This window comes from Paenibacillus amylolyticus, assembly GCF_047302515.1.
GTDB classification, from domain to species: domain Bacteria; phylum Bacillota; class Bacilli; order Paenibacillales; family Paenibacillaceae; genus Paenibacillus; species Paenibacillus amylolyticus_G.
On the sequence record NZ_CP168019.1, the window covers coordinates 4264255 to 4321610 of the forward strand.

Here is a 57356-nt window from a genome sequence, read left to right on the forward strand (position 1 = left end):
GATATGCCAGGTCACCTATGGTATCCTTCGTACCCGGTAGAAGAATGGCATCCGGACTGCCCAATTCCTCTGGCGAGGTCACGTAACGCACATTCACATCCGGTTCACGGGAAAGTGCATCAAAGTCTGTAAAGTTGGAAATTCGCGGATATCGGATCACCGCCAGATCCAGCTCGGTTTTGCCGGATTTACCATGACGCATGGAGTCCAGCACCACTGAATCCTCTGCTTCAATTTGAATATCTCTTATGTAAGGCAATACACCTAATACTGGAATGTCTGTCCGTTCTTCGAGCCAGTCGAGTCCCGGTTGCAACAGGGACAGATCACCGCGGAACTTGTTGATAATGAACCCTTTGACACGCGCCACCTCATGGGGTTCCAGCAGCTCCAGCGTACCTACAATGGAAGCAAACACCCCGCCCCGATCAATATCGGAGATCAGAATCACCGGCGCATCGGCCCAGCCTGCCAGATTCATGTTGACGATATCCCGATCCTTCAGATTGATCTCGGCCGGACTGCCCGCTCCTTCCATTAGAACAATATCATAAGTCTCCCGTAGTCGGTTCAACGCATCCATAACCGTATGCTTTGCTTCAGGCAGGAAATGCTGACGGTAGTCCGATGCACTCATCTGGGCAAAAGGTACACCGTGAACCACGATCTGCGAATGCATGTCCCGCACCGGTTTGATCAGGATCGGGTTCATATCGGTTGTCGCCTCAATACCGCAGGCTTCAGCTTGTGCCCCCTGAGCCCGACCAATCTCCTTGCCATCTTCCGTCACATAGGAATTCAGTGCCATGTTCTGTGATTTAAACGGGGCTGGCTTGAAGCCGTCCTGTTTAAAAATTCGGCACAATGCCGTTGTGATGACACTTTTGCCTACATCGGAAGCCGTTCCTTGCAGCATCAGTACCGCCGCTGGTTGTGATGGCCTATCTTCCACGCTCTCTCCCCCTGTCGCCGTGTTATATCCAGATCACCTTGCTCCCAACCTCATGTGTAACGCTTTCCAAGCTGCTTCATACTTCAAAAGTTAAAGCCAGAACAGTCCTTGAAGCACGCTCAGCACGGTCAACAAAGCCGCCTCCAGCAGCTCATTCATGGCACCATACGTATCCCCGGTTAAACCGCCGAGCCGTTCACTGATCCGGGCAGCCACGAATCGGCCGATGTAATAACACGCGACAGGCAGTATAATAACTGCCGTCACCGGGTATAGCCACCATGGCAGTGTTCCCAGCCCACTCACCATCGCATCCGCAATCCCCATATCCGGCTTAAAAAGCCACACCGCGGCAAACGTAACTGCCCCTGCGATCAAGGTCAGCCCCACGGCTGAGCTGCGTGCACGCTGGACCTCCTTCCGCTCACCGAGACCTTTGAACAATACGGCAAGTCCATCATCTCCGCGCGCATTCGGCCAGGCCGACATCGCATACACCATAAACCAGCGGCTCCAGATCATGGGCAGGATCAGCAGCGCACCATACACCCAGTGGCCCCGGGCAATAAAATCAGCGATCAGCGCAGCCTTCATCATCAGAAGCAACACGCAGGCGATCACGCCCATTGCCCCGACACGGCTGTCCTTCATAATCTCCAGCATCCGTTCACGGCTACGATAACTGAGCAAGCCATCCGCCGTATCCATCCATCCGTCAAGATGGAGTCCTCCGGTTAGCCATACCCATAACGTTAGGGTCAGGACAGCAGCCGGTAAGGCCGGAAGCACTGCACCACTTAAGGCTCCCGCGAGCCAGACACACAGACCAATCGCTGCACCAACCAGCGGATAAAAGACTACACTTTCCCGCAGCAGCGGCGGGACAAAATCGATTTGCATTTTGACAGGGAAACGGGACAAAAATTGAAAAGCGGCTGCCGCCGCATGTTTACGCTGAGGAGCAGGCGTGCCATCCTTCATAAGCGGTACTCCTTGCTTTTTAGTTCAATCGCAATGCCTACGGTCACCAGAAACACTTCTCCACATATCGCCGCAATACGCTGATTCAGTATACCGGCCAAATCCCGATATTTTCTGCCAAGGGCATATTCCGGTACGATCCCGTCTCCCACTTCATTTGTAACCAGAACAAGCAAACCGGGATAGGTTCGAATCGCTTCAACCAGCGCGTCCAAATGTGCCTGTAACACCTGTTTCTCGTCATACTCGTGCGCTAACAAAACATTTGTCAGCCACAGTGTCAGGCAATCCACCAGAATGGTGGGTGCAGAAGTCCCTGTATGCCCTTCACCCATGCGGCTTATCAAAGCAGGCAGATGTATCGGCTCTTCCATCGTGTGCCACAGATACCCTGATGCCTCGCGCTGATGCTGATGCATCGAGATACGCTCACGCATTTCATCATCGTACGCCTGAGCTGTCGCCACATACCAAGCCTCCGAGGAACGCTGCATGCAGAGACGCTCGGCAAAGGAGCTTTTACCACTACGTGCGCCGCCTGTCACCAGTACGCTCATCGGGAACTCTCTCCTTGAAGGGATGAATCAACCGACGCAGCGGAGTCCGAAGCATGGCTTGCCCCGTCCGAGACACCCGCGCTTGCAAAGGTCGCCATCTCGTTCAGAATGAGACATGCTGCGTCAATCAGATGAAGACTAAGCACGCCGCCTGTGCCTTCACCCAGACGCATGTCCAGATCCAGCATCGCTTTCAGGTCCAGTTCACGCAGCAGCGCTCCATGTCCATTTTCGTGTGACGTATGAGAAGCGATCATATAGGCTGTACTCAGAGGTGCAAGTTGTCTCGCCACCAGCGCTGCCGCGGTAGAGATGAATCCGTCTACAACGACTGGGCAACGATGAGCAGCTGCTGCGAGGATAACCCCCGTGAGTCCAGCAATCTCCAGTCCACCCACCTTGCAAAGAACATCCAGTGCATCTTCCGGGTTTGGTGCGTTTACGCTAAGCGCCCGGCTGACTACAGCAGCCTTGCGCTGCAAGCCAGCATCATCAATGCCAGTGCCTCTCCCCACAGCGGCAGCTGGTGCAACTCCGGTTAACGCGCTCATTACAGCAGCACTTGCGGTAGTATTTCCAATTCCCATCTCCCCGGTGACAAACAGTTGTGTTCCCTTCGCCACCTCTGCCGATACAACTTCGGCTCCTGCAAGGATAGCCCGAACTGCCTCATCCCGGGTCATCGCTGCCCCTCGGGCCATGTTGGCCGTGCCTTTGCGAATTTTACGGGAAAGCAGGTCCGGATGTTCAAGATCAGCATTCACACCGATATCCACACAGATCACACCAGCTCCGGCGTGACGGGCAAGCACATTCACCGCAGCGCCTCCAGCGAGGAAATTCAGGACCATCTGCGGAGTCACTTCGGCAGGAAAAGCACTGATGCCCTCTTCCACTACGCCGTGATCCGCGGCCATGACAATGACCGCCCTGTGATCAAAACGCGGACGTGCATTGCCCGTCATGCCTGCCAGGCGGATCACCAGCTCTTCCAACTTGCCCAGGCTTCCCGGCGGCTTCGTCAACGAATCCACATGTGCAGAGGTTTCTGCCGCCACTTGCTGATCAGGAGCAGTAATCTTACTTATTAAATGCTCCAACACCTGTTCATTATTCATACAACCAGCACTTCCTTCATCAAAATATAGGTTGCCCCGCTTCATTTAATCGATGTCCCGCCGCAACAGCAGTTGAGGTATGGCATGGTCGGGATGAGAGACAATCGCGGGTTTGACGCGAAATATATCCTGGATATTCTCATCGTTGATCAACGTATGAGGTGTACCCTTTCCAACCGCCATCCCCTCACGCAGCGCCAGAATGTGATCGCAAAATAACGCGGCCAGATTCAGATCATGCAGCACAGCCACAATCGTAATGTTATTTCTCTGTCGCCATGCCGATAACAATTCCATGAATTGCAATTGATATTTAATATCCAGAAACGTGGTCGGCTCGTCCAGCAGCAGTAACCTCGGCTCCTGAGCCATAACTTTGGCTAGTGCGACTCGCTGCCGTTGCCCGCCGCTGAGTGCATCCAGCGGTCTGTCCGCCAGCTCTGTCAATCCCAGGTCTTCAAGCACCCTGTCCACTACAAGTGCCCCATCGCCCACTTCCCGCCCCAGCCAGTTCTGGTACGGATATCGCCCCATCTCCACCACGTCTCGTACAGGATAGGAGATGGATGGCAAGCCATCCTGCTGCAATACAGCGATCATGCGCGACAGGTCCTTACGGCTGTAAGAGCCGATGTCTCGACCATCGATACGGATCTGACCTTCGTTTAACTGTTCCGTTCCGGCAATAAGCTGGATCAGGGTAGACTTGCCGCTGCCATTTGGTCCGACAACTCCCCACCAGTCACCTTCGCCAACATGCCAGTCTACGCTGCGCAGTGCCTGGTGATTGCCATATGACTTCCCTGCTCCCTTAATGGAGATAAGTGAAGTCGAGTTGGAAATGGTACTGGAATTCATGGCATCATCCCCTTCTGCAACTTTTTGTTCCGGTTCAGCAGGTAAGCAAAGAACGGCGCACCAACAAAGGCGGTGACAACACCGAGCGGAATTTCAGTTGGCGCCAGCAACGACCTTGCGATGGTATCGGCCCATACCATGAAGATCGCTCCACCAATGGCAGACAAAGGTACCAGCAGTCGGTAATCCGGTCCCACCAGCAGCCGCAACATATGCGGGATCACCAATCCAACGAATCCAATGACACCCGATACCGAGACAGCCCCAGCAGTCAGCAGTGTGCCAACTGCCAGCACGGACAGCTTGAGTCTGTCCACTCCGATCCCGATATGTGCCGCTTGACGTTCTCCCAGTGCAAGCACATTCAACGAGCGTGCGCGGCTCCAGAGAAAGACCAGTCCTAACAGAAAATACGGGAAAAGGATGGCCGTATACGACCACCCACGCAGAGCCAGACTTCCCATCGTCCAGTATATAATTTCATTAATCGTTTGTTTCGACATGGTCGACAGGAAGGAAACAACTGCGCCCAGGAAACTTTGCATGACCACACCAGCCAGAATGAGGCTGTGTGTAGGTATTTTACGCCCTTCACGAGCCAGTGCCATAACAAACCATAACGTGATTACACCCGTCAAAAACGCCACCAGTGGCAACGTCCAGATTCCGATCAGTGCATACTGCAATCCGAAGAAAATCAGAAAGGCTGCACCCACCGAAGCACCGGATGATACGCCCAGGGTGAACGGGTCTGCCAGTGGGTTCCGAAGAACCCCCTGAAATCCCGTACCGGCAATCGCCAACGATGCGCCCACGAGCACGGCAAGCAGTACACGTGGGAATCTGACTTTCCAGATAATCTGTTCGGCTGCCTTATTCCAATCCGGTGTAATCCAATCGCCTACCCATGGAATTTTGTGAATCAGGATGCCTGCAATATCCCGGATCGGCAAAGCTACTGAACCAATGCCCGTGCAGATGAGCACGGTGAGCACCAGCAGCACCATGCCCGTCGTTCCGAACAGGATCAGCTTTTTACTCATTGGAACAAGTCAGGGTAGATCGCTTTGGCTACTTCTTTCAACCCTTGAGTTACCCGTGGACCCGGACGGCTCAGCAGGTTGGCATCCAGGCCAATAACCGCGTCATTTTTCACAGCCGTAATTTGATCCCAGCCGCTGCGCGCCTTGATGATCTGATCCAGTGTTTTGGAGTTTTCGTCAATTACATCGTTGGCATACAGGATCACATCCGGGTTGGAGGCAATCACGTTCTCTTCATTAATTTCATACCAGCCCTCTTTGTCCGAAGCAATATTGCTACCACCGGCTACAGTGATGAGTTCATCCATAAATTCGCCTTTACCCACAGTCCAGCCCGGGGAGAATTCAACGTATACTTTTTTCTTCTCTTCCGGTTTAACTGCCTTCACCGCTTCGGTTACATCCGTCACGTCCTGTTTCATCTGAGTGATGATTTCTTGTGCTTTTTCCTGATGATCGGTAATTTTACCGAACGTTTCGATATTACTCATGACATCGTCGATGGATTTGGGATCCGTTTTGAATATGGTAATGCCCAGTTCGCGCAGCTTCTTCACCGCATCCTCACTCATCGAGATACCTGTGAAGACAATGTCGGCTTCAGCGGCAATGATGGACTCTTCATTGGGCTTGCTGATACCGCCCATTTTAGCTTTGGTTGTTGCCGCTTCCGGATAATCGTCATAGTCGGATACACCAACGATCTGATCGTCCAATCCAAGGGCAAACAGGGATTCCGTCTCAGCCGGAGACACGGATACGATTTTGGCTGGTGCCTTTTCAAAGGTGAACGATTCACCCGTTGCATCCGTAACTGTCAGTGGATATTGTGTTTTGAGGTCCGTCTGCGCCTGGCCTTGGGACTGCTCCTGTGCCGGTTGCTGTGAAGTACCTGTGCCCTCGTTTGTTGTTGCATTGCCACATCCGGCCAAAGCCAGTGCAAGTGCCGCTGCACTTAGCAGGGACGCTACGCTTTTCCAATTCTTGAAATTCATTCTGTTATTCTCCCCTTCTCTATTTGCGCTATTTTCTTGCATCGTGCTCAAACTCTTACTCCCCATGCCTTGGTGTTCCTGTACAAGTTAAACCCATCAATTTTACACAAGTCCACTCCGATTGCAGTACCATCTTCCGATCGCTGTTATCCCCAGATTTTTTTGATTCCCTTTTCGAAAGGGAAAATCCGGGGATAAGCGTATGCTTCCGATGTAGCTTTCTTGTAGAAAGCTTTAAGCGAACACTCCGTTTCTTCAGATCGGTTCTGCACTCTTCGTTAACGTGTAAAAGTTCGGTTTATCTTACATGACAATAAAAAATCCCCAATCCTTGGACAAGGATCAGGGATGACGTCTCGCATATGGCGATCTGTACATGTTCAACCAAGGGTTGTCCATGCGCATAGAATAGCCCGAAACGCTGTCCTTTCCTCGAAGGAACACCGGTTTGTACGTCCAGGGCAGGTAACCTGACTTACAGGAATCATCCTGTTTTACAGTGGCGGGACCGTGCCGGATTTGCACCGGCTTCCCCATTTCACCCATGTGTGTTTCATGACTCGTAACTAAATTTGCCATGAAAACAGCCTTCACACGCGGGACCCTTGGTCGCTGATATGGTAAACCATTGCCGTGTAATTTCTGCATGCTACATACTCGTTCAGGCTTCACACCTGCAGCGTATCTGTATCCATGCTGAAGTCACACTTCTGTTGTGATTATAGGGTATATTGTACATCCTTACAACCCGATCGGCGGAAAAGTCACTGTGCTGCCAAACCACTCATTCCCCCGTTGATCAAGCTGAACCTGAATCACCTGTCCCGGTACGACATGTGTATCCCAGAACCCAAGCCCGGCAATCAGACGGGACAAGGCATACCGGATGACACCACCATGCGTAACCACAACTATGGTTGACTCGCGCCCCTCATCAACGTGCATTGAAGGACGACCCTCCAACAACATCTCTTGGAGAAAGGAATCCAACCGTCCGGTAAACTCCTGCCACGATTCCCCTCCGGGCGGAGTGACCTCCTGCGGCGCATCAATCCAGCTTCGGTACACAGGGTTATCCTTGAGCTGATCATACGTCAGCCCTTCCCACTGTCCAAAATCATTCTCGCGCAGGCGCGAGTCAAACTTCACCTGTCCGATGGCATCAGGAAGAATCTGTTCCAGCGTCTGCCGGCAGCGAAGCAGATCACTGCAGTATACCTCATTCCACGAAACACCGCTCAATTGTTCATGAAGCGGAGCCAGTTCTTCTTTCGCATTTGGCAGCAGACAAATGTCGGTATGCCCCAGGTATCTTTTTTCCATATTCCACAGCGTTGTCCCATGACGGACCCACAGAATGTTTCGTTTCAGCGGCTCAGGCTGCTGATTCGTATGTACTTCATTTCCTGCATTTATGACCATAACAGCGTCCCTCCTGCCAGCCACACACCCAGCGTTATGAACACGCATAGTACCACAAAAGCCCCTGCCGACCAGAACATCAGGCGTGACGTTTGCACAATATCCTCGGCCTCCATCGGCCGTGTGGCTTCACCCATGTAGGCACGAAATGAAGCAACGCCGTGATACACGTTATGTCCGCCAAGCCGGATGCCCAGTGCTCCAGCCACCGCTGATTCGGGAAAACCGCTATTCGGACTTGGATGTAATCTTGCATCCCGTGCGACCATGCGTGCTGCTCCATTGGCGTCCAGCTTCATGACCCAGGCACCCACAATTAACAGAATCGCGGTCAGCCGGGCAGGTATCCAGTTCGCCACATCATCCAGACGTGCCGAGGCCCAGCCAAGATGCAGATACTTGTCATTTTTATATCCGACCATGGAATCCAACGTGTTAACGGCGCGATAAGCCATGGCAAGCGGAGCGCCTCCAATGAGCGCATAGAATAACGGTGATACAATGGCATCCACGATATTTTCGGCAACTGTCTCTACCGTTCCCCGCACAACCTCGGGTTCATCCAGATGCGCCGTATCACGTCCAACAATCATGCCCAGTGAACGTCTGGCCGCCGGCCAATCTTGCTGCTTCAGATGACGATACACTTCCATGCCTGCATCCTTCAGCCCTTTTGAAGCAATGGTCGTTGCAATGAGCACCACTTCAGCTGCCGCTGCAATGACAGGGTGGATTAGTCCAAGCAGATATACGAATCCCCACGTGATCGCAAAAGAACCCCCTGCAATCACCATCGGGAACAACAGCCCTGCTCTCTTCAGCCCCGAATCTGTGATCACACGCGAGCGAATGACACGCTCCAACGCCGAGATGCCTTTTCCCATGCCAATCACCGGATGGGGAATCCAGCGCGGATCTCCGATACATCGGTCCAACAGGTACGCAAGTATAATAATCCAGGCTCCCGCCATGCCTGTCCAGAAAGGCCAAGTCCATAGATGCTCCAGCTCAAAAGTCATTTGTGCCTGATCCTCTCTTTCCATAACAATCCGGCCTGAAGACTCTCCGTCACCGTGTCGTATACCAATCTGCCAATCGCCGCCCCTGCCGTAGTCGCTGTCCCGGCATAAGTGATCATCGGATGAGGTTCCTCCACTGCCTGACGTACCGCCAACACAATGGCATCGGTTGTGGTGCCGGTGGCGGGCAACCCGTTCTCCGAATCCAAAACACCCGCATCCGCCAGCGCTGCCGCTTTGGCTTCCACCGCTGTCTGTACTGCATTCACCATCGCCCCGGTGGTCATGTGTCCATTCAACCAGAGCATGATGTTAATTGTACCCGGGACATAGGGGTGAATCGTTAGATTCCGTGCTGAAGGAGCAGAACGCTCCCTGCCGGAAGACATCATCTTATTTCCCGCCGCATCAAATACCGTTCTCTCCGACCCCGCTCGTGCGGCATTTGATACACCCGCAGTGGTGCAGCACAGAAGACCAAATTCATCACTTGTATATTCCTGAATGGAGGTATGCTCCAGTCTTACGGCCGTCAATAATCCGGCACATTGATCGCGTGGCTCTTGCCATTCGTTCAGCGCTTGTTCGATATCACGCGGCGGATCATCACAGCGGTAATCCCTGTCCACATAGATGTTAAATATGCGATCCAGTTCAAACATCCCGCCGCCATATACCGCACTCGACAGCGCTTGGACAGCCATTGGGCTCTGTGCTTTGATATGTCGTTCATGTGCGGATATCTCTAGTCCCGGCCAGAAAGAGGAAGCATATTCATTCTCGTCTGTTTCTCCATTCGTAAAGTAGTTATAAAACGGGAGTGTCATTGCCGCTTCCCTCCCTGTTCCTGTTCCGAATCTTTTGTCTGCTCCTGCTGACTTGATTCATGAATGGAGGTCTGATCGGCATTCGGATATCCCTTGGTTTCCAGCACGCTGCCCAGCACTTCGAGTAATGTAGCATTGGCATCTGCATCCTTGACCGCGAAACGTACATGCCCTTTGTCAAGCCCCGGATACATGGCACAGCTGCGAATCAGAATGCCCCTTCGGCCCAGCGCCTCTTGCATTGATGCCGCTGTCCAAGGGGCCGGCACACGTGCCAAAATAAAGTTCGCCTCTCCCGGTGTCACCGCACATCCGTACGCCTTCAGCCCTTCGATGAGATGCCCCCGTTCCCGCGTGATCTGTGATATGGTCTCCTGTTCGTACCATTCTCCGCTGCGCAGACAGGCTTCCCCTGCCATGAGTGCCAGACCGTTGACACTCCAGGTCACCTGTTTCTTCGTCATCGCCCGGATGTATTCCGCACGGCCCAAAGCATATCCGAGACGCAAACCCGGAATGGCATAAAACTTCGTCATCGAGCGAATGATGATCACATTAGGATAGTCATTCAGTTGTGCTGCCAGGGACTGACGCCGGTCTACCGGAATAAAATCCATAAAGGCCTCGTCAATGACAAGTACGGTTCCCGTTTCTTCCGCTTTGCGTGCAAGCCTTTGTAATACCTCAAGTGGATATTGTACACCGTTTGGATTGTTGGGCTGGCCGAGGAAGAGCAGGTCTACCTTTTCCATGAGCTGCTCGATGTCCTCGGGTTCCGCTCGCCACGCCAGTTCTTCTCTTCCCTCCGTATGCACAACCTCGGCACCGAATTGTCGTGCCAACGACCGGTACTCCGAAAATCCCGGTTCCACCGTACCCACCTTACGCGGGGCAAGCCCCAGCAGAATGAGCGCCATACTTTCGGCTGCGCCGTTGCCCACGGAAATCTGCTCCTGCATCACACCAAGACGCTCGCTCAGCAGTGCTTTGAATCCTCGATGCGCCGGATCGGGATACCGAATCACCGACTGCAATCCTTGCTGTATAGCCTCCAGCACTCCTCCGGGCGGACCGAGCGGATTAATGTTGGCACTGAAATCCAGAAAATCAGCGGCTTCCCTCCCAAATCGTGACGCAGCCGTCTCCACGTCCCCGCCATGTCCGAACACTTCGATATAACCGGTCATTCTTCCGTCATCCTTTCTGTATGTCCTTTTTATTATGGATGGCACTGGAGGTGTGGGTCAATCCTGTTTTCTTTGTGTCCCAACCATAATTCGTTTACAATAGAAGAGGAATTTCGGTTCCTTTTGATATACAAGGTTCACTACATAAGGGACTAGCAATCCCTCACATACATTAATGGAGGAATGACCATGCTGTTTGTAGACAACCAGGGCATTACAGATCCTTCTGTAAACCTCGCCATTGAGGAGTACATTCTGAAGCATCTGCCGATGGAGGACGACAGCTATCTGCTGTTTTACATCAACCGTCCGTCGATCATCATCGGAAAACATCAAAATACGATTGAGGAAATTAATATCGAGTACGTTCAGGATAACGGTGTGCAGGTGGTTCGTCGCCTTTCGGGAGGCGGAGCGGTATATCACGATCTGGGCAACCTGAATTTCAGTTTTATTACAGCGGATGACGGTCAATCCTTCCACAATTTCCGCAAGTTCACCCAGCCTGTGGTTGAAGCTTTGCACGAGCTTGGTGTAAATGCCGAGTTGACCGGGCGTAATGATCTGCAAGTCGGCGAAAAGAAAATTTCGGGCAACGCCCAGTTTTCCACACGTGGGCGCATGTTCAGTCATGGCACATTGATGTTTGATCTGAATCTGGAGCATGTTCAGGCTTCCCTGAACGTCAATCCCGAGAAGTTCAAATCCAAGAGCACCAAGTCCGTCCGCAGCCGGGTCGCCAACATACGGGATCTGATTGACACCAACCTGACGATTGAGCAGTTCCGCGATGAGCTGTTACGTCACATTTTCAGAATGGAGCCACAAGACGTCCCGCAATACAAGCTGACTGACAAGGACTGGGAAAAAATTAAGGAAATCTCCGCTGAACGTTATAACAACTGGGACTGGAACTATGGCTTGTCTCCGGAAAGCAATGTGAAGCACACTCGCAAATTCCCTGTCGGTATCATCGATCTGCGCATGAACATTAAGGATGGACGCATCGAAGATATCAAAATCTTTGGTGACTTCTTCGGTGTAGGCGATGTAGCTGATATCGAAAATATGCTGCGCGGCAAACGGTATGAAGAAACCGAGGTGCGTACAGCACTTGAGGGCCTGGATGTAAAACATTACTTCGGCAACCTTGAGCTGGAAGACTTTATCGGCCTTGTTTTCCTGGAAGAGTAAAATTTAGATGTAAGTATAGTTTTAGAACGAAGTCTAAGATTACACGTTAACGGAGAAGACAGAATTCATCGGGAGAAGCGAAGCGTTCGCTTAAAGCTTTCTGAAAGAAAGCTACATCGGAAGCATAAGCTATCAACGGATTTCTCCTTGGGGAAATGGAATCAAAAATCCGGGGATAACAGCGATCGAAAGATGAATCTGTATTCGGAGTGGCCTCGTGTAAAACTTATTTTTTCGTTCGTTAATATAGATACAGATAAAAAAGGAGAGAAACACAGATGACCTACAAATTAATTGCAATCGACATTGACGACACACTGATCAACGACAACAAGGAAGTAACCCCTGCTACACAGACTGCACTGGAACAAGCGGTTGCCCATGGTGTAACTGTAACGCTGGCGACTGGACGTGCTTATGCTTCCGCACAAGCGCTTGCTCGTCAAACCGGACTTAACGTGCCGATCATTACGTATCAAGGCGCATTGGTGAAAAACCTGCTGGACGAAAAAGTCCTCTATGAGCGTTACGTTCCACAGGAAGCTTCCCGCAAATTGTATGATTACTGCCTGGAGAACAATCTCCATCTTCAAACATACATTGACGACAAGCTGTATGCCCGTGAGGAAAACGACAAGCTGCGTGATTATGCCAAATTAAACGGCACCCAATATTACATCGAATCTGATTTCATCAAAGTCATCGAACAAAAAACACCGAAGCTGCTTATTATCGATGAGCCAGACTACTTGGATAAGGTTGCTGTTGACCTGCGTGAATTGCTCGGATCTCAAGTGCATATCACAAAATCCAAACCTTACTTCCTGGAGATCATGCACAATGAAGGAACTAAAGGCCATGCCCTGACCTTCCTGGCTGACCATTTTGGTCACCAGCTCAGCGAGTGTATTGCCATCGGCGACTCCTGGAACGACCATGAGATGCTCGAAGTTGCTGGTCTTGGTGTAGCGATGGGGAATGCCATCCCTGCGCTGAAAGAGCTGGCGGATTACATTACGGCAAGTAATAACGAAGACGGCGTAAAAGAGGTTATTGAGAAGTTCGTGCTGAACGCAGAGTAAATAAAATCAACGAACAGCCCGGTCGGCGAATTTCGCTGTACAGGGCTGTTTTTTTGATTTTAAAAATATGTTCATTATCCTATTTAGCGATTATATTAGGTATATTTTTCTGTTATTTTTTATGTTTTGAGAGCAACAATGCGCTGATTAAGGATAATTGTAGTGAAATCGTAATCGCCATAGATAAAATGACACGATTTGTATCTGGGACATCGACAAAAAACAAAACAATAAAAAATACAATGATTGAGATTATAATGCTAGCTATGAAATTTAAAATTATTCGTTTCATGTTTTGCCTACTTTCACACACCACGATTCATTGTTTTACTTGCTCATGGCATGCTGGAAAGACTCCAGCAGTTTCTTGATTTGCCCATCAAATTCCAGTTGAAATGACGGAATGATCTCATCTATTCTTTGCTGGAACAGCTCCGGATCTTGGACACCAAGCTCTGCTCTTAACTCCATTTCTTCTTCGGAACCGTTGTCGTTCAGGATCATGTTCAGGATTTCACCTTTAAAGTATTCACTTGGAGGAAGGATTAGAGCATTCATCAGGAACTGGGTAAAAAAGAGATGTTTATTATTTTCCTGACTCGCCTTTTTCATCGCCTGCTTCGTAAACAAGTTTATATACTTCTGAGCAAACGCAACCCCTTTCATTCGGGAAGGCCCAACATGTTCGACCCCTTTCCAACGCAGATCGGCCACAGAACTAAGCCACCAGGCCGGTTCAATGGCCTGCTGCATACGAAGCAACACTTGGCGCTCAAACTGCGGCTCAGGATGCATTCGCTGCTCATCCAAACATTTCGCTATGGTCTCGGCTTCAATTGCAGCGACCGTCATGCCTTGACCATGGATCGGATCGAAGCTGCAAAATGCATCGCCAAGGACAAGTAATCCGGAGGGCCAATTCTCCATCAGTTCAAAATGTTGAAGAACAGACTCGGAAATACGGTATCCACGAGGCCCTTGAAAAGGCTCCAGCTGGTCTGCCAACGCTACGATTTCATCCGAAGCAAACAGATGTTTGATTTGCTCTTGGAACTCATCCGGATGGGTTGACGGATATTCATCTCTTCCTGCATTGAACAGTAATAGACCAGCGATATCATTCTCAATGCGCCACAACATGCCTGCACGAATTCCTTGCACAGGATCAGACTCTGTTATCACCGTTCCCCAGTCATTTTGAATAGAGGAAGGTATCTTATAATAGCGGGTGCTGTAACCAAGCGACACCTTCAGCACTTCCGGCTCAGGCACGGACAACCCTATCTGTTCAAGCCATCTGATCAATTTGGAAGAACGTCCCGCAGCATCAATAACCATATCTGCTGCAAGCATTGCTTCCCGGTTATTCCGGCCTCTTTCCTTGGTATACACGCCTGTAATCAAACGCTGATCTTCTGATGCCATTACCCCGGTAACTTCCGTACTCGTTAAGAAACTTATATGATCTATGTTCTGGACTCGCTGACGCAGTACCCATTCCAGCAGGGCTCTGCTGCTCGATGCAATTTTGAATGAGGAAGCAGCATTCGCCTTATTAACTAATGTACCGTAGCGATTGGCAATCATAAACTTCTCTTCATGTGAAGGAATGGCACCAAGCGCGACCAATTCGTCATTGTATCCGGGAAAGTAATGTTCCAGAATGAGTCCGCCGCGCGGTAATACACGATGTGGATGAAAGGATTGAGGCACACCCTGCCGATTTGCCGGCTCAGAAGGCAATTCATCTCGCTCAATGATACATACCTCATCATAATAATCAGATAACATCCTTGCAGTGATTAACCCTGCAATACCTGCCCCGATCACCACAGCTTTTTTCATGTCGGACATCGCCACTTCATCCTCTCTAATCCATCATATTTCATCTACACTTGTAGCCCTATCAAAAAATTACTTATAATACCAATATACACTTGGAATCTCGTATCATGTAAGAATCAATGTGTTGATACTATATAGCTAAACTACAATAAGGAAATGATGTAGATGAAAATGATTGATAAAAAGGTGGATTTGAGAGTTACCCGAACTCATAAATTGTTAACGATGGCGCTTCTCGATCTGTTATGTGAGAAAGGTCAGTTATTCAGCAACATCACAATTAATGAAATATGTGACAAAGCTATGGTTCACCGAACAACGTTTTACAAACATTTCAAAGATAAATTTGCTTTACTGTCCTCCACGCTAACATGGGTCCTTCGGGATTATTTACACATGAATGTAGAAAATCGATTACAGCAGCCTTTGCAAAGCGTATCTAAAATCCTGTTCGGAAATGTACTGGAAACCATCGTGCAGAACCAACAGAATGATGAGGGGTTTAACAACTTTTTCATACACTATATTGGAGAGTTATTCAGACGAGATTTTCTGGAATTGAAGAGAAGAGGTAAACAATTTTCACTTCCCATAGAACTTGTAGCCGAGTTTCACTCGGGGGTGATTCGTTTACTTGTGATGTGGTGGATACAACATTTCGAAGAAAATGTTACGGCAGAACAGATGGATGAATATTACTACCTACTGGTTAACGAGAATATCATGTCGGAATAACAAACAGCTCAACCTAAAATCAATGGCTGATTTTGAGATTGAGCTGCATACTTTCAAACTTTACCTATTTTAAAACAGATTCGGAAGCCTGCACTGTCATCCTCGCACGACTTCTTTTCTTCAACCAGCCGCTCACCTTCTCATTCATCGCCAGCAGACCTGAAACGACCAGCACCACACCGATCCATGTAACCCAGCTGACATGCTCACCGTAGACAACAGCACCAAGCCCTACGGCAATGGGTGGTGAAATATATAACCATGTTGCTGGAAACAACGGGTTGGTACGCGACATAATCCAATAGAACAGACTATGCCCCACCATGGAGCCAATGACAGTCAGATAGATCACCGACGAGACGGCAGGCACCCAGTCCAAAGCAGACATATTCCACGATTCTGTTCCGACCGAGAGCAGGGATAACAGCAGTCCCCCATACATCATCTGCACCGCATTGATCGCTACAGGACTAGCCTCCTTGAACTGATGAATAACCTTTTTGGAGTACAATGCACCTGCTGAATAACAGACTTCCCCTACCAGTACCGCGATACAACCCCACATGAACAGGGAACCTGCACCAAGCGATACACCTGGCAACACAACCAGAACCACACCGGTGAACCCGATCAGGCAGCCTGTAATCATACGGGCAGATGTTTTTTGCCGTAACAGCGCCGTCTGCATCAACATAATCATAAGCGGCCCTGTCGCTGACAGAATGGCACCCACACCCGAGCTCACATGCTGTTCAGCCCAATATAATGTGGCAAAGGTGCCGAAGGTCAGCCCAGCTCCCGTTAACAACATCTCCTTGCGGAACAGGAGCGACCAGCTCACTTTGCCCTTCATCCTCATCCATGCAAACATCAGCGCTCCCGCGATTACAAATCGCAATCCGGCTGACAGAAAAGGCGGCATGCCTGCCTCTACTCCAATTTTAATAGCCAGAAATGTTGTACCGAAAATAAGACACATAACCGTAAATGCAATCCCCACCATGATAACCACTCCTTTATCTGTTCTCCATCATATCTCATGGTCTACAGAACAGAATGAACAAAACAGAACAGTTTTCTCCCATTAGCTGTTACAATAGAGTTCAAAAGGAGTGTGAGCCGGGTGGGCAGAACCATGATGATGACAGATAACAGCCTGAAATTATATGAGCAAGTAATCCATTATCTCGTTGTACGTATAGAAGCGGGAGAGTGGGCAGAACATGAAAAACTGCCATCTGTACGAAGCCTGTCCGAGCTACTCGGCGTACATCGTCTGACCGTATTCAAAGCCTATCAGGAGTTAAAAGAACGTGGGAATGTTTATGTGAAGGATAAGTCTGGCTATTATGTCAGCCCAGCGACTCCATTCTCAGTAACGGATCAGGCGGATGATCCCGCCGTGTCTGCCTGGCTGCATTGGGATTCACTTGCACGGGTACAGTCCCTCGAAGCAGAATACCAATTTTCCAAATCGTTAATCGATCCCTCTCTGCTGCCCAACCGTTATTGGGGTGAACTAATGCGTGATCTGCTGGATCAATATCCCCGTTTGCTCGGAACGTATTCCACAATTCAAGGAGATCTGGAATTGCGAAGTGCGCTGGCAAGCCATCTAACCAAAAAAGAACGCTTCTATCTCTCCGCAGACGAGGTGCTAATTACCTCAGGTGCTCAGCAAGCGATCGACGTCATCTCGCGGACGCTGGTCAAACCCGGGGATCGGGTGTTGATGGAACGGCCTACGTATGGACCGGCAATGGAGATTTTCCGCAAACAAGGTGCTCGTCTGATCTTTACGGATATTCACTCGGATGGTTATGATCTGGAGCAGATTGAGCATCTGATGAAATCGGAGAAACCACGCTTATTCTACACGACGCCAACTTTTCATAATCCAACCGGCGTTAACGTTCCAGTAGAACAGCGCAAGCAGTTACCCGAACTTGCAGAACAGTATGGATGTTTTTTACTCGAAGACGATAGCACCTATGATATCTATTTTAAGGAGAAACCTCCTGCACCCATTTTCACCTACGACACCACTGGACACACCCTGTACATCCGCAGTTACAGCAAGTATGTTGCACCCGGGCTACGGATTGCAGCCATAATATGCCGTCAGCGTTTCATGCCAGGACTACAGGCTGTAAAATCACTGACAGATAACGGATCGCCCCTTCTGAACCAGAAGCTTTTTCTCCGTTATTTTCAGTCAGAACGTATGCATCAGCATCTGTCCAAGCTGCGGACCGCCATCCAGCTACGGATGGAAGTGATGGAACAATCTCTGCTGGAAACGGACTGGACGTGGACCCGGCCGGAGGGCGGACTCAACTTTTGGGTAGAGCTTCCTGAGGGCGTGGATACAGGGAGACTGCTTCACCGATGCATGGAACAATCCGTTGCCTTTGTACCCGGAACCGTATTTGATTCTTCGGATCATTCAGCCAGTCGCAAGCTGCGCCTGTCCTTCTCTTATGCACATGAGCAGCAGATTCGGGAAGGTATGAGCAGGCTTATTACGCTGGCTAAAGAAATGTAACGTTTGGTTATAAATCGAAAAAAGCCCGGAAGGTCACATGACCTTCCGGGCTACTATTATGAGCTGGATATGACCTTATCCACCAATCCATATTCGACTGCTTCCGCAGCGGTCAGGAAATAGTCTCGATCCGAGTCCTTCTCGATCCGCTCAATCGTCTGTCCTGTATGGTCGGCTAACAGCTTGTTAAGACGTTGACGGTGTTGAATGATGCGGTTAGCATGAATCAGCATATCGGATGCCTGCCCTCGCGTACCGCCATGTGGCTGATGGATCATGATCTCACTGTTGGGCAGCGCCATACGTTTACCTTTTGTTCCACCTACCAGCAATATCGTACCAAAGCTTGCCGCCATCCCTGTACAGATCGTGGAGATATCCGGCTTCACAAATTGCATCGTGTCATAGATCGAAAATCCTGCGGTCACCGACCCACCAGGGCTGTTGATGTACATCTGGATGTCCTTCTCCGGGTCCTCTGCAGTTAAAAACAATAACTGGGCCACAATGGCATTTGCCATCTGATCCTCAATCTCTCCGGACACCATAATGATCCGGTCTTTGAGCAAACGTGAATAAATATCATAACTCCGCTCTCCGCGAGCTGTCTGTTCCACTACATACGGCACTACATTCATATGTGTCGCCTCCTCGATTTAGGCAACCATGTTGACCGTGTATCCTCCTCCATACGACATCGAGTTCATGCCAGAAGTGGAGTACCCGTACATCATTGGCTGCGTAGATGGAGACGGCAAAGTCTGCTGCAAAATCGTGCCCGCCACAGCCATCGGATCATCAGTCCGATTCAGGCACAGATCAATGATTCGGGCTGTATCCCCATTACGAAATGCCAGCAGATAGCTGCGCAGTTCCTCCCGATTGTCCTCCACTGCGCCTTCCTCATACTGCAATTCAGCGTCCGATTGTTCCAACCTGTGCCTCACTTCAGCTATGGCAGAGCGTGCACGACTTAACGCTGCTTTCACAGCACCTTCTGTCGTATCCAGCATTTCCGCAGTCTCTGCCGCCCTATAACCCATTAATTCACGTAATACATATATCACTCGCTGCCACGGTGGTAGCGTATTTACAAGAAGTTGTACGGCAGACTCCAATTCCTCGAATTGCCTTTCCTCCTCCATCTCGTGCAGGAGCGGCTTCAAGCTATCCAATTTATATGCTAATCTCTCCCGCTGACGTAGGATATCAATCCAACTGTTGCGTGCAATACGAATCATATAAGCTTCCCAGTTTATATCTTTATTCATCCCATAAGTTCCAACTACACTCGACGACAACACTTTGAGACAGGTCTCCTGAACCAGATCCTCCGTGTCTGGAACTGATTTCGTCAGAGATAAACAATACGCATACAACGAACCCATCAGATCGGGTAGTACGGTATGGATGCTTGGGTTCAATTGATTTTTTCTGTCGTTGCCATTGAATTCAAAATCGAATTTTTCTTGTTTACCATCATCATGTGGTCTGTTGATTCTGCAATCCACGGACTTCACAAAGGCCATCTTGGGGGCCCCCCTTTGCTGGTTCCTGATTGATTTTGACTTACACTATGTAAACGAAGAACCCCTTGTAAAGGATACGCTCTTCTGAATTTATTTTTATTACGCTAGTTAAGTTGGGTTACGCATTCGTTTCCAGCTTTAATGTTCCAAGCGGCACCTTCATCCCGGTAAGGGCAATCGTAATACGTTGATCCAGATTATAATTCTGCTGTACATCGACGTCATGAGACATATGTGTAAGATAAGTATGACCTGGCTTCAGTTCCCGCAGCAGTTCCTGCGCCTCACGCATATCGTACACGGAACGTGTTGAGAATTCCGCAAGTTCATGCACAAAGCTTGTTCCAAGCACCAGTAGATCCAATCCGTGCAACGGCTCTTTTTCGGATGGCTTCAGGTCAATGGCGTCTGAACAATACGCCCAGCTATACCCACCCTGATCCAATCGATAGGCGTACGAATACCCGTTATGTCCATGGCAGACTTTCCAGGAATGTACCTTCCAGCCGCCTAGTTCAATACCATCATCCGTTTCCAGAAAGTCCATATGACGACCCAACCAAGGAAACTGTCCCTGAATGGTAGCAATCACTTCGCGTGGTGCATACAAACGCCCCTTTACCTCTAACCAGCGGCACGCATCCGCCCATTCTGGCAATCCTCCAATATGGTCAAAATGGGCATGAGTGATGAGCAGCGTATGCACCATACGCAATCCCTGATCCTCCATCTGTGATCTCCAGTCTGGTCCGCAGTCAATCATGAACTGTTCACCCTCACCATCCCCACCACCGTCAATCAGAACAGAAGAGCGTTTCCGTTTATTCTCTCCCGTAAGCCTCGCCTCTGTACATACGTCGCAATCACAATACACACGTGGAACGCCCATCGCATCGCCTGTGCCCAGAAATGTTAGCTGATCCAATCCGCATTCCCCCTGAATTAATGATATGTAGATTGTAATCGTCCACCTCCGTTTTTGCAAAAAAAAAAAAGACCATCCCGCTGCAGTTCTCCACTGCAATTCGGGACAGTCTGTGGTCTGACCGTTCACCGTCAGACTTTAATTCCATGCTTCGCTCCATTCGGGAGCGTACGCTTCGTCAGCATGCGGCAACTTTATAAGCGGGTCGCCAACATGAAGAGCAGGCCATATCTTTTGCACAGGCTACGACCGACAGAATCGAGTCACATTAACCCAACGCTGGAATTATACCAGTGCTCGCAGCTTCAATGTCAGTTCCTGACCCGCAGGTACATCCTTAGATTCTGTAATGACCCAGTTCGATGCAAGCCGCTTCGCCAGCACCTCTGCCTGCTCCGGTTTCAACTGTAATCCGGTAACGATTCCTTCACCCACAGTGAAGTCTCTCTCTGGCTGCACCTTAAAGGCCTTCTCCAACCAGATTCCGAGTCCACCACGCGTGTTAAAGGTAATCCGGTAGCCGTCTTTCACTGCTACCTCCAGATTTTCACCATGCTCATCCGCATACGAGAAAAATTCGTTATATCGGTATTCCTCTTCAGACACGGCGTCAAAAGCGGAAATGTCTTTGGCTTGAATGGCTTTTAATATTTCTTCCTCAGGCATCCCCTTACCACGGGCCTGCTCCAGTCGAATTGCTGTACTTTGGGATAATTTGATCTCTGCACTCATCCAATTCACACCTTCCTGCTAGTACTATGTAACAATCATGATTCAGTATACCTCTATTATAACCTTTTGGCAGTAAAAAACCTCCATCTCTACTTCTATTGAAATGAAGGTTTAGTATCCACATGTTCGGTTACCTATTCGATTACATCAGCAATAATCATAATCCAGCAAGCACCTGGTACCACACGCCGCGTTTGGAGTACAACGTACTGCGTACCTCGTCCCATCCACCCAGATAATTGATATCAAATAGTCCTTCTGGCGTTGGGAATGTCGACTCCGTCTGTGCAAATACATCCGGATCTACTGAACGAAAACCATGCTTGGCAAAAATGCGCTGTGCTTCTGGTGTACGCAGATAGGCAACAAAGGCTTCCGCCAGTTCACGATTCCCATGTTTGTCAGCATATTTATTCACCACAACTGCCGGGTTCTCAATCAGGATCGTATTTTTCGGAATGACGATGTCATAATCTACACCTTTGGCGATCCGGGCAAGCAATTCATTTTCATACGTGACGATTACATCACCCACACCATATTCGAATGCCGCCATCGAAGAACGCCCACTCTTGTCCAATGATTCAACGTTACGATGTACCTGTTCGAGAAAAGCCTTGGCTGCGGCAGGATCTTTCTTTCCCTCTTGTTCCTCCGACAGTTTCAATCCAGCACCGTAAATGGCATTAATATCCCATTGTGCGCCCCCGGATGTCTTTGGATTAGGGTAGAGTACCTTCACTCCTGGCTTGGTTAAGTCCTGAAAATCACGAATACCGAGCGGGTTGCCCGCTCTTGTGCCCAGAACAACAATTGAACGGGTGATCATGCCCTCATTAGGGGTCTGTTTCCAATCGGAGCTAACCAGATCGGCTTTGACCAGCTTCTCGATATCACTCTCCATCGCGAGCAAGGCCACATCAGCCTCGAATCCACCAACGATGGCTCTTGCCTGTGTACCCGAAGCTTCGTAGGATTCCTGGAAGTTAATTGTCTGTCCGGTTTTTGCCTTCCACTCCTCTTGGAACTTGGGTAGCAACTCGCCTACAGCGTCTTTCGCTACACTATAAGCACCAATCACCAGCGTATTGGATGAATCGTTACTAGAGGACTCGTTCTGTTCGCTTGACTCCTCCTGCTTGCTGCATCCAGCGGTCATGCAGACGAGCAGAAGCATGAGGGCAACATATAAGAGTATGGCTTTCTTCTTCCTCGTCTGCATGGGCAGCCCCTTTCTTCCACTTGATCTAAATCATCACCGGCATCGGATCTTCCTTCAGTCGGTTCTCAACCACCCAACTGTTGGAGTCATTGAACAGGTATGCACGGTGTACAAGGACGCGGATTTGTTGACCAATTTCCAAGGTCGTTTTCTCCAGGGAACGATAGGTGATTAACTTGTGACCCTGTACTTCCACCTCTACCATCCATTCACTGCCGCGGAAATGAAGATGTTTGACTGTACCTTTTTCCGTAGCAGACAGCATGGTGAACTCGTTTTTCAAACCGATCTCAATGTACTCCGGTCGGATCAGCGCTCGTGTACCTTCACCCTCAACCGCATGTTCGAACCCTTTCAACTGGGAGGCATCCTCCACAACCGTAGATTCCCCGATAAATGTAGCGACAAACGGTGTCTGGGGGTTTTTGTAGATATCCCAAGGTGTGCCCTTCTGTTCCAGACGACCTTGACTGATAATCATAATTTCGTCCGCCACTTCAATCGCTTCATCCTGGTCATGCGTTACAAATATCGAAGTGATTCCTACCCGCTCGATTAGCTCCCGCAACCATGAACGCAGTTCCTGACGGATCTTGGCATCAATAGCCGCGAACGGTTCGTCCAGCAATAACAGCTGTGGCTCCGGGGCGAGTGCTCTGGCAAAAGCAACACGCTGACGCTGCCCACCAGATAACTGATGTGGATAGCGCTGTTCGAAACCTTTTAACCCGGTCAGTTCAACAAGTTCCATCACCCGATCACGGATCTGGGCTTTTGGCGTCTTCTTGACCTTGAGTCCAAAAGCAATATTTTCAAATACCGTCATATGTTTGAACAAGGCATAGTTCTGGAATACAAATCCGATGCCCCGCTCCTGTGGAGGCAGATGGTTCACGACTTTTCCGTGAAAGCGAATCTCACCGGAACCCGGATTCTCCAGACCCGCCAGCATCCGCAGAATGGACGTTTTCCCACCTCCGCTGGGTCCAAGCAGACCGATCAGATGGCCTTTGGCAATATCGAATGAGACATCTTTTACCGCATGAAAATCACCGAAATGTTTGTTCAAATCACGGACTTCTACATGCATATCAATGCACTTCCTTTCGCTTCTTGGCCCATTCCATCATGAGCAGCAGCCCGACGGAGAAGGTGACCAGCACCAATGCCACACCATTTGCGGCAGCTACATTAAAATTCTCAACATCCTGGTACACCAGGGTTGTTGCGGTCTGCGTTTTGTTCATAATATTACCGGATACCACCAGCACTGCACCGAATTCCCCAAGCGAGCGCGCAACCGTCAAGACTAGACCATACACTACCGCCCAGCGGATCGAAGGCCATGTCACACTCCAGAACGTTCTCCAGCCGTATGCGCCAAGTGTAGATGCGGCCTCCTCTTGCTGGGAACCGAGTTCCTGCAGGACAGGCATAACCTCTCTGACCATCAGTGGAAAGGTAACAAATAACGTTGCGATCACCATACCCGGGAAGGCATAGACCACATTGAATCCAATCCCTTCAAAAAAAGCACCCATAATGCTGTTAGGTCCCAACATCAACACAATCATCAAACCGCCAATGACAGGAGATACAGCATAAGGCAGGTCTACAATGCTGTTTAGCAGCCCTTTTATCCGTTCACTCAGCCATCCGGCACGAACCAGATACAGAGCCATCATGATGCCAAACAATGTATTTAACAGGGTGACCACCAGAACCACCAGTCCGGTCATCATCAAGGCATGTAACGCCTCCGGGCGCATCAGCCCTTTCAGGAATCCACCTGCCCCGTCTTCAAATGCACCAATAAAAATGCGTCCAAGCGGGATGATCAGCAGTACAATAAATACCGCAAACGTCAGTCCAATTAAGAGTCGTCTCATCGTCTTCTCCCCCGCATCTGCACCAGATTGATCAGCCAGAGGATCAGGAAGGAGAGCGTCAGGAGCAACACGGATACCGCAGCGGCTCCCGTTGGATTATCACTTTCAATCTCCCCGTAGATAAATACGGAAGCGGTCAGTGTTCTGCCCGGAATGTTACCAGCCACCAGCACGACAGCTCCGAATTCAGCCAGTCCTCTGGAGAAAGCCAACATCCCCCCACTGATCATGCCAGGTGCCATGGACGGCAGAATAACCTGCATGAACGTGCGAGCCTTGGATGCCCCCATCGTGTACGAGGCTTCTTCCTCCGAAGGATCAATTTCTTCCAGCAAAGGCTGCACTGCACGGATAACAAACGGAAACGTGACAAAGGTCATCGCGATAACAATTGCGGGCTGGTGAAATACAATCTCAAATCCCATGGATTCTGCCAGTTTCCCGATGGCACTAACCGGACCCAAAAGCAGCATAATCATCAAGCCGCCCACCGCTGTTGGCAGTGCAAACGGGAGATCAACCAGACTGTTAAGAAACGATCGGCCCACAAAGCGATATCTTGTCAACACCCAGGCGATCATCGTGCCCAAAACCACATTAATCAGCGTGGCAATGACGGCCAGCCGAATGGTCAACAGTACGGCTTTCCACGCGATGGGGTCCATAATGCTCTGAACAAAGTTGCTCCATCCTTCAGAGAAGGAATTGACGTACACACCGATGATTGGAAGTACAATAAGTACGATAAAATATAACAATACGGTACTGCGGAATCCCCAAGTCCATCCCTTATGACGAAGAACGGTATTCATTGCTGCGTTCCCTCCCAGCCTCCGGCTTTAGCTCCGGTCGGCAGTCTTCCTGGCTTTAATACGACATTTTTCCTAAGTTGGATGATATTACTTTAATATTATTCCCATTAGTCTACTTGGTTTTGCTTTTCTGATACTTTACCAGTTTGCAGTGCTAATCGTCAATGCTTTTATTGAATATAATTGGGCCATATCTGAGATCAATTGATAAAATCACTTCAGGTTATTTCTGTCCTCTCCGTTATCATGCATTTCCAATAATCAGCGTTATATGTGGTTTGTTTGGTATGTAGTGGTTAAGGTACAATCGAGGGTATGAAATGAAATCATAAGGAGTGATCTAACATGTTATATACGAAGAATATATCCACTTCCACACGAGACGAAATGAAGGATATCACATGGGATGTAAAGCAGGTTGTCCAGAGTAGCGGCGTACAGAATGGGACGGTGCTCATCTACTGTCCTCATACGACGGCGGGGATTGCCATCAACGAAAATGCAGACCCGGATGTGAAACATGATGTATTACTGCGCCTAGACGAAGTGTACCCTTGGGAGCATCCCGAGTATCGACATGCCGAAGGTAATACAGCCTCTCACCTCAAATCGATCACAACAGGGCCATCACAGACGGTGATTATTCACGAAGGCAGGCTGCTGCTTGGCCGCTGGCAAGGCATTTACTTTTGCGAATTCGATGGACCACGTGAGCGGGAGTATTTTCTCAAAATCATGGAAGGTTAGTTTGGTCCAATAGGCCTGCCACCCACTCGTTCATTTTTGCAAACACAAACAGGCGGTCCACCCTCATTCCGGGTCGGAGCCGCCTGACTTGGTCTGCTGCGTATACTAACTTTCGCGAGACAACGTTATAAAGAATTAAAGTTATGACAAATCACCGCCCTGAAGTGTAGGGGTGCAACAACAGCGCCATTATTGGTCGCCAGGCTGCTGACCCAGATTGCGGCACAGCACTTTGACATGAGACAGCGCAGACGATTCAATCTCCACAAACGTTAAACGGTCCTGAATGTAATAAGAAATGAATCCGTGCATAGCCAAAAATAGCGTACGCGGTACCCTTTGAATATCCTCTTCCGTACAGTTCGCTTCATTCATATACTGCCTTATAATCGATGCAAATAATTCGAAGCAACGTCCCTGTTCGGTACGACAATAAGACAACAGTTCTTCGTCCCTGATCATAAACATAATTTCGTATTGGTAAGGGTTCTCCAGACCAAAGCGAATAAACTCCATCATAATGTGCTCTACCTTGCTCACATCATCACGAACCGGCCTGACCATGGCTTGCAGCAGCAAATGCCCCAGATGATTAAAATCTTCAACCACGATGGCATAGAACAGCTCTGCCTTTTCCTTAAAGTGATAATACAGCGACCCATGACTATAGCCCAGATGCTGGCCGATGCTTCGCATCGAAATGGCGCGGTATCCTTTGGTAATAAAAAGATGCCTCGCCGCCTCCAGTATCCGCTCCCTCGACAACTCCTGTTCGACTGCTCTTCTAGCCATATATTTTATTCCCCTTCAATAAAATAAAGCCGCTGTCCCTCCGTGATCCGGGATTGCCCTTGCGTCAAATCCGTGATCCAGGCTATAAAAGCCTCGGTTTCACTATCCGGCGGAAGACAAGTCAACGTAACCTTATCGGTGAATCCAGTTTCACCTGTACGGACTTCCCGGCTTCTTAACTCATTTTCCACTTTACCCAGCCACGTATAATCCAGTTCAACAAACACTTCACGATGCAGCACGTTGGTAATGGCTTCTCCGGCTTCAATGGCTACTACAGCTCCATCCGTATAAGCACGAATTAACCCGCCAGCTCCAAGCATGATTCCCCCGAAGTATCGCGTAACCACAATTGCCACATTTTTCAATTTCTGATTTTTGATCACTTCAAGAATGGGTTTCCCTGCTGTTCCGCTGGGTTCACCGTCATCGGATTGCTTCTGGATCTCGTCCCGCTCCCCAATCATGTATGCAGAGCAGTTATGAGTTGCATTCCAATGTTTTTTCTTGATCTCATCGATGAAGGCAACAGCCTCTTCCTCTGTCGTGACCGGCATAATATGACCGATAAATCGCGACTTCTTGATTACAATTTCCAGATTGCCCGGTCCTCGAACCGTGCGATAACGTTCAATCATCCTAAATCCAACTTTCTGATCTTTTCCTGAGTCCATTTTACAAGAAAGCAGTTCACCGCGCGAACGCGGACGAACTGCCCTAGTTATCTACATCCGGGAACCCTGCATCTTACACGAACAGTGATTCCCGGTTAGATTTACATTACCTTATTCAACTATATGAGCAAACTAATGAATTATTCGGAAAGTCTCGCTTCGAGCGCTGCTTTCTCTTCTTCAAAGCCTGGTTTGCCCAGCAATGCGAACATATTTTTCTTGTAAGCTTCCACGCCTGGTTGGTCAAATGGATTGACGCCCAGCAGGTAGCCACTGATACCGCATGCTTTTTCAAAGAAGTATACCAGATATCCGAAAGAATATGGAGTCATATCTGGAATGTTCACAATCAGGTTTGGTACTTGACCATCCGTATGTGCAAGCAGTGTTCCTTGGAACGCTTTTTTGTTAACAAAGTCCATAGTTTTTCCTTCAAGGAAGTTCAAACCATCCAGATCGTCCGGATCGGATTTGATTGAGATATGCTCAGCAACTTCAGTAACCTGGATAACAGTTTCGAAGATATTCCGGCTACCTTCCTGAATGAATTGACCCATGGAGTGCAAGTCTGTAGAGAAATCAACGGATGCAGGATAGATCCCTTTGTAGTCTTTACCTTCACTCTCTCCAAACAGTTGTTTCCACCACTCGGACACGAAGTGCAGGGATGGCTCATAGTTTACAAGAATCTCAGTTCCTTTGCCTTTACGATACAATGCGTTACGAACTGCAGCATATTGATATGCTTCATTCTCAGCTACATTCGGGTTGCTGTATTCTTTGGATGCATCAGCCGCACCTTGCATCATTTCTTCGATGCTGATACCCGCTGCTGCGATTGGCAGCAAACCTACAGCTGTCAGAACGGAGTAACGTCCACCTACATCATCCGGGATAATGAAAGATTCGTATCCTTCTGCATTTGCCAGTTCTTTCAATGCACCACGTGCTTTGTCTGTTGTAGCATAGATGCGTTTGCGAGCTTCTTCTTTACCATATTTCTCTTCCAGTGCTGCACGGAAGATACGGAAAGCAATTGCCGGCTCTGTTGTTGTACCGGATTTGGAGATAACGTTGACGGAGAAATCTTTACCTTCAACCAGATCCAGCAAGTGAGTTACATATGTGGAACTGATATTGTTTCCTGCAAAATAGATTTCAGGCGTTTTGCGTTTGTCTTTTGGCAGATTGTTATAGAACGAGTGAGTCAGCATTTCAATCGCTGCACGTGCACCCAGGTATGATCCACCGATACCGATAACGATCAGTACTTCGGAGTCGCTTTGAATTTTGGCAGCCGCTTTTTGAATGCGAGCGAACTCTTCTTTGTCATAAGCCGTTGGCAGGTCAATCCAGCCCAGATAATCGGAGCCTGTTCCTGTTCCGTTGTGAAGCTGCTCGTGAGCCAGACGAATCGGTTCTGCGAAATAATCCACTTCGTGCTGATTTACAAATTGCAATGCCGTGCTATAGTCAAATGTCACTTTTTTTGCCATGATCTCAAAAACCTCCTGATTTCGGTTATAGTGCGTGTTCAAACTTTGTAATCAAAAGCGGACTTTTTGAATAACCTCTTATATTATGTCCGTATTCCATTCTAAACAACTTGCCTTAAGGATACTTCAAATCCACGGGGCTGACAAGCTTGCAGCTCGAACTTTGTCGTTAGAATTCAAGAAGCAAAAAGGGTAAACCGAATCCGCGGGTTGCGGTTCTGCTTACCCTTCTTATGTTATTCCGCCGGGTACGAGCAGACGTAGTCAGTAACGCTGCGTATCTCCAGTTTAAATTTGGATTCGGCAGGCACGTGGAACGTAGCTTGACCTTGAATCTCTTGCCACTCTTCTTCTCCGGGAAGCAATACTTTCAGATCTCCGGACAGAATCTCCATAATTTCACGGGAATCCGTACCGAACTCATAACTGCCTGGAAGCATGATGCCCAGAGTCACTTTGCTGCCATCCCCCAAAATAACCGTTCTGCTGGTTACCTGACCATCATAATAAATGTTGGCCTCTTTCACTACACTGACTTGATCGAATTGTGACATGCGTACCCGCTCCCCTGAAGTTAATTAAAACAAAAGGCAAAACAGATCAGGGCGATAACGAATCACCGCCCGTCTCTGCGGAAATAACTTACTGCCATGGATCAGGACAGCATGACGCCCTCCCAACCATAGCAGCGCTTATGAAGCTATAAGTGCGTGTTCAAAAAGTCAGGTTTTCAGTGCCGAGAAGATGGGATGAAGCTAGAAATGGAGTATTTCGGCTGAATCCCATATTCGACGCTGATGAGGCCGTGAGGCATCCTTCGTAATCAAAAGCAGACTTTTTGAACAACCTCTATTACAGCAATGCTTTTACGCGGCTAACCACGTTTTCCACTGTAAAGCCATATTCTTGGATAACACGGTCGCCAGGCGCGGAAGCACCAAATGTGCTGATTCCGAGAATGTCACCTTGATCTCCAACATATTTCTCCCAGCCCATTGGATAAGCCATTTCAATTGCAAGACGAGCTTTAACATCCGGAAGAAGAACGGACTCTTTGTAAGCTTTGTCTTGTTTCTCGAACAGATCCCAGCTTGGCATGCTGATTACGCGAACTTGGATGCCTTGTTCTGCAAGTGCTGCTTGAGCTTTAACAGCCAATTGCACTTCAGAACCTGTAGCGATGATTTGTGCTACCGCTTTGCCATCTTTTGCATCGGAGACAACATAAGCACCACGTTTCACGTTCTCACGTGAACCTTCAACGGTACCTTCCAGGATCGGCAGGTTTTGACGAGTGAGTACGAGTGCAACCGGGTTGCTCTTGTTCTCAAGCGTGTAAGCCCAAGCAGCCGAAGTTTCATTACCGTCAGCCGGACGAATAACCGTCAGGTTCGGAATGATACGCAGGGATGCCAATTGCTCGATCGGTTCGTGCGTAGGACCGTCTTCACCAACAGCGATACTGTCGTGAGTCAGAACATACGTTACAGGCAATCCCATCAGGGCAGCCAGACGAACAGCCGGACGCAGGTAATCGGTAAATACGAAGAACGTACCTCCGAATACTTTCACACCGCTGTGCAGTGCCATACCGTTCATTGCTCCAGCCATACCGAATTCACGGATACCGAAGTAGATGTTACGGCCGGAGTAATCTTCAGGTGTGAAGTTCTCCAGGTTGTTCAAGTGAGTCATTGTGGAGCTTTCCAAGTCAGCAGATCCACCTGTCAGTTGTGGCACGTTGTGCGCCAGACCGTTCAGAGCGTTACCGGATGCTACACGAGTGGAAAGCGCTTTGTCTGTTGCTGCATATTTAGGAAGATCACGGTCCCAACCTTCTGGAAGGTCGCCATTAATCGCTGTTTCGAATTGAGCTGCCAGCTCAGGGAAAGCTTTTTTGTACTCGGCAAATTTCTCGTCCCAAGCTTTGTTAGCAGAGATACCACGATCTTTCACTTGTGCAAAGTGATCGCGAACTTCAGCTGGTACGTGGAAGTTTTCTTCGTAAACCCATTTGTAATACTCTTTCGTCAATTTGGCTTCGTCTGCACCCAGTGGAGATCCGTGAGTACCGCCGTGGCCGCCTTTACCTTGTTTGTTCGGGCTACCATAACCGATAACCGTTTTAACTTCGATCAGTGTAGGACGCAGTGTATCTGCTTGACCTTCCTGAATTGCCTTTTCGATTGCAGGCAGATCGTTACCATCTTCAACGCGCAGCACTTGCCAGCCATAAGCTTCAAAACGCTTCGCGATGCTCTCGGAAGAAGACAGATCCAATTTACCATCCAACGTGATGTCATTGGAGTCGAACAACATGATCAGTTTGCCCAGGTGCAAACGTCCAGCCAGGGAAGCTGATTCATGAGATACGCCTTCCATCAAGTCGCCATCACCACAGATTGCGTAAGTGTAGTGGTCAACTACGTTGAATTTGTCTTTATTGTATGTTGCGCCCAGTTGAGCTTCAGCCATCGCCATACCTACAGCCATTGCAATACCTTGACCCAGTGGGCCGGTTGTTGCATCAACACCTGCAGTATGTCCGAATTCCGGGTGACCCGGAGTTTTGCTTCCCCATTGACGGAACTGTTTCAGTTCTTCCATTGGAAGATCATATCCGCTCAGGTGCAGCAAGCTGTACAACAACATGGAGCCATGTCCTGCAGACAGGACAAAACGGTCCCGGTTAACCCAAGTTGGGTGGTCCGGGTTATGAGTCATCGTTTTTGCAAAAAGTTGGTACCCCATTGGAGCGGAGCCCATAGGCATACCCGGATGTCCGGAATTTGCCTTCTCAATTGCATCAATCGCCAAAGTACGTACGGTAGTAATCGACAGGTTGTCGATTGTAGTGTTCTCTTCCTTTTGAATCGCTTCGTTCTTGTCAGTCATGGTTTGTCCTCCTCATGTCTTTAGATAAGTCGGGTACGCAAGCGAATCCCTCTCATCATACAAGCAAACCGAATTTCACAATAAGTGAATCCGCTTGAGTGTTTCATTTTGACTTATTCACTTTTGTATTGTATCACTTGGCGTGAAGCTTTTCCATAACCTTCTTATAGAAGTTCATGAAAAATCGGTTGTTTGTGATGAATAATCCTTGGCCTATCAAGCAAAAATCGTACTGTACAAGGTACAAAATTCCAAAAGCAGACTTAAGGAGCCTCACAAATCCATCGCATGAAGTATAACCTTTAACCTGAAAACCATGCATTTTTTAGATATTCATCCTCAATTCACATATAATGTTCCTGAATATGGATTCGAAAGTATATAGGAGGTCGCGATCATGCCAGATCCTGCTGCTCACCCATCAACATCGGTAAAACACTCATTACCCTGGATATCCGGTATTTTAACGGGAATTCTCTCGGGAGTTGTACTGGGATTTTTCCTTAAATTGATTCAGGCCTACACAGGTGAACAAGTATATACCCTGCTGCTGAATATTGATTTTGTGCCTGGTCTTCCGCCAACCTTACCCGAAATCATTGAATTTTCTCTGCATCTCATCGTGTCCGTTGTCATCGGCATCTTCTATCTACTGTGGGTACGTCATTCAGGCCGCCCTATGATCAAAGGAATTCCACTTGGTGCAGTCTCGTCCCTGCTCTTTATCCCACTCTCTCAATTGTCATCACGTGTGCCAGACCTGTACGATGTGTCCGCCATCCTCTACTGGATTGTAGGACATCTGCTATTCGGTATTGTGCTTGGCTTGTGCGGAAAGTATGTATATACAAAAAAAGCGACTCCCGCTTCGTAAACGAATTGGGGTCGCCTTTTTATTAGTCTCTTACGTGGTTCCGAATCAACCTTGCACAGTATTAAAGCGTGAGCTTAAAATACAACGGTTTTATTTTCGTGAACAAGAACACGGTCTTCGACATGCCATTTCACGGCACGTGCGAGCACAACACGCTCAATGGTACGTCCAATACGCTTCAGCTCAGTTACATCGTCCCCGTGGCTTACACGCTGCACGTCCTGTTCAATAATCGGACCGCCATCCAGTTCTTCCGTAACATAGTGCGCTGTCGCACCGATGATTTTAACACCACGGTTGTACGCCTGCGCATACGGTTTACCACCAACAAAGGCTGGCAGGAACGAATGGTGAATATTAATGATTCGATTGCGGTAATGCTCAATGAACATGGGAGAGATGATTTGCATGTAACGAGCCAGAATGATCACATCCACATCGTTGCCGATGACGTCCAGTTGGCGCTGTTCCGCTTCTTTCTTCGTATCTGCTGTAACTGGGATATGATGATATGGAATGCCAAATGATTCTACATAGTCCTTCATGTCCAGATGGTTACTGACCACAAGCGCAATATCGGCATCCAGGTCGCCTGCCTGCCATTGCCACAACAATTCAACCAGACAGTGATCTTCTTTGGATACAAAGATAGCCAGTTTCTTCTTGCGGCTAACCGCAGATAACGTCCATTCCATCTGGAAACGGCTTGCTACTTCTGCAAAATCAGCTTCCAGTTTCGGCAAATTGACCAACAATTGCGAAAGATCAAACTCAATTCGCATAAAGAACATGCCGCCAGCAGGGTCCATTGTATACTGGTCCGACTGAACAATGTTTGCACCATGCTGGTGCAGGAAGTGAGAAACGGCAGCTACAATTCCTGGACCATCCGGACAGGAAATAAGCATGCGCGCACGATCGGCGCGGTTTTTAGAATCAGGGCGTACTTGTTTAGCGTGGATCTCCATCGGGTTATTCTTCCTCCTTCAATTAATCCATGACCTGCGGGATTAACCCGCAAGCCATGCAATCAAGCGATGATTCAGTTGTTCTTCATTCAAATGCGGGAACAAAGCAGCTTCAGTCACCATGTCATAGAGGCGTTCCAGCGGTTCGCGCGGATCTGCCTTTTTGGCTTTGGCATCATTCTTGAGCAACGTCCACACATCCAGAATATACGAACGAGACTCAATCTCTTTACCTTTGAAAAAGTGTTGCAACTGTTCTACTTCTGTCAGGAAATCCTGGCCGAATCGACCGGCAACATCCCCACGAAGCAGGGCAATCTCCACCTCATACATTGGACGCTGTGTCTTGGCCTCTTTACCAATCCAAGGTGTCTCCAGAATAAATGGACGTCCTTGAAGCTTCTCATGGTTGACGATGCGGTTAATCGCTTCAAACCCGATCCAGCCAGAGCCAATTGGTGTATGACGGTCCTTGTGCGCACCCACAGCATTCTTACTATCATTAATATGCATTACGGCAATGCGGTCAAGTCCTACCGTACGATCGAATTGTTCCAGTACACCGTCAAAATCATTAACGATATCATATCCGGCATCATGAATGTGGCATGTATCCATACACACAGTCAGGCGCTCGTTATACGTTACTTTCTCAATGATCTGGGCGATCTCTTCGAAACTGCGCCCCATCTCCGTACCTTTGCCAGCCATGGTCTCCAGAGCGATGTTCACATCCGTGTCTTTCACACCCTCCAGCACTTCATTCAATCCTTCTGCGATCCGTCCGATCCCATAGTGGGCATCTTTGTCTGTAAATGCGCCGGGATGTAATACGATGTTCTTCACACCAATGGCATGTGTCCGACGAATCTCTTCCTGAAGGAAATCTACAGCCAGTCTAAACGTATTATCTTTGTATGAGCCAAGATTAACAATGTAAGGTGCATGGACAACGATATCTTCCATTCCACCCTCTTGCATGGCAACCTTGCCTTCTTCAATATACATGGACTCAATTGGCTTGCGACGTGTATTCTGTGGTGCACCCGTATATATCATAAACGAACTGGAACCGTACGAGGACGCTTCCTTCGTTGCACTCAATAATCCCTTGTCCGAAAAGGACACGTGGGAGCCGATTTTCAGCATTATTGATCCCCCTTATTCTGAATTATCCCTTATTCTAACGCGATTATCGAAATAAATCTAGAAATGCGCTATAATTCGGGATAGAGGCTATTTTTGACAGCTAATATGTGGAACATGGGTAGACTGAATCCGTCTTTCCGTGAAAATCAATGAACCGAGGTGACTCCGCAATGATTTTCGACTCCTACGCGATGATACTTAACAGCTATTCCCCCAGCAATTGGTTTATGAATACGATCGCATTCTGGACTTTTTTATTGCTAGGCAGCATGTGTATCGGTGGATTTTTTATGATGCGCAAGTTTTTGAAAGTGCTACCAAAAGCAGACGGAAAGTCCAAACTGGATTGGCAGAATTATTGGGTTGAAGCCAGCCGTCACTTATGGACAGATGAAGCCAAATCTTTTTTGGATCAACTAGTGGAGCCTGTGCCCGGGCCATTTCGTGACATCGCCAAACATTCCATTGCTGCAGAGATCGGTAAGATTGCAGTTGAAGACAATGCCACGGAAGTATCGAGAGATCATTGCATCAAAGGATACATTATTGCCACACCGAAGCGGGATAATAAGTTTTTGGTAAAATTTTTGGAGAAAAACAAAATCGATTATTCCCCTTATCAACATTTGATTAAATAAAATAAAAGATGAGTTAAGTGGCATATAGATTTGGTTAATTAGATACAGATATGCTCCGTCAGGTAAGTTGTTCCCAACAGGCAGTGCTTACCGTACGGGGCTGTTTGTCGATCCAACAGTATATATCAGCGCAGTGAAAATACAGAGAGGATGTTTGATATGAAAATTGCCATTTGTGGAGGTACCGGATTTGTGGGAGGAGCACTTGTAGATTACTGGCTGCAAGCCGGGCACCATGTGAAAGTTATTACACGAAAACTGCCTGACTTGCATAATCCAAGTAAAAATCTTACATATATATCGTGGGAACAAGTCGAAGAACACCCTCACTTGCTGGAAGGTATGGACGCTCTCGTTAACCTTGCCGGAGAAACGCTGAATCAACGTTGGACAACCAAGGCGAAGCTGGAAATTGTTGAATCCAGAGTCACGACCGTAGCGCGGGTAGCCCGATTGGTGGAATCCCTGGAACAAAAGCCGGAAGTGGTCGTTCAGGCTTCTGCCATGGCCATCTATGGAACCTCTCCTAACGAAACCTTTGACGAGAGCAGTCCGCAAAAATCAATGAATTTCCCGTCCCGGGTCTCGGAACAATGGGAAGTTGCTGCAGATGCAATCAAAAATGTAAGACTCGTTAAAATCCGGGTGAGTTTGGTGCTTGGACATAAAAGAGGTGCTTTTCCTTTGATGAAACTTCCTTATATGCTGGGTGTTGGTGGCAAGATCGGCAGTGGCAAGCAATGGACTAGCTGGATTCACATTATGGATATCGTAAGACTCATTGATTTTAGCATTCAAAATAAACAAGTGTCAGGTCCGGTCAATGCTTCCTCACCAAATCCTGTTACCAATGATGAATTCGGTCGTACGGTCGGTAAAGTGTATCATCGTCCTCACTGGTTCCCCGTACCCAGCTTCCTGATTAAAACCTTGGTCGGAGAACTATCCGTTGTTGTGCTTCAAGGGCAGAGAGTCATTCCGCAAAAAGCTCTCGACCACGGTTTCCAATTCACCTTCCCTACCTTGACGCAGGCACTTGAAGATTTGAAGCACCGTGGCTTATCCGACTGATTGAACCGCGGGATTGAACCGTTGCTTATCCAACCGACCGATAGGTATAGACGGAATCCGCAAGCGTAAATGTATATCCGTCTTCCAGCGGATATTCCTTGTAAGGAGCAAGAATATTGCCCTGAAGAATAGTTCCGTTGACGGAACCCAAATCCTTAATCACATAGCCCGATTTGTTCCGGCTCAATTCCACATGAGCACGGGACACGCCGGTCGCTGTGTCCACCCACTGAACCATGTCTGCTGATCTTCCGATGACAAAAGATGCTCCTTGCACATCCATTCGTTCATGTTGGTCACCGGTGCCAGATCTTCGTTCAAGATAATAAGACGCCATCACCGGGCCTGCCCCTGTAACATTACCTCCACTCAGATTCTGCAAATTCACGGTTGCCTCCGCAACTGCATCCTGTCGAATTAGCTCTGAAGTTGAAGCTACCGATTCCACATGGCGCTGAACGAACGGTGGTTCGGAGTGTTCAGGTGTCATATGCAAATTTTGAAAACGGGAATACTCGCTACCACCTTCTGAGGCGGATGCAACCATTTGGTTTATGCGTTCCTCTTTCCTATCAGCTGTATTCCAGCGCCAACTTTCCTGAAATTGTTCCTCTTCATCTTCCGTTTGCTTGCCTTTGTTCTTACCTAAATTGAATGAAAAAGAACGCTTATTCTCTGCTTTATTCTGAGGGTTTGCCTTGCGCTTCCACGTCCATCCTGCTACACCAAACAAGCCAAGGCTTAGTACCATGCACAGGATCATCTGTGTCTGTCCCGGTTGCTCCATGTAAATAAATCTCCATACCAATGCCATGGCAACCATACAGCCCAATATGATATAAGTTACTTTGGAAGATCCGGGCTTTTCCTCCACTTCCATATCAACACGCTCTAACGAATCATACGAGTTACTTCGTCCCTGATCCATGCTGTTTGAGCTCTCTAATGGAAATTGCTCAGGTGAGCGCCTGCCTGGAAAGGTTCGAGATCTCACAGGAATGTCTTCAACCTCAGATTCACTCGTTTTCTGCGGCTGACGGAAATTTAGTTGCGGCCCCACAGCAGCATTTTGAACGGGAGCACCGGGTTGATATGGCCAAGAAGTACCAGTGGCTAGCCTGCTATCTCGCTCAGAAATCGACGAATGAAGATCACCTCTTGGATCATCGACGGTTTCCGACTTTCTGGACGAGAGAAATGCTGCGCCTCCTCCATTCTCTTGCTCGTCAGCGTATAATTCCAGCAGAAGCTCTCGCAACTGTCCGATATCCCAGCGTTCGTTGTCACATAACTGCAGAACACGCTGAATGCCTTCTCCCTGCAGTTCCTGTACATGTGCCATCAGCCTGATCACCAGCTCACGGAATTGCTGAGGTGTTGGATCAACTTCGACCGTATCCATGATTGGTACATATACCATCCCAAGTTCACCCTGTTCAAATGAACCGTTAATGAATAAGTACTCTTCCTGGATCAATAATTTACGGGGCTCCAACATATACTGTCGGCATTCCGTGCAGGCATCAGCTAGTTGGAACAACAAACCATACAGAACACGTAATTTGATTTTGCTTGACTTTAACATCTGGGATAACATCTTGTACCCTGATATGTCGTACTGCAAAGTTACATTTCGATCGACTTCCCGAATATGAACAGGAAGAAGTCGCGGAATCTGATTGGAGGACAACATCCCCATCTGTACCCGGCTCAATTCCTCCATTCGTAACCCGTCCTCTTTCTCCAAAACCATGAACGCTCCGCCGTTACGAATAAAATCTCTCGTTAATCCATACATGCCAATCCTCTCTTTCCATTGTTATTCTCAAATTTCTCTACTTCTTCACTTAAGGGAAAAGTCCTGAGACAAGCACCGTGATAAATCCAGGTAACACCGCCAGCATAAACGGAAACTTCAATGTCTTCTCTTTGTTTACCAGCTTGAGCGAACCGAGCATGAAAAAACCTGCAAGACTACCTGCCATGCCTCGAATTCGTTTCGCTGAATCTTTACGGAATAGAAGTATCACTAAACCAATAGCGCCCGCGTACAAAACGGAGTAAATAATGACATGAATGCCAAAAGCAAGTCCCGTCCATGCGCCAATCCCACCAAACAATTTCACATCTCCTGCCCCTACGGCTCCAATCGCATACATCAGAAACAACATGCCAAAACCTGCTGCAAATCCAGCGGCTGAGAACAAGAAACCATCCCAGCCTCCCCATATGATATGGGCCAATACGCCTGCAACAGTCACGGGTAAAGTCAATCGATTTGGAATTTTCATTGAACGAATATCTGTAATAAAAGCTGCAATGACGTATATGCCACAGGCAATGTAAAACCACTCCACCTCCATCATCCCCTTCCTTATTTTCTGGAGGCCACGGTAAATGTAGTCTCCGTCTTGGCACCTTCTCCTGTCTCGACAACAAAACTCCATGTTCCTTCTGTTGTCCGAGTACCAACAAACCAGTTCCATTCAATAATTCCATTCTCATCTGCGGTGGCCCAGCCAATGTGCTTCGCAGAACTTTCACCTGACTTGTAAAATATCGTTAAGTTGGCTGTCGCTCCTGGTTCTACCTTCACCTTAATCGTTGCATTGTTGCCTATGTAAGCCGGGTCAGGCTTCGATAGTACCGTTGCTGAACCCGCAGTATCCCCGTCTCCTCCACTACCATCCGATCCTTCTCCAGTATCACCAATCCATACCCGTTCTGCCGCAGCAGCCTGAATCCGTAGCGGTTTACTGAGAAAGGGGACTTTTACCGGCAATTCATAACTCAGTTCAAGTCGGAAATATGGATTTGTTTTGTTTTTGAGATCTGGTATCGAAATACCATTCACATGAACACGTTCCATATTAAGCAGCGTTGGCTCGATAAATGGTTGAAGCAGCGGTTTTACCGTGGGATCAAGTACGGTTTCCAAGACGGTTGTTTTGATCTCCTGTAGTGGCTGTTCACCACTGGCCGCTGCTGAACGTACCCAATCACTTAATGGCTCGGGTAGAGAAGAAGCATAACCTTCTGCCCATTCCGTCAGTGATAACTCTGGTATCTTCCAACCCCCTCCTGAACCTTCTCCGCCAGCAGAATCAGAAGGTGTGAATGCAAGGGAAACGGGATATATTTTCGTTGATAACTGCTTTACTGCTTCCCCTGCCGTGCTCTGTAGCGCTGTGGAGATTAGAGTCATTTGCACTATGAAGATGAGAAACATGATAAAGAATAGAAAGACAGGTAACACCAGTGAAGCTTCCAGAACCATGCTACCCTGTTCCTTTTTCGGAGAACATATCTGCTTTTTGAGAGACTTCAAACGCTGCAATCTGATTATTCTTGTTAAACGAATCTGCTTTTGTGCGCTTTCTTTTTCATAATGTTGCTGCTTATCCATAATCCCTCCACCGAAACGATCCTGATCATTCAATAGGAATAATCCGCCTTCCGCTCAATGAAAAATCGTCCATCTTCAACTTGGTCCGCACTACCCATAACTGCACCTATGCTTCTAACCACCCCTGGTAAAAACCACAACTTGATGCTACTACGCATGTTACCCGAAGCATACGTCTGTTTCTCATCCGGGTTCACACCGGTATTTAATCGGATCAGAGCCAGCATTCTGGACATTTTTCGTTCATTGTTGCTATGCATCAGGAGGAACAATCGGAGATGGTCCCTGTACGTCAGTTTGACTTTGATATACTTGGACAACTCCACACTGCCCTCTTTTGCTAGTTTCACCATATCCGCAATGGCGTTTGTAATTCCGTATAAGATCGCCGCCGATAATACCAGCAGTGGGTTCCCAAGCTTGCTGTGCTCAATTAACCCTTCTGCCGTCCGAATAGCCAGCCGCATCCCAAATATCTCCGCATATGCCGCAGCGATGTTACCCGAAGGATTATGAAACCCGTAAACGATATACTCCAGTTCCTGATTCTCCAGTTTGAAAACATCACCAGCATCTCCACCACCTTCAGTCCAAGTAAATAACTGACCAAAATCCATGGAGTTGAAATAGGCTAAAGCATATTCATTCTGAAATAATTCGTCGCCAAGACTGTCCAGCAGACCGGACATCCCGCCAAACAAACTGTCCATCCCCTTCATGGCATCGCCACCAGAGTCATAGGGATCTCCAGCAATCTCTGCCTTTTTGGCTTCCTCACGACTAGCCTCGTTAAAAGAAATGTTAGCGTTGTAATATTCCTCCAACTGTTTGAAAGCGTCCATGGAACCGGAACTTCCATTCTGAATCTGCGACAAGATTCGTTTGACTTCCTTCAATTTCCCTTTGGATTCTTTGTCATTCGCTTTGCGCTGGGCATCCGACCCACGACCACTCTCCAGCTGTTGCTTACTTTGGAGGATGAGATTGGCAGGACCGCTACGTACATAAGTGTCCATATATCGTTCCGTAACCTGACTTGCCTGTCTAACCGCCGGTTTAATCGGAACCCCACTCATGGCCGTGACACTGCGAAGCTGTGTATTCAGTTCCATGTTGTCTCTTCTGACGTTAGAGAAATCCGAATTCTGAGAAACAACCCGTGTCTTCAACTGATCAAATAGGCTGTCTGCCCTCACAAGCTCCGAGGCGAGGGAACGTGTGCTTTTAGCTTCACTGCCTGATCCAGCAGATGCAGGACTCGTCCCAGGCAGATTCGAGTTGCCTACGTTGTCATAGCTCGCATTCTGCGAACGGTTCTCCCCCTCCGCGATCACACGTTTCATTTCCTCATTAATCTTGCGTGCTTCTTCGATTTTGGACTGTGCTTCCTCCAACTTCGTTTGATGGGCCTGTAACGCGGGCTGTATGATCATGCTGATGCCTGTCACCACATTACCAACACCAGTCCGATAACGAGCCAGTTCCAATATGTATTGTTGCTCTCTGAACGGCAGTCCCTCATCCGCCTGTTTCTTGTTCAGATAATCTGCATAACGTGCTGCTGCCTCGGCAGCTGTCTCAGGTGTTTCTTCCAACATTTCTTCATAGATGGCTTGTGAAGGCGGGTCCATGATCAACTTCGGAAGATTCTTCAGTTTTTCCGCGGATTCCGTCTGATTGGCAATGGCTTCATCCAGTAATTCTTCACGTTTGTCATATAACTTCTGTAATTTTTTCAGCAAGTCTACCGTGTGTGCAGCTTCCTTCATCTCGTCTGATATCGGTTTGAACCGATTGATCACTTCAAGGGTAAAATCAACCGGAGCCCGATACTTAATATCCTCCTGAATCTGGCGATTAAATATATCGTATCTGCCCAGTTCACGCTCCATGCTCAGCGAAGTTGTATCCCACTGGATATCCAGAATGGGGAATCCATCTTTTACAGCTGAAGGCTTCACGCTATCATTCAACACTTTAGCCATAATTGCATCCCCACTGCTGTCCCCATACCCGAATAAACCATACTCCCGGAGTGATGTGTCATAGGCTGACATGACGGACCTCATCGCAGCATGAGTCATGCGTTCGGTCTGCACCTTGAATGCCGCTATACGAGCGTAATCAATAAATATTGCTACAAACATATAAACTCCGGCCAATATTAATATTAAAAAAAGGGTTACGGCTCCCGACTCAGCGTCTTTTTTTCTAAACAGCTCCGCCCTCCTCCTTTTCTCACTTTTTGCTTTTGCCAAAATGCTGCACAACCTGTCCGGCTTCTGTTGCTGTACTGGTCGCCGCACCGTCTTTTCCTTTAAACTTGGCTGCGTAATACCGGATTAAATCTACCGTTCGAATGAACTCAACCGGTTCAACAACTGCGGACGATCCTTGAGTGAGGACACGGTTACCTGAATCGAACAAAAAAGAAGGAAGAGGCAAAGAAATTACTTGTTCCAGCTTGGTTGTTACTTTCCGCTGAATCAGAGAATTCTGATACTCAATCGTTCCTTTCATAGCTGAGGGCATATGTTGCACCGCTTGTGCTAATTTCTGTTCCGAGAGATTGCCGCCTTCACCAGCAGGTATAGAAACGCTAACCTGATTATCCACTCCCGCCCAGCCAAACAGCGCTCCAAGCATACGATCGTCCGTCAGTCTCCAGTACAGATTGTCATGTTCTCCAACAACAAATTCACCTGTCATCGCCTGCTTATGGCTGTTGTCCCAGCTATATGCTGCACGTTCGGAAGCTGCATAAGCATGTTGATTCAGGAATGTCTTTTGATACATGTACATGGTAAAGAAGAGCAACAACACAAGAATAAACAGCACGACAGGAAAGATCAGGGAGGCTTCAACGGTGAAGCTCCCTTCTTCCTTTTTGAACTTGTTATTCGAAGAATTCATTACTTTTATTACTCACATTAGTTAACAGTCTTTCTACCAATTTTTTAATTTGGTCTTTAAAAATCAAAGCAATAATGATAATAACCCCGATAATCAGAATCAGCTCCAACGTGCCGAGTCCGTCCTCTTCCTTCCAAAATGCGTTTACCTTGTTCTTCAATACTTCCATCATCCCAATTCCTCCTACATATTCATCATCATAAAAGCAGGTGCCCCGATCATGACCACAATCGTAAAAAAGATCAGTACCATCGGAAACACCAGTTTGGAAGAAGCCTGTTCTCCCTTCGCCCGACTGACAGCCTTACGTTTCTCCCACAACACATGTGACAGATCCCGCAGCGCCAATACAAAGTCACCTCCCCCACGTCGGAAATTCAGCAGCACCGTCGTCGTAAAAATCGTCACTTCCTGTACACCGCAGCGGCGACTGAACTGTTCAAATGATTGTTGAAACGAGTAACCATTATTCCAATCTCCCACCGTCTTTCTGAGTTCGTTGTACAGCGGATGATTCCGTTCCCCCTGGCTTGTCACACAGTGAACGATGGCACGTTGCACGGTCTCCCCTGCGCCAACCAGCAGTACAATTCGGTTCAGAAGCTCAGGCAGTTCCATAAGAATATCCTGGTCTCTTCGCTGCACCTTTGTATTGAGGTCTTTGTAGAGCGCAAAAGGCAACGCTGCACCAAGCGCAAGCCCACCTACCATACCTCCGATGCCCATATCTCCAACCAGTGATAACAGGCAGCCCACCAGCAACATGAGCCATGTATAGGTCAACATTTCAGCGCAATACAGCATCGTTTTCTCTCCACTGTGCTGTATGCCATACATTTTCTGAATGGCATGTTGCATTCGAAACATGAGCACTGGCAATCTGCGTCCAATCTCAAACTTGTCCAATATAAACAGGAAGGGACCATGCAATTTTTTCAGTCGTAATCCTTCCATATCCAGCCTGCGCAGATGCCGGTAGGTCTGCCCCCGGGTTCGATCCAGCACCAGCCATCCCGCTCCGAGCATCCCTGCGACTATAACGGGAAGCAGCATCGTTTCAGCTCCTTATACTTTGATATCCATAATGCGATTAATCCACAGATAACAGCAGGCGAGTACTAGCAATGCACCACTAGAAATGAGGTACCCCATCCCGCTATATAACGGCTCCATAAAGTCCTTGGCGGTCAGATTGAGGAATATCAGAAAAATAAATGGAGCGGCAAACATCACCTTTGATTCGAACTTTTTCTGCGATACCGCGACCATAATATCCTGCTGAATGTCCAGCTTCTCACCAATTACCGCAGAGGTACGACGCACAACTTCAACCAGATCCCCGCCAGTTCGTTTACACGTAATGAACACATCTGCAAAATTCGTAATATCCTCAATCTGAGCCCGATCCGAAAAATCCTGTAGTGCCTCTTCGATTGGTTGTCCATACTCCATCCGTGTCCGCAATATCGTGAACTCACGAATCAGATCGGTATCCGCTTCCGGGTTCAACATTCGCAGATCCTCCACGGATTCCTTGAATCCATTTTCCACCGATTTTCCTGCGGCCAGTGCCGAAGATAATGCATATAACGCTTGCTTAAAATGTAAACTGAGTGTCATTCTTTTTCGTTCCAACAGCACTTTAGTCCAATGTTTTGGTACCCATATGCAACCCGCAGCCAGGATCGCTCCAGCCAACCAGTGATGGTAGAACAGAATTCCGATGCCAAAAAACAGCAGACTACTAATCAGCATACAGACCATTCGTTGTCTCCGGGAAAGCGTATATACGGTGTAATCCGTCAACATCTGTCTGGCTTCACCCAACAGTAATCACCTTCCAATGACTTTAATTCACGTTGTTATATGATGAATCTGATTCAACACTATATTGTTCTATGTATTCATCCAGCCATTTCCCGAGCCCAGCCATCTGAATTTTATCCACCTGATTCAACTTTCCAACCTGTACTAACCCGCCAATAATTTTGCCTTCACGCTCTTCTTGTTCCTGGAAACGAAACAGTGGATTCAGCATAACCTCACCGTCCTGCATGCCAATCACTTCACTAATCTCTGTCACCCGCCGGGAGCGGTCTCGTAGCCGGGACAGATGTACAAAAATATCGATTGCTGAACTAATCTGCTGCCTTACAACCGCAATAGGAAGATCTGCACCACTGAGCACCATCGTTTCGAGTCTACTGATCATGTCCGAGATAGTATTGGCGTGCCCAGTTGATAAGCTTCCATCATGGCCAGTGTTCATGGCCTGTAACATATCCAGCGCTTCTGCGCCCCTCACTTCCCCAATCACAATCCGGTTCGGACGCATCCGTAAGGAAGATTTGATCAGATCCCGAATAGATATCTGTCCCTTGCCTTCGGTGTTTGCATTCCGCGTTTCCAGTGATACCAGATTGGGTACCGTAACAATCTGTAACTCAGCCGAATCCTCAATGGTAATAATCCGCTCATCGGCAGGGATGAACTGTGATAATGCGTTCAGAAAGGTCGTTTTTCCCGATCCGGTCCCACCTCCAATGAAGATGTTGTATTTGCTCCGTACCAACTGCTGCAATAATTCTGCCGCTTCTTCATGCAGGGCTCCCTTTTCAATCAGATCGGACATCTTCATCGGTTCACTGGGAAATTTACGAATCGTCATCGTGGGTCCTTTCAAAGCAATAGGAGGCAACACGATATTGACCCGCGAACCATCCTTTAAACGGGCATCTACGATTGGAGAAGACTCATTCACAATCCGGTTTACCCCGGACACAATCATCTGGATGATATCCTCGAGCCGTTCCCTGGACTCAAATTCAAGGGTGATCTGGCTGACTTCACCTTCCTGCTCCACAAAAATCTCCTTGTGACTATTGATCATAATTTCCGTAATATCGGGATGATCCACAAGTGGCTGCAAAATATCCAATCCACGAAACGAGTCAAACAATCGCTGTACCAGCGTGTGACGCTCTCCTGAGGTCAGATCATCCAGCTTCGGGTCAGTGAGAACTTTGCGTTCTATCCCCTGCCACAGTTCATCATCTCCTGCGGAAGAGGTTAAATCGAGGCCAGCCCTGACTTCCCTGCGCATCATCTGAAACTGTTCTTCACGATCCAGTATCCTATTGGATGAATCCGTCATAGTGCCCACCAATCCTGCTTCTGAATTCGTCCTGTCTGCTTCAATTCTTCTTCACCATCTTGTACCAGCATGGCACATAATCTCTTCACTTCACGTTGGAAGATCGGAGAACTAAGCATGACTTCCTCCTGACTGAGTTGCTTCCAAGAAGGGATATAGGGCAACACTGCATCCAGATGCAGATCAGGGCGTGGAAGTGCATTGACGACATTGTCCCGATATTTGTTAACCACAAAGCGTGAACGCTCGAGCATACTTTCGTACAAATCTGGCTTCGTACGCTCGGCATGCTGTAACCATTGTCCCCATCGATGCATGGCAGATATATCATCCTCGACCAACCAGACAAATGCATCTGCTGCATCCAGAACCCCTTCACTGCGCCCATCCCAACCGGAATCCCCATCCAGAATCAACACGTCATATTGTCCACAATCCGTTAAATAACGAAGCAGATTCGACGTATCCTCACGAGTCATTTGCAACAGTTCTTTCCGATTCGATAATGGCCAGAACACATCGGATTTCAGCGCTTCATGCCGGACCACATATCCATCTACGCCCTTCGATTGTATCTGTAACTGCTTACCGGATTCCTTCCTGCCCACCTTCAGATCGTATAACAGGCGGGACAGTCCCGTCTCCGCATCCGGGTGACGCTGCCCACTTCTAGTTAGTCCCTTTTCCAGAAACGGGAGCGTACTGTCCAGCGTCTCCAGATTCAGATAAAGAACAGCATATCCTGCAAGTCCCAGTTGCTTGGCCATATGGAGGGCCACTGCCGTTTTGCCACTTCCACCCGAAGCGGATACTACACCGATGGAGAGAGTCTCTTGCCCCGGGTGGTGAACCTTCTTACGGCGTGGCTGCCGGCAAGCATGCATCACAGCATCCAGCAAAGCAGGCAAGGGTTGATATTTCATCAGCCGCTTGGCCTCATCTACCTCTTCCATCCCTTCACTAAGCATTAGCCAAGGTACACCTGATACTTCTCCCCCGTTGTTCAGCCAGTCATTCAGAAATTCCTGTTCCGCAATAATCAGATCCGGTAATTCCCGACCCTCTTGCTCATTCATGTGATCCTTGAACGAATCCCATTGGGAGAATGCCGTGAAACGCACATGCAGACCAGACGAATTTCCCTGTACATAATCAAGCCAGGCGCTAATGTAATCTCTATCCTTTGAAACCAGAACAACCTTCAGTACAATCAATTTTTCCTTCCCTCCCTGTCAAAAAGCACAAAAAAGCACCGTCCAATAACCGCATGAATATGCAGTATATGGACGGTGCTTCCGTCACGTGCTATGAATGTATGGATAATATAGCATACAATTTCTGGGGGAGCAAGGGATTTATTCTAACCCTTTTTCTCTTAAGAGTTGTACGGTGAATCGAACTCAATAATGTTACAGTCCGGATCAAGTACAAAAATCTGTGCGAATCCAGCTACACTGTCAGGTCTTGCTTCATACTCAATTCCCTGCTGCTCCAGCCAGGCTATAGTCCCTGAATAACTGGTGACCCAGATCGCAAAGTGGCCGTCTGTAGTATCAATACCAGCTTCGCGTAACGTGTGACCCTCCGGGTGCTGTAACAGATGAAGCTGCTGGCTACCGATGGCATACCATGTACCTGTGGAGCGGAAAGGCGGACGTTCAATCTCCTGCATGCCCAGTAACCCCGAATAGAATTCCTTCGCGATTTCCAGATCACGTACAGCCAGACTAACATGGTGGATGTGTGCATATTCGATCATCTTTTATCTCCCCTCTCTACTTCAATATGACTATACTATAACACCTTGAACCCTGACGATAATCTCCGCTAAACAGAAAAACACCCCTGATTCAATCCGGTAAACCTCTCGGCTCACACAGATCTAGTTCAGAGGTGCCCTGCAAACGGGCATACAAGGATGCTCGCTTACCGCTTTAAATCATCTTCAGCACATTTGGCATAACCAAATTATTTTGCGCTATCCAATGCTTCTTGTGGAATCTTGATCTCTTCCACTTGATCGTGGTTAGAAAATGTACTGTTCATCTTCATGTCCATCGTCATTTTCTGCCCATTCTGTTCCATCTCCATGACCATGGTTACGTCCGTACTTGCAGGCAGGTATGTTTCTTTGTTGATCATGTATTTCATCTTCATGCTGGTGATATTCATCTGATCAAGCATGGCTTGCATCTGGGCATCCGATCCGTTTTGCTCCATCACGGCTTTAGCCAGTTCCTTCACATTATCACCGGAAACGTCAGCGTTAATCACATAATTGTCGCCTTCTTCGGTCACTTCAGTATCTTCTTCGATCTTTTTGAATTGCTCCAATTCACCTTCGGGATTCATGCTTGCTTTCATCTGCTCAATCAGTTCCTTGGTTTGAGCTTCAGGAATCGCAACCCATTGATCCCCAACTTGAGAGTAGATTTTATCCGATGTGATATACTGCTTCACGTTCTGAGCTTCCTGTCCCGACATTTCCATTTTCATCTCTTGATAGATCATCATTGGATCTTTGATAATATCCATCTTGAGCGATGTTTTAACCTGTTGATCCTGGGACTGTTCACCAGCATCCAGTTTCAGATTCTGATCAATGTTTGCTTCAGTTGTGAAGCTTTTCATTTCTTTGGTTGCTGCATTGGTTTTGGTAATCAATTCGTCCAAGGTAGGGATCTTTGTTTCCTGCTCCGCAGGTGTATTACCCTCGTTAGATGTTTCGTTGTTAGTCGCTGGCGGCGTTGCCGTATTATCTGTGTCGTTACTGCATGCTGCCAAGCTTACTGCTAATAATGCCCCGATAAATAATGTAGTCCACTTCTTCAAGTTGTTGTCCTCCCAAAATAGATATGATCTGTAGTCATTACCCAATTATTTCCGTTATTAATCACACTCACAAAAATCGATCTTTGATCTCCGGTGTGGGCAACATACACGCTTCATCCTTGCCAAACCAGCGATAACGGTTGCGAGCAACCCAGTTATAGACTGCATTACGAATAAATTTCGGTATGATGATGAACACATATAACAACGGATAAGGAAACTTCAGACCCTTAGCCAATCGCAGTGCGGCGGTTGAACGTGTATAGTATTTTCCATTTTCAATCAGAACAAAGGTGTCCATACTATCTGTCGACAAATTGCCTTTCTTCAGCAATTCCTTGGCTACATCCGATTGAAGCGATGCAAAATGATATTTTCCTTCCGGGTCACGCTTGATAATCCATTTGGTTAAGCCCTGGCAGAAGTGACAGACACCATCCACCAGTACGATCGGATGTCCCTGATGCACATCTGTTTGATTTGCTGTCATATTGGCTGCCTCCTATTGTTGCGGTTAGAGTAACTTACCCAATCTGGGCCTTCTTGTTCACTAATTCTAAATTTATTTATAGGGAATAAAAGGAAATATAAAGAAAAAGAGCGCAGGCATTGTGCCCACGCTCGTATCTGTCCGACAATTACTCCGTAACTGCCTTTTCCATCCATTGGTCATCGATCATCTGTTGATGCAGGTCACTTGCCCACTGGTCCATACATTTGCAAATGAAATCTTTGCGACATACTGGACAAGGCGTTTTCTGCAGACGGCTGATATTGGTCATCTTCCATTCCGGGGAACGGGTGTAGAATACACGGCATTTTGTACCGTCTACCAAATTCATTTTGAATTCATACAATCCGTCTTCCTTGTTACCATAAGCTAATTCTAAATCTGCAATACGCGGTCTATAAGACATGGATATCACCTGTTTAATTCAAATTTGGTTCATGCAATGACACTACTCAGTACTAAGTTATATTAAAGAAAATTCAGATCAATGTCAACTCGCGCATGTCTACCCGCCAAACAGAATATCCAAAATAGTCCCTACCTGCCCCTGTTTTTTCCCTTTCAAGACATCCGGATCAAATACTTCAACATACCCGCAGGAAGCACAAGCCACGAACAAGTAGTGATTATGCTGTATATCAAACATCTTGCTTAGGCCTGCTCCTGACATGGAAACTTCCTTAATGTTACAATCCGTGCCTCTGCATTTTGTACACACAAATCGCCGCTCGATCATCTCTTCAATACTCATCTTCGTTCCCCCTTTATGGAATGTGTAGCATGAAGTGAGAGTGCAATTATGTAAAATAGTACGCGATCTGGCATCTAATCTCCTGCATCATGTCCTTATATGATAATCAACACAAAACCCTGCCGATTGCCAGCAGGGCTTTGTAGTCGAATATCAGGTATCTGGGATAACCTGCTCTATATGTTCCCTTTACTTACCAGGAGTCAAATCTTAAACTACGTTTAATACAACATCGATGTTGCCGCGTGTTGCTTTGGAATATGGACAGAAATCATGCGCCTTGCGGGCCAGTTCCTCTGCTTGACTGTGATCTACACCAGGCATGCTAACATCCAGACGAACAGACAGCTGGAAACCGTCATCCGCAGGGTCTTTACCAATGGATACGTTACTTGTAACGACCACATCCTCCAATTTCACACCTGCTTTGCGTGCTACATTGGCAAGGGCACTTTCATAACATGCTCCATATCCAGCGGCAAAAAGCTGCTCAGGGTTAGTACCTTCACCACCGGAACCTCCAAGCTCTTTTGGCATTTTCAGATCATGTTTAAGCACGCCATCCGAAGAAGTCACCGAACCTGTACGTCCACCTTTAACTGTCGCTACTGCTGTATATAAAGCTTCCATTAAGAATCTCTCCCTTATCCATATAGTTTTTACTGCCTTCCTTTCAATTTAAACTTCTGGCTCATTTTGAAACGCAATTTTATATCTTTATCAGCTTTTACAACTTTATTATTTTCATGCATTTCAATGCTATGGCTGTATTTTCCCTAAGGTTGGGTAATATACGAAGGGGCATCTTCAAATTAGAACCGAAAATTTTGTGTTAATACATAAAAGTTGCACTAGACAAAAATTATTGAAGGAGTACAATGTAACAATAAACATAAAAATTTAGATATATCATGAGCGGTTTGTCCCGCATCAATATCTCAAAATCAATAATTCAAAGTCAGGTGATTATCGTATGAGTAAAAAAAATCCATTCAACGCTCCTTCAAGAGAATCATTATCTACTGTGGGCATGGCCCCTTCCCTTGGAGAAGCACATAGTTCCATGAAAGTTCCGCAGAATGCTGCATGGTGGAAGAAATTCCTCGCCTTTGTAGGCCCAGGATACCTTGTTGCCGTAGGTTACATGGACCCCGGGAACTGGGCAACAGATATCGCAGGCGGCTCGCAGTTCGGGTATACCTTGTTATCCGTTATCCTGTTATCGAACCTGATGGCCGTTGTCCTTCAGTCGCTGGCTGGCAAGCTCGGCATCGTCACTGGACGGGATCTGGCTCAAGCCTGTCGTGAACGATTCAGCATGCCTGTTGTCATGATGTTATGGATTCTGTGTGAACTCGCCATTGCAGCTACCGACCTGGCTGAGGTCATAGGTTCTGCCATCGCGTTAAAGCTGTTATTTAACATCCCCATGTTATACGGCGTTATCATCACCGCAGTTGATGTACTCCTGATTCTTGTACTGCAAAACAAAGGCTTCCGCGCTCTGGAAACTCTCGTCATTGTGCTGATGGCAACCATAGCCCTCTGCTTCGGTATTGACCTGTTTCTGGCGAAACCGGATATGGGCGGTGTTCTCCATGGTTTTGTACCAAATGTTGAGATTCTGCAAAACCCGGCCATGCTCTATATCGCTATTGGTATTATTGGAGCAACCGTGATGCCGCATAATCTGTACCTGCATTCTTCCATTGTGCAGACCCGACAGATCGAACAGACACCACAGGGCAAAAAAGAAGCCATTCGGTACTCGACCATGGATTCTACAATCGCGTTGACGCTGGCCCTGTTCATCAATGCGGCCATCCTGATTGTATCTGCTGCTGTATTCCACAGTGCTGGTATGACGCAGGTTGCCGAGATCGCAGATGCCTATCATCTGCTGACACCTCTATTGGGTACTACGGTTGCAAGTATTCTGTTCGGTGTGGCGCTGTTAGCATCAGGTCAGAATTCCACCCTTACAGGTACACTCGCTGGGCAGATCGTTATGGAAGGTTTCCTGAACATTCGAATTCCCGCTTGGCTGCGCAGACTGGTCACACGTCTGATCGCCATCATCCCGGCGGTAATTGTGACAGCCATTGCAGGAGAACATGGCACAGAAGAACTGCTCATTTTGAGCCAGGTCGTGCTGTCTCTTCAATTACCTTTTGCTGTAATCCCTTTGGTGATGTTCACGAGTGATAAAAAAAGCATGGGTGCATTCGCCAACAAATTGTGGCTCAAAATCATCTCATGGGTCATTACAGCTGTTATCGTTATGCTAAATGTATATCTGATCATTCAGACGATCCGCTTGTTCTAATCTCTTTCTAATCGACTCAATACTAAAAAGGCTGATCAACTCCGGTATGCAATACCCAAGTTGATCAGCCTTTATTGTTGCAATACAGCAACATGTTTCCTTTTATGGTAAAACTCACACTCCAATAAACAATTCATCTGAATCTAATCCTGATATGGTATCAGTAACGGCAGGAGCTGATCCAATGAATCAACAGTCCAATCCGCACGTTTGTCATCCGATAGTTCTGGCTGGAATCTTCCGTAACCCTGCATAATTCGAATCGTACGCATACCCAGCTTCCGAGCTGGAATGATATCGTTATCAATCCGATCCCCGACCATGACGGCTTCCTCCGGTTCACAGCCGGCCTGTTTCAAGGCCACAGCGTATAGCTCAGGGTCTGGCTTGGACACTCCTTCTTCAGCCGAACATGCCAGAACATCAACATACTTCCGCAAGCCGTAGCTCTCCAGTCTCTCTTCCGTTCCAGGACTCTGATTGGCAATAATGCCAATGCGATAATGCCGTGACAACTGCTGAAGAACAGAATCCGCTGAAGGAAAAGGACGTTCAAGATCTTTTTGAAATTTCAGCTTGTCCTGAATCTGTTTCTGGTGCTTCTCGTCTCCAATGAATGTGCGAATAGCCACTCTCATAGGCCATTGCTCATATTTTCGGTAACAGCTCGCGAACAGTTCGCGTACCGCCTCAATTGTCACCGGATACCCCAAAGCACAAGCTTCGCGGACGAACTGTCCGATAATATCATCAACTGGCTCCCATTCATCCACCAGCGTATCTCCAACATCAAAAAACAACCATTTCAATCCACCTACATCCGGCACGCCAATTCCTCCTTGTAAGCATAAAAAAGAAGACTCACCATCCTGCATGAGTCTCCTCAAACTTCCGTTTATCGATACATTCAATTATAACAGGCACCTTACACCTGAGCAATCACAAGCTATGGCATTAACCATTGAGGAGAAAGCCAACTTCCCCATTGAGCGAATATACAATCCGGTCTGCGCCCATGCCCCGATAGATGCCCTTAGGATGACTCTGCTCCGTAATGACGCACAGGGATTTCGATGTCCATGAACGGCAGATCTGTAAATAACGACAGGTCAGATTCAGGCTGTTCTCGAAAATAAACACGTTGCCTACGCTGCCCTGCGGCAAAAACCATTTTTGAGCTGCAGCCGTATTCATGCGAATAACATGTTCTACTCCGATTCTACGGAGTCTGCGCTCTTCCCCTGCACTGTTGGTTAGAACGGCAAACGGCATTTTTTTGTACATCAGCAATTTGATAAATTTGCGTCCTGCTTCATTTGGAGCAGTCACTAAGATCATCTCAGTATCCATCATTCGTTCCTCCCTTGGCGTGAAAAGACAACAAAAAAGAAGCGTGGGGGACCAAGGCCTCCCGAACGCTTCTTAAATAACCCATGGCGAAAACACCATGAACCAGCGTACGGCTTGTTGCCTCTCCCTTTAACGCTTACGAGGTTAGCTGACGGATTCGGGCGCGAGAGTCGCCCTATTTCCGGCTGTCACCGGAAAATTCACCCCATGAATGCCCACTGTCCTGGACAGCGCATTCCGTTGGTTCCCCCGTTTCCCATTCATCAATGAATGGAAACTCAGCGATTAAAACATCGTTCGTATATCTTAAGGTAAGATTGAGCGATATTATCGTTTGTTTCGTTTTTCAAGTACAATTTAGTTTAAATTGAAATTACGTTATGAATCATACACCCCCGCCATGACGGTGTAAAGTCCTTACAGATCACCGAATCGGCAGATTTTTGCCAATACTCATTCATAATAACGCTTACAACAAGGTCATACTCTATCCATCTCTTCAAGGCTATCTAATTCTCACTCTGACGAAAATCACTTCGCAATTCATTCACGTATTCAGCACAACTTGCCTGTTTTGATTCTTTTAACACCATATTAGTTTTGCAATATTAAATTGCAACCAATATAATAGAAGATATAAGAGTAAATAAATGGAGGCGATTTAGATGACAGTCTACGATTACAAAGTGAATACTCTTCGCGGTCAAGAAGTTGAAATGTCCGACTACCGTGACAAAGTGCTCCTGATTGTGAATACGGCAAGCTCATGCGGACTTACCCCTCAATTCAAAGGTCTGCAAGAACTGCAAGACAAGTTTCAAGATGCTCCATTTGAAGTTCTTGGTTTCCCAAGCAACCAGTTTGCACAGGAAAAAGGATCTTCCGACGATATTGCCGAGTTTTGTCAGATGAATTATGGCGTGAGCTTCCCCATGTTTGAGAAAATTGATGTGAACGGCTCAAGCGCTCACCCTCTTTTCCAACACCTTAGCACAGAAGCTCCTGGCCTGCTCGGCTCCAAAGCAATCAAATGGAATTTCACCAAATTCCTCGTGGATCAGAACGGACAGGTCATTAAACGTTATGCTCCCAAAACAACACCGGACAAGATTGAAGAAGATATCAAGAACTTGCTGCAAAAATAATACATTGGCCACCCGTAGCCGGAAGGTAGAGCACCATTACCCCGGTAATGGATGGCCTTTTTTCAACCCAGATGTCATATTGTTCGAAAAAGACAAAAAAAGAAGCTTTCCAATAACGGAAAGCTTCTTTTTAATCGTTCATATGATGCGGTCGAGAGGACTCGAACCTCCACGGGCATACGCCCACTACCCCCTCAAGATAGCGTGTCTGCCATTCCACCACGACCGCATGTCGTAAATAATCGGCAACAGAATTGATTATACCGGGTTCAGAACTAAAAGTAAAGTATTATTTAATACTTCTTTTTCAGCTAGGCATTTTCATCAAAAATCGCATAATCTCGTCATCTTTACCCATGAACTGCATATTATTAGATTTGATCCCCTCTTTTTCGGTAAGAGCCGATCTTGTTGATTCATTTATATATAGTCCTTCCTTATATATAGTCCTCCCTGCACTTCGCCACATAGATAACACAATAAGTTATATAAAATAACACAAATATTAAATTCCAGATTTAATCCATTAAATTTCACGGATACTATTGACAAAAAGCGGACATTTATGGGATGATAACTATCATATAATTCGGATTTTTAAACATAATGCAAACATAAAGGAATATAAATGTAACTTAAAGTGACATTTAACGAACACAGGAGGCGAATGATTGTGAACCGTGGGAATAAGCTGCTCGATTATGTCAAACTGCTTGATTCCTCTATTCATGTTGGAGGGTTCACCCATTCCTTCGGCATGGATATCCATATCAGGGAGGGTACCATTCGTAATGCTGAAGATCTCGAATCATTCATGCGTTGTCAGTTGCATCCCAGCATCGTTCGTCTTGAAGGTATGGCCATCAAAGGCATCTATACCGCAGCAGATCACAAGGATACATGGCGGATAGCTCTGATCGACAAGCTCGTCCATGTTCAGCGAACCCCTGGAGATCTCAGAGAACAAGCTGCCGCCATGGGTAAACGATTGATCAGACTCGCACGCGCTCTGCACCCCTGGATTGAATTCAGCCAGCTCGAACAGATTTTTGCCAAATACGATTCGGTTGGCTGCCTCTCCACTGTTCATGCCTGGATTAACCACCACCTCGACATCCCGGTCGAAGAGGCGGTCCTTGGTTACCTGCATTCAGCCATGAATGCCTGCATAACCGAAGCCTCCAAAGTCATTCCCCTGAACAACGATACAACCAAGGATCTGATGGTCCGCCTGGCCACAGATCTGGAGAATGAATGGAAGACCGTCAGCGCCTCGGCTGCGGATGGACTGGCACAGCCAACCTCGATGTCCATGAAATCGTTTTTCCCCAGTTTCCATATGCTTGGAGCTGGACTTCATGCCTACAGGGCCTAATCCTCTTCCTCCTCATACCTACTCCCCTTCATTCAGACAAACTAAAAACACGCGGCAACCTCCTTGCCGACGTGTTTTTTGTCATTTTATTTGTTTTATTTACGTATTTACGCCATTTATCATCACAAAATACACTTTTTTCCGTCTTTTTTAATTGTTAGATGACGAATTTACGTATATAATGAAACATACAGCTCGCATTTCTATATATTCTACATGAAGAAAGGGCGGCTGAATACTATATTCTAACCAGGGGTGAACCCTTTTGAACAAGAAAAAACCAGTTACTCCGTTCGGATGGGCCATCAAACGACGGCTAACCGAACTTCAAGTGGACCAGAAGACCTTTTGTGAACAGCATGGCATCCCACCCTATCGTTTATCCAATCTTATTCACGGCACACGCAAAGCAACCCGATTCAGGCACCTGGTCGCTGATATTTTGGATATTCCAGATGAACTGAGATAAGATTTCTGCCAAAGGAGGGTCTCATCCATGAGACATGTTACATCCGATCTGGAGAGGCTGTCGTTCCAGTCCATACGTCACCAGCTCATCATCGTTGATGACAATTGGATTATCCAAAGTTGTAACCGTGCCTGGCAACAGGGACTCGGTCAATGCTCACCAAACCCGGATATACACAGTAGTCATAGACATTACCTGCACCTGACGGAAGCCTGGGCAAAACGAGGCAAGAACGCTAACATGGCACTTGTCGCACAGAATTTGAAAGAACGCGGAATACCCTTTAATCGAAATCATACATATGACATCTGTGTGTATACTGTATACAACGAAAAGAGGTGGTTTCGTGTA

At 47.6% G+C, this 57356-nt stretch carries 59 protein-coding genes, 1 tRNA gene and 2 riboswitches (2 of these 62 only partly in view); of the genes, 13 read left to right on the forward strand and 47 right to left on the reverse strand.

The genetic code is table 11. From position 1 onward, the window contains the following. From ACDJ59_RS18610 to cobD, 11 genes are all read right to left on the reverse strand, one after another. A protein-coding gene (locus ACDJ59_RS18610) for a cobyric acid synthase (protein ID WP_413409853.1) crosses the window boundary here: on the reverse strand, window positions 1-916 show its 5' portion. It extends 629 nt beyond the left edge of the window; the window shows 916 of its 1545 coding nt (coding positions 1-916); it begins with the start codon at window positions 914-916; the stop codon falls past the left edge of the window. A gap of 126 nt (window positions 917-1042) precedes the next feature. After that, a complete protein-coding gene (gene cobS / locus ACDJ59_RS18615) occupies window positions 1043-1933 on the reverse strand; it encodes an adenosylcobinamide-GDP ribazoletransferase (protein ID WP_413404822.1) in 891 nt (296 codons plus the stop codon). Continuing rightward, window positions 1930-2490 (reverse strand): bifunctional adenosylcobinamide kinase/adenosylcobinamide-phosphate guanylyltransferase, encoded by a 561-nt coding sequence (gene cobU / locus ACDJ59_RS18620; RefSeq protein ID WP_413404824.1) that lies wholly within the window; start codon window positions 2488-2490, stop codon window positions 1930-1932. Before cobU ends, cobS begins: the two co-directional genes overlap by 4 nt. Next, the gene (gene cobT, locus ACDJ59_RS18625; RefSeq protein ID WP_413404826.1) at window positions 2487-3608 is read right to left on the reverse strand and encodes a nicotinate-nucleotide--dimethylbenzimidazole phosphoribosyltransferase; all 1122 of its coding nucleotides are present in this window, start codon (window positions 3606-3608) and stop codon (window positions 2487-2489) included. Before cobT ends, cobU begins: the two co-directional genes overlap by 4 nt. Before the next feature lie 45 nt (window positions 3609-3653). Further along, complete coding sequence (locus ACDJ59_RS18630; protein WP_413404829.1) at window positions 3654-4466, reverse strand: ABC transporter ATP-binding protein; 813 nt, start codon at window positions 4464-4466, stop codon at window positions 3654-3656. Next, window positions 4463-5509 carry a FecCD family ABC transporter permease gene (locus ACDJ59_RS18635; RefSeq protein ID WP_036610733.1) on the reverse strand — a complete coding sequence of 349 codons (1047 nt, stop codon included), beginning with the start codon at window positions 5507-5509 and terminating at the stop codon, window positions 4463-4465. Before ACDJ59_RS18635 ends, ACDJ59_RS18630 begins: the two co-directional genes overlap by 4 nt. Beyond that, window positions 5506-6504 (reverse strand): ABC transporter substrate-binding protein, encoded by a 999-nt coding sequence (locus tag ACDJ59_RS18640; RefSeq protein WP_413404831.1) that lies wholly within the window; start codon window positions 6502-6504, stop codon window positions 5506-5508. Before ACDJ59_RS18640 ends, ACDJ59_RS18635 begins: the two co-directional genes overlap by 4 nt. Before the next feature lie 442 nt (window positions 6505-6946). Then, window positions 6947-7090, reverse strand: a riboswitch (cobalamin riboswitch). Window positions 7091-7245: 155 nt separating this feature from the next. After that, the gene (locus ACDJ59_RS18645; RefSeq protein ID WP_413404833.1) at window positions 7246-7926 is read right to left on the reverse strand and encodes a histidine phosphatase family protein; all 681 of its coding nucleotides are present in this window, start codon (window positions 7924-7926) and stop codon (window positions 7246-7248) included. After that, window positions 7917-8897 carry an adenosylcobinamide-phosphate synthase CbiB gene (gene cbiB / locus ACDJ59_RS18650; RefSeq protein ID WP_413409854.1) on the reverse strand — a complete coding sequence of 327 codons (981 nt, stop codon included), beginning with the start codon at window positions 8895-8897 and terminating at the stop codon, window positions 7917-7919. Before cbiB ends, ACDJ59_RS18645 begins: the two co-directional genes overlap by 10 nt. Before the next feature lie 44 nt (window positions 8898-8941). Beyond that, a complete protein-coding gene (locus tag ACDJ59_RS18655) occupies window positions 8942-9772 on the reverse strand; it encodes an adenosylcobinamide amidohydrolase (RefSeq protein ID WP_413404835.1) in 831 nt (276 codons plus the stop codon). Next, the gene (gene cobD / locus ACDJ59_RS18660) at window positions 9769-10959 is read right to left on the reverse strand and encodes a threonine-phosphate decarboxylase CobD (RefSeq protein WP_413404837.1); all 1191 of its coding nucleotides are present in this window, start codon (window positions 10957-10959) and stop codon (window positions 9769-9771) included. Before cobD ends, ACDJ59_RS18655 begins: the two co-directional genes overlap by 4 nt. A gap of 189 nt (window positions 10960-11148) precedes the next feature. On the opposite strand from cobD, the gene ACDJ59_RS18665 reads away from it, so the two are divergent. Further along, window positions 11149-12153: a lipoate--protein ligase gene (locus ACDJ59_RS18665; RefSeq protein WP_413404839.1), complete on the forward strand. Its 1005-nt coding sequence runs from the start codon at window positions 11149-11151 to the stop codon at window positions 12151-12153. Between the two features lie 278 nt (window positions 12154-12431). After that, entirely contained in the window at window positions 12432-13235 is an 804-nt protein-coding gene (locus ACDJ59_RS18670) for a Cof-type HAD-IIB family hydrolase (protein WP_413404841.1), read from the forward strand. 327 nt (window positions 13236-13562) lie between these two features. Here ACDJ59_RS18670 and ACDJ59_RS18675 read toward each other — a convergent pair whose 3' ends face one another. Next, window positions 13563-15089, reverse strand: coding sequence for an NAD(P)/FAD-dependent oxidoreductase (locus tag ACDJ59_RS18675; RefSeq protein WP_413404843.1), 1527 nt, complete (start codon window positions 15087-15089; stop codon window positions 13563-13565). 156 nt (window positions 15090-15245) lie between these two features. Between ACDJ59_RS18675 and ACDJ59_RS18680 the strand changes: the two genes are divergently transcribed. Further along, complete coding sequence (locus tag ACDJ59_RS18680; RefSeq protein WP_413404845.1) at window positions 15246-15815, forward strand: TetR/AcrR family transcriptional regulator; 570 nt, start codon at window positions 15246-15248, stop codon at window positions 15813-15815. A 64-nt stretch (window positions 15816-15879) separates the two neighbouring features. Here the strand turns inward: ACDJ59_RS18680 and ACDJ59_RS18685 are convergent, their stop codons facing one another. Continuing rightward, the gene (locus tag ACDJ59_RS18685; protein WP_413404847.1) at window positions 15880-16818 is read right to left on the reverse strand and encodes a DMT family transporter; all 939 of its coding nucleotides are present in this window, start codon (window positions 16816-16818) and stop codon (window positions 15880-15882) included. A 120-nt stretch (window positions 16819-16938) separates the two neighbouring features. Between ACDJ59_RS18685 and ACDJ59_RS18690 the strand changes: the two genes are divergently transcribed. Continuing rightward, window positions 16939-18360, forward strand: a complete 1422-nt coding sequence (locus ACDJ59_RS18690) for a PLP-dependent aminotransferase family protein (protein WP_413404849.1) — start codon at window positions 16939-16941, stop codon at window positions 18358-18360. A gap of 56 nt (window positions 18361-18416) precedes the next feature. On the opposite strand, the gene clpP is transcribed toward ACDJ59_RS18690, so the two are convergent. From clpP to cysT, 8 genes are all read right to left on the reverse strand, one after another. After that, entirely contained in the window at window positions 18417-18998 is a 582-nt protein-coding gene (gene clpP / locus ACDJ59_RS18695; RefSeq protein WP_237176493.1) for an ATP-dependent Clp endopeptidase proteolytic subunit ClpP, read from the reverse strand. A gap of 18 nt (window positions 18999-19016) precedes the next feature. Continuing rightward, a complete protein-coding gene (locus ACDJ59_RS18700; RefSeq protein ID WP_413404851.1) occupies window positions 19017-19889 on the reverse strand; it encodes an RNA polymerase sigma factor in 873 nt (290 codons plus the stop codon). Window positions 19890-20007: 118 nt separating this feature from the next. Next, window positions 20008-20814 carry an MBL fold metallo-hydrolase gene (locus ACDJ59_RS18705; RefSeq protein WP_413404853.1) on the reverse strand — a complete coding sequence of 269 codons (807 nt, stop codon included), beginning with the start codon at window positions 20812-20814 and terminating at the stop codon, window positions 20008-20010. A gap of 285 nt (window positions 20815-21099) precedes the next feature. Next, window positions 21100-21546, reverse strand: coding sequence for a hypothetical protein (locus tag ACDJ59_RS18710; RefSeq protein WP_413404855.1), 447 nt, complete (start codon window positions 21544-21546; stop codon window positions 21100-21102). 157 nt (window positions 21547-21703) lie between these two features. Further along, window positions 21704-22768 carry a sulfate ABC transporter substrate-binding protein gene (locus ACDJ59_RS18715; RefSeq protein ID WP_413404857.1) on the reverse strand — a complete coding sequence of 355 codons (1065 nt, stop codon included), beginning with the start codon at window positions 22766-22768 and terminating at the stop codon, window positions 21704-21706. A gap of 25 nt (window positions 22769-22793) precedes the next feature. After that, on the reverse strand, window positions 22794-23858 hold the full coding sequence (locus ACDJ59_RS18720) for a sulfate/molybdate ABC transporter ATP-binding protein (protein ID WP_169480091.1): 1065 nt from the start codon (window positions 23856-23858) through the stop codon (window positions 22794-22796). A gap of 1 nt (window position 23859) precedes the next feature. Further along, window positions 23860-24657 carry a sulfate ABC transporter permease subunit gene (locus ACDJ59_RS18725; RefSeq protein WP_017689977.1) on the reverse strand — a complete coding sequence of 266 codons (798 nt, stop codon included), beginning with the start codon at window positions 24655-24657 and terminating at the stop codon, window positions 23860-23862. Further along, entirely contained in the window at window positions 24654-25469 is an 816-nt protein-coding gene (cysT, locus tag ACDJ59_RS18730) for a sulfate ABC transporter permease subunit CysT (RefSeq protein WP_017689978.1), read from the reverse strand. Before cysT ends, ACDJ59_RS18725 begins: the two co-directional genes overlap by 4 nt. A 345-nt stretch (window positions 25470-25814) precedes the next feature. Between cysT and ACDJ59_RS18735 the strand changes: the two genes are divergently transcribed. Beyond that, entirely contained in the window at window positions 25815-26216 is a 402-nt protein-coding gene (locus ACDJ59_RS18735) for a secondary thiamine-phosphate synthase enzyme YjbQ (protein ID WP_076327247.1), read from the forward strand. 189 nt (window positions 26217-26405) lie between these two features. Here ACDJ59_RS18735 and ACDJ59_RS18740 read toward each other — a convergent pair whose 3' ends face one another. From ACDJ59_RS18740 to tkt, 5 genes are all read right to left on the reverse strand, one after another. After that, window positions 26406-27008, reverse strand: a complete 603-nt coding sequence (locus ACDJ59_RS18740; protein WP_036669101.1) for a TetR/AcrR family transcriptional regulator — start codon at window positions 27006-27008, stop codon at window positions 26406-26408. Between the two features lie 5 nt (window positions 27009-27013). After that, a complete protein-coding gene (locus ACDJ59_RS18745) occupies window positions 27014-27646 on the reverse strand; it encodes a YigZ family protein (RefSeq protein WP_413404860.1) in 633 nt (210 codons plus the stop codon). Window positions 27647-27822: 176 nt separating this feature from the next. Next, window positions 27823-29178, reverse strand: a complete 1356-nt coding sequence (locus ACDJ59_RS18750) for a glucose-6-phosphate isomerase (RefSeq protein ID WP_017689982.1) — start codon at window positions 29176-29178, stop codon at window positions 27823-27825. Window positions 29179-29414: 236 nt separating this feature from the next. Continuing rightward, the gene (locus tag ACDJ59_RS18755) at window positions 29415-29732 is read right to left on the reverse strand and encodes a pyrimidine/purine nucleoside phosphorylase (protein ID WP_017689983.1); all 318 of its coding nucleotides are present in this window, start codon (window positions 29730-29732) and stop codon (window positions 29415-29417) included. A gap of 298 nt (window positions 29733-30030) precedes the next feature. Continuing rightward, window positions 30031-32073 carry a transketolase gene (gene tkt, locus ACDJ59_RS18760; protein WP_413404863.1) on the reverse strand — a complete coding sequence of 681 codons (2043 nt, stop codon included), beginning with the start codon at window positions 32071-32073 and terminating at the stop codon, window positions 30031-30033. Between the two features lie 397 nt (window positions 32074-32470). On the opposite strand from tkt, the gene ACDJ59_RS18765 reads away from it, so the two are divergent. Then, window positions 32471-32947, forward strand: a complete 477-nt coding sequence (locus ACDJ59_RS18765) for a hypothetical protein (protein ID WP_413404865.1) — start codon at window positions 32471-32473, stop codon at window positions 32945-32947. A gap of 74 nt (window positions 32948-33021) precedes the next feature. On the opposite strand, the gene purU is transcribed toward ACDJ59_RS18765, so the two are convergent. Both purU and ACDJ59_RS18775 read right to left on the reverse strand, forming a co-directional pair. Further along, window positions 33022-33915, reverse strand: coding sequence for a formyltetrahydrofolate deformylase (gene purU, locus ACDJ59_RS18770; protein WP_413404867.1), 894 nt, complete (start codon window positions 33913-33915; stop codon window positions 33022-33024). 42 nt (window positions 33916-33957) lie between these two features. Continuing rightward, the gene (locus ACDJ59_RS18775; RefSeq protein WP_017689987.1) at window positions 33958-35064 is read right to left on the reverse strand and encodes a deoxyribonuclease IV; all 1107 of its coding nucleotides are present in this window, start codon (window positions 35062-35064) and stop codon (window positions 33958-33960) included. 170 nt (window positions 35065-35234) lie between these two features. Here ACDJ59_RS18775 and ACDJ59_RS18780 point away from each other — a divergent pair, with 170 nt between their 5' ends. Both ACDJ59_RS18780 and ACDJ59_RS18785 read left to right on the forward strand, forming a co-directional pair. Next, the gene (locus tag ACDJ59_RS18780; protein ID WP_413404869.1) at window positions 35235-35702 is read left to right on the forward strand and encodes a DUF2621 domain-containing protein; all 468 of its coding nucleotides are present in this window, start codon (window positions 35235-35237) and stop codon (window positions 35700-35702) included. A gap of 159 nt (window positions 35703-35861) precedes the next feature. Continuing rightward, window positions 35862-36773 (forward strand): TIGR01777 family oxidoreductase, encoded by a 912-nt coding sequence (locus ACDJ59_RS18785; protein WP_413404871.1) that lies wholly within the window; start codon window positions 35862-35864, stop codon window positions 36771-36773. A 25-nt stretch (window positions 36774-36798) separates the two neighbouring features. Here ACDJ59_RS18785 and ACDJ59_RS18790 read toward each other — a convergent pair whose 3' ends face one another. The 16 genes from ACDJ59_RS18790 to ACDJ59_RS18865 form a co-directional block, all read right to left on the reverse strand. After that, window positions 36799-38571, reverse strand: a complete 1773-nt coding sequence (locus tag ACDJ59_RS18790; protein WP_413404873.1) for a DUF6382 domain-containing protein — start codon at window positions 38569-38571, stop codon at window positions 36799-36801. A gap of 49 nt (window positions 38572-38620) precedes the next feature. Continuing rightward, a complete protein-coding gene (locus ACDJ59_RS18795) occupies window positions 38621-39136 on the reverse strand; it encodes a prepilin peptidase (protein WP_413409855.1) in 516 nt (171 codons plus the stop codon). Between the two features lie 11 nt (window positions 39137-39147). Then, window positions 39148-40179: a pilus assembly protein gene (locus ACDJ59_RS18800; protein ID WP_413409856.1), complete on the reverse strand. Its 1032-nt coding sequence runs from the start codon at window positions 40177-40179 to the stop codon at window positions 39148-39150. A 29-nt stretch (window positions 40180-40208) separates the two neighbouring features. After that, window positions 40209-42326: a hypothetical protein gene (locus ACDJ59_RS18805; protein ID WP_413404875.1), complete on the reverse strand. Its 2118-nt coding sequence runs from the start codon at window positions 42324-42326 to the stop codon at window positions 40209-40211. 91 nt (window positions 42327-42417) lie between these two features. Then, window positions 42418-43092 carry a TadE/TadG family type IV pilus assembly protein gene (locus tag ACDJ59_RS18810; RefSeq protein ID WP_413404877.1) on the reverse strand — a complete coding sequence of 225 codons (675 nt, stop codon included), beginning with the start codon at window positions 43090-43092 and terminating at the stop codon, window positions 42418-42420. Then, on the reverse strand, window positions 43076-43264 hold the full coding sequence (locus ACDJ59_RS18815; RefSeq protein ID WP_047842034.1) for a Flp1 family type IVb pilin: 189 nt from the start codon (window positions 43262-43264) through the stop codon (window positions 43076-43078). Before ACDJ59_RS18815 ends, ACDJ59_RS18810 begins: the two co-directional genes overlap by 17 nt. Window positions 43265-43275: 11 nt before the next feature. Then, entirely contained in the window at window positions 43276-44145 is an 870-nt protein-coding gene (locus ACDJ59_RS18820; RefSeq protein ID WP_413404879.1) for a type II secretion system F family protein, read from the reverse strand. A gap of 12 nt (window positions 44146-44157) precedes the next feature. Beyond that, entirely contained in the window at window positions 44158-44901 is a 744-nt protein-coding gene (locus tag ACDJ59_RS18825) for a type II secretion system F family protein (RefSeq protein WP_413404881.1), read from the reverse strand. A gap of 40 nt (window positions 44902-44941) precedes the next feature. Further along, complete coding sequence (locus tag ACDJ59_RS18830) at window positions 44942-46246, reverse strand: CpaF family protein (protein WP_413404883.1); 1305 nt, start codon at window positions 46244-46246, stop codon at window positions 44942-44944. Further along, window positions 46243-47460, reverse strand: coding sequence for a ParA family protein (locus ACDJ59_RS18835; RefSeq protein ID WP_413404885.1), 1218 nt, complete (start codon window positions 47458-47460; stop codon window positions 46243-46245). The genes ACDJ59_RS18830 and ACDJ59_RS18835 overlap by 4 nt, the downstream gene beginning before the upstream one ends. A 161-nt stretch (window positions 47461-47621) precedes the next feature. Beyond that, window positions 47622-48005, reverse strand: coding sequence for a VOC family protein (locus tag ACDJ59_RS18840; protein WP_413404887.1), 384 nt, complete (start codon window positions 48003-48005; stop codon window positions 47622-47624). Window positions 48006-48214: 209 nt separating this feature from the next. Beyond that, window positions 48215-49078 (reverse strand): DUF6612 family protein, encoded by an 864-nt coding sequence (locus ACDJ59_RS18845; RefSeq protein WP_074093995.1) that lies wholly within the window; start codon window positions 49076-49078, stop codon window positions 48215-48217. A gap of 67 nt (window positions 49079-49145) precedes the next feature. After that, on the reverse strand, window positions 49146-49568 hold the full coding sequence (locus ACDJ59_RS18850; RefSeq protein ID WP_339189090.1) for a thiol-disulfide oxidoreductase DCC family protein: 423 nt from the start codon (window positions 49566-49568) through the stop codon (window positions 49146-49148). A gap of 148 nt (window positions 49569-49716) precedes the next feature. Continuing rightward, on the reverse strand, window positions 49717-49995 hold the full coding sequence (locus ACDJ59_RS18855) for a hypothetical protein (RefSeq protein WP_036610814.1): 279 nt from the start codon (window positions 49993-49995) through the stop codon (window positions 49717-49719). Window positions 49996-50094: 99 nt separating this feature from the next. Beyond that, a complete protein-coding gene (locus ACDJ59_RS18860; protein WP_036610816.1) occupies window positions 50095-50340 on the reverse strand; it encodes a zinc ribbon domain-containing protein in 246 nt (81 codons plus the stop codon). 210 nt (window positions 50341-50550) lie between these two features. After that, window positions 50551-50970 carry an organic hydroperoxide resistance protein gene (locus tag ACDJ59_RS18865; RefSeq protein ID WP_036610819.1) on the reverse strand — a complete coding sequence of 140 codons (420 nt, stop codon included), beginning with the start codon at window positions 50968-50970 and terminating at the stop codon, window positions 50551-50553. A 400-nt stretch (window positions 50971-51370) separates the two neighbouring features. Here ACDJ59_RS18865 and ACDJ59_RS18870 point away from each other — a divergent pair, with 400 nt between their 5' ends. Continuing rightward, window positions 51371-52666 (forward strand): Nramp family divalent metal transporter, encoded by a 1296-nt coding sequence (locus tag ACDJ59_RS18870; RefSeq protein WP_215076599.1) that lies wholly within the window; start codon window positions 51371-51373, stop codon window positions 52664-52666. Between the two features lie 143 nt (window positions 52667-52809). Here the strand turns inward: ACDJ59_RS18870 and ACDJ59_RS18875 are convergent, their stop codons facing one another. Both ACDJ59_RS18875 and ACDJ59_RS18880 read right to left on the reverse strand, forming a co-directional pair. Next, window positions 52810-53493, reverse strand: a complete 684-nt coding sequence (locus tag ACDJ59_RS18875) for an HAD family hydrolase (protein ID WP_413404891.1) — start codon at window positions 53491-53493, stop codon at window positions 52810-52812. A gap of 127 nt (window positions 53494-53620) precedes the next feature. Beyond that, window positions 53621-54019, reverse strand: a complete 399-nt coding sequence (locus ACDJ59_RS18880; protein ID WP_235193755.1) for a hypothetical protein — start codon at window positions 54017-54019, stop codon at window positions 53621-53623. A gap of 115 nt (window positions 54020-54134) precedes the next feature. Further along, a riboswitch (cyclic di-AMP (ydaO/yuaA leader) is annotated at window positions 54135-54310 on the reverse strand. 371 nt (window positions 54311-54681) lie between these two features. Here ACDJ59_RS18880 and ACDJ59_RS18885 point away from each other — a divergent pair. Next, a complete protein-coding gene (locus ACDJ59_RS18885; RefSeq protein WP_036610823.1) occupies window positions 54682-55161 on the forward strand; it encodes a glutathione peroxidase in 480 nt (159 codons plus the stop codon). Between the two features lie 146 nt (window positions 55162-55307). Here ACDJ59_RS18885 and ACDJ59_RS18890 read toward each other — a convergent pair. Further along, window positions 55308-55390, reverse strand: a tRNA-Leu gene (locus ACDJ59_RS18890). Between the two features lie 444 nt (window positions 55391-55834). Between ACDJ59_RS18890 and ACDJ59_RS18895 the strand changes: the two genes are divergently transcribed. The 3 genes from ACDJ59_RS18895 to ACDJ59_RS18905 form a co-directional block, all read left to right on the forward strand. Then, a complete protein-coding gene (locus ACDJ59_RS18895; protein WP_413404893.1) occupies window positions 55835-56536 on the forward strand; it encodes an urease accessory protein UreF in 702 nt (233 codons plus the stop codon). A 265-nt stretch (window positions 56537-56801) separates the two neighbouring features. Continuing rightward, a complete protein-coding gene (locus ACDJ59_RS18900; RefSeq protein WP_017690011.1) occupies window positions 56802-57005 on the forward strand; it encodes a hypothetical protein in 204 nt (67 codons plus the stop codon). 27 nt (window positions 57006-57032) lie between these two features. Then, a protein-coding gene (locus ACDJ59_RS18905; protein ID WP_413404895.1) for a hypothetical protein crosses the window boundary here: on the forward strand, window positions 57033-57356 show its 5' portion. The gene runs 312 nt beyond the window's last position; only the first 324 of its 636 coding nucleotides appear in the window; its start codon is at window positions 57033-57035; its stop codon lies off the right edge, out of view.

Excerpts from the sequence above, each read along its gene's own strand:
- ACDJ59_RS18635 (WP_036610733.1), bottom strand. The coding sequence starts at position 5,509 with ATGAGTAAAAAGCTGATCCTGTTCGGAACGACGGGCATGGTGCTGCTG.
- cobU (WP_413404824.1), bottom strand. The coding sequence starts at position 2,490 with ATGAGCGTACTGGTGACAGGCGGCGCACGTAGTGGTAAAAGCTCCTTT.
- ACDJ59_RS18675 (WP_413404843.1), bottom strand. The coding sequence starts at position 15,089 with ATGTCCGACATGAAAAAAGCTGTGGTGATCGGGGCAGGTATTGCAGGG.
- ACDJ59_RS18640 (WP_413404831.1), bottom strand. The coding sequence starts at position 6,504 with ATGAATTTCAAGAATTGGAAAAGCGTAGCGTCCCTGCTAAGTGCAGCG.
- ACDJ59_RS18670 (WP_413404841.1), top strand. The coding sequence starts at position 12,432 with ATGACCTACAAATTAATTGCAATCGACATTGACGACACACTGATCAAC.
- ACDJ59_RS18630 (WP_413404829.1), bottom strand. The coding sequence starts at position 4,466 with ATGAATTCCAGTACCATTTCCAACTCGACTTCACTTATCTCCATTAAG.
- ACDJ59_RS18815 (WP_047842034.1), bottom strand. The coding sequence starts at position 43,264 with ATGATGGAAGTATTGAAGAACAAGGTAAACGCATTTTGGAAGGAAGAG.
- ACDJ59_RS18700 (WP_413404851.1), bottom strand. The coding sequence starts at position 19,889 with ATGGCCTTTGTGAAGTCCGTGGATTGCAGAATCAACAGACCACATGAT.
- cobT (WP_413404826.1), bottom strand. The coding sequence starts at position 3,608 with ATGAATAATGAACAGGTGTTGGAGCATTTAATAAGTAAGATTACTGCT.
- ACDJ59_RS18810 (WP_413404877.1), bottom strand. The coding sequence starts at position 43,092 with ATGAATTCTTCGAATAACAAGTTCAAAAAGGAAGAAGGGAGCTTCACC.
- cysT (WP_017689978.1), bottom strand. The coding sequence starts at position 25,469 with ATGAATACCGTTCTTCGTCATAAGGGATGGACTTGGGGATTCCGCAGT.
- ACDJ59_RS18685 (WP_413404847.1), bottom strand. The coding sequence starts at position 16,818 with ATGGTGGGGATTGCATTTACGGTTATGTGTCTTATTTTCGGTACAACA.
- tkt (WP_413404863.1), bottom strand. The coding sequence starts at position 32,073 with ATGACTGACAAGAACGAAGCGATTCAAAAGGAAGAGAACACTACAATC.
- ACDJ59_RS18870 (WP_215076599.1), top strand. The coding sequence starts at position 51,371 with ATGGCCCCTTCCCTTGGAGAAGCACATAGTTCCATGAAAGTTCCGCAG.
- ACDJ59_RS18820 (WP_413404879.1), bottom strand. The coding sequence starts at position 44,145 with ATGCTGCTTCCCGTTATAGTCGCAGGGATGCTCGGAGCGGGATGGCTG.
- ACDJ59_RS18860 (WP_036610816.1), bottom strand. The coding sequence starts at position 50,340 with ATGAGTATTGAAGAGATGATCGAGCGGCGATTTGTGTGTACAAAATGC.
- ACDJ59_RS18775 (WP_017689987.1), bottom strand. The coding sequence starts at position 35,064 with ATGCTGAAAATCGGCTCCCACGTGTCCTTTTCGGACAAGGGATTATTG.
- ACDJ59_RS18885 (WP_036610823.1), top strand. The coding sequence starts at position 54,682 with ATGACAGTCTACGATTACAAAGTGAATACTCTTCGCGGTCAAGAAGTT.
- ACDJ59_RS18800 (WP_413409856.1), bottom strand. The coding sequence starts at position 40,179 with ATGGATAAGCAGCAACATTATGAAAAAGAAAGCGCACAAAAGCAGATT.
- ACDJ59_RS18735 (WP_076327247.1), top strand. The coding sequence starts at position 25,815 with ATGTTATATACGAAGAATATATCCACTTCCACACGAGACGAAATGAAG.
- ACDJ59_RS18825 (WP_413404881.1), bottom strand. The coding sequence starts at position 44,901 with ATGTTGACGGATTACACCGTATATACGCTTTCCCGGAGACAACGAATG.
- ACDJ59_RS18880 (WP_235193755.1), bottom strand. The coding sequence starts at position 54,019 with ATGATGGATACTGAGATGATCTTAGTGACTGCTCCAAATGAAGCAGGA.
- ACDJ59_RS18805 (WP_413404875.1), bottom strand. The coding sequence starts at position 42,326 with ATGTTTGTAGCAATATTTATTGATTACGCTCGTATAGCGGCATTCAAG.
- cbiB (WP_413409854.1), bottom strand. The coding sequence starts at position 8,897 with ATGGCGGGAGCCTGGATTATTATACTTGCGTACCTGTTGGACCGATGT.
- ACDJ59_RS18715 (WP_413404857.1), bottom strand. The coding sequence starts at position 22,768 with ATGCAGACGAGGAAGAAGAAAGCCATACTCTTATATGTTGCCCTCATG.
- ACDJ59_RS18720 (WP_169480091.1), bottom strand. The coding sequence starts at position 23,858 with ATGCATGTAGAAGTCCGTGATTTGAACAAACATTTCGGTGATTTTCAT.
- purU (WP_413404867.1), bottom strand. The coding sequence starts at position 33,915 with ATGGAGATCCACGCTAAACAAGTACGCCCTGATTCTAAAAACCGCGCC.
- ACDJ59_RS18780 (WP_413404869.1), top strand. The coding sequence starts at position 35,235 with ATGATTTTCGACTCCTACGCGATGATACTTAACAGCTATTCCCCCAGC.
- ACDJ59_RS18840 (WP_413404887.1), bottom strand. The coding sequence starts at position 48,005 with ATGATCGAATATGCACACATCCACCATGTTAGTCTGGCTGTACGTGAT.
- ACDJ59_RS18740 (WP_036669101.1), bottom strand. The coding sequence starts at position 27,008 with ATGGCTAGAAGAGCAGTCGAACAGGAGTTGTCGAGGGAGCGGATACTG.
- cobD (WP_413404837.1), bottom strand. The coding sequence starts at position 10,959 with ATGACCGGTTATATCGAAGTGTTCGGACATGGCGGGGACGTGGAGACG.
- ACDJ59_RS18645 (WP_413404833.1), bottom strand. The coding sequence starts at position 7,926 with ATGGTCATAAATGCAGGAAATGAAGTACATACGAATCAGCAGCCTGAG.
- ACDJ59_RS18765 (WP_413404865.1), top strand. The coding sequence starts at position 32,471 with ATGCCAGATCCTGCTGCTCACCCATCAACATCGGTAAAACACTCATTA.
- ACDJ59_RS18680 (WP_413404845.1), top strand. The coding sequence starts at position 15,246 with ATGAAAATGATTGATAAAAAGGTGGATTTGAGAGTTACCCGAACTCAT.
- ACDJ59_RS18790 (WP_413404873.1), bottom strand. The coding sequence starts at position 38,571 with ATGTATGGATTAACGAGAGATTTTATTCGTAACGGCGGAGCGTTCATG.
- ACDJ59_RS18725 (WP_017689977.1), bottom strand. The coding sequence starts at position 24,657 with ATGAGACGACTCTTAATTGGACTGACGTTTGCGGTATTTATTGTACTG.
- ACDJ59_RS18855 (WP_036610814.1), bottom strand. The coding sequence starts at position 49,995 with ATGTCTTATAGACCGCGTATTGCAGATTTAGAATTAGCTTATGGTAAC.
- ACDJ59_RS18850 (WP_339189090.1), bottom strand. The coding sequence starts at position 49,568 with ATGACAGCAAATCAAACAGATGTGCATCAGGGACATCCGATCGTACTG.
- ACDJ59_RS18865 (WP_036610819.1), bottom strand. The coding sequence starts at position 50,970 with ATGGAAGCTTTATATACAGCAGTAGCGACAGTTAAAGGTGGACGTACA.
- ACDJ59_RS18795 (WP_413409855.1), bottom strand. The coding sequence starts at position 39,136 with ATGGAGGTGGAGTGGTTTTACATTGCCTGTGGCATATACGTCATTGCA.
- ACDJ59_RS18785 (WP_413404871.1), top strand. The coding sequence starts at position 35,862 with ATGAAAATTGCCATTTGTGGAGGTACCGGATTTGTGGGAGGAGCACTT.
- ACDJ59_RS18755 (WP_017689983.1), bottom strand. The coding sequence starts at position 29,732 with ATGTCACAATTCGATCAAGTCAGTGTAGTGAAAGAGGCCAACATTTAT.
- ACDJ59_RS18710 (WP_413404855.1), bottom strand. The coding sequence starts at position 21,546 with ATGAGTGCAGAGATCAAATTATCCCAAAGTACAGCAATTCGACTGGAG.
- ACDJ59_RS18830 (WP_413404883.1), bottom strand. The coding sequence starts at position 46,246 with ATGACGGATTCATCCAATAGGATACTGGATCGTGAAGAACAGTTTCAG.
- cobS (WP_413404822.1), bottom strand. The coding sequence starts at position 1,933 with ATGAAGGATGGCACGCCTGCTCCTCAGCGTAAACATGCGGCGGCAGCC.
- ACDJ59_RS18655 (WP_413404835.1), bottom strand. The coding sequence starts at position 9,772 with ATGACACTCCCGTTTTATAACTACTTTACGAATGGAGAAACAGACGAG.
- ACDJ59_RS18750 (WP_017689982.1), bottom strand. The coding sequence starts at position 29,178 with ATGGCAAAAAAAGTGACATTTGACTATAGCACGGCATTGCAATTTGTA.
- clpP (WP_237176493.1), bottom strand. The coding sequence starts at position 18,998 with ATGAATGTAGTGCCGTATGTAGTGGAACAGACAGCTCGCGGAGAGCGG.
- ACDJ59_RS18665 (WP_413404839.1), top strand. The coding sequence starts at position 11,149 with ATGCTGTTTGTAGACAACCAGGGCATTACAGATCCTTCTGTAAACCTC.
- ACDJ59_RS18745 (WP_413404860.1), bottom strand. The coding sequence starts at position 27,646 with ATGATTGAACGTTATCGCACGGTTCGAGGACCGGGCAATCTGGAAATT.